At 66.0% G+C, this 56,117-nt stretch carries 49 protein-coding genes and 1 pseudogene (1 of these 50 running past the window's edge); 24 read left to right on the top strand and 26 right to left on the bottom strand.

Annotated elements, in window-relative coordinates; translation table 11 throughout:
- The 4 genes from dnaE to ACK4HJ_RS18605 form a co-directional block, all read left to right on the top strand.
- Positions 1 to 2,754, top strand: partial view of a DNA polymerase III subunit alpha gene (dnaE, locus tag ACK4HJ_RS18620; RefSeq protein ID WP_409834333.1) — the 3' portion only. The gene continues 783 nt to the left of window position 1, outside the view; only the last 2,754 of its 3,537 coding nucleotides appear in the window; its start codon lies beyond the left edge, outside the window; it ends in the stop codon at positions 2,752 to 2,754.
- A 95-nt stretch (positions 2,755 to 2,849) separates the two neighbouring features.
- Positions 2,850 to 3,218, top strand: coding sequence for an ATP-dependent Clp protease adapter ClpS (gene clpS, locus ACK4HJ_RS18615; RefSeq protein WP_409834332.1), 369 nt, complete (start codon positions 2,850 to 2,852; stop codon positions 3,216 to 3,218).
- 57 nt (positions 3,219 to 3,275) lie between these two features.
- On the top strand, positions 3,276 to 5,624 hold the full coding sequence (gene clpA, locus ACK4HJ_RS18610; RefSeq protein WP_409834330.1) for an ATP-dependent Clp protease ATP-binding subunit ClpA: 2,349 nt from the start codon (positions 3,276 to 3,278) through the stop codon (positions 5,622 to 5,624).
- 325 nt (positions 5,625 to 5,949) lie between these two features.
- Complete coding sequence (locus tag ACK4HJ_RS18605; RefSeq protein WP_409834328.1) at positions 5,950 to 7,092, top strand: hypothetical protein; 1,143 nt, start codon at positions 5,950 to 5,952, stop codon at positions 7,090 to 7,092.
- Between the two features lie 33 nt (positions 7,093 to 7,125).
- On the opposite strand, the gene ACK4HJ_RS18600 is transcribed toward ACK4HJ_RS18605, so the two are convergent.
- Positions 7,126 to 8,415 (bottom strand): lytic murein transglycosylase, encoded by a 1,290-nt coding sequence (locus ACK4HJ_RS18600; protein WP_409834326.1) that lies wholly within the window; start codon positions 8,413 to 8,415, stop codon positions 7,126 to 7,128.
- A gap of 148 nt (positions 8,416 to 8,563) precedes the next feature.
- On the opposite strand from ACK4HJ_RS18600, the gene sbcB reads away from it, so the two are divergent.
- From sbcB to ACK4HJ_RS18585, 3 genes are all read left to right on the top strand, one after another.
- Positions 8,564 to 10,009 carry an exodeoxyribonuclease I gene (gene sbcB, locus ACK4HJ_RS18595; protein ID WP_409834324.1) on the top strand — a complete coding sequence of 482 codons (1,446 nt, stop codon included), beginning with the start codon at positions 8,564 to 8,566 and terminating at the stop codon, positions 10,007 to 10,009.
- Between the two features lie 147 nt (positions 10,010 to 10,156).
- Positions 10,157 to 11,404, top strand: a complete 1,248-nt coding sequence (locus ACK4HJ_RS18590) for a cystathionine gamma-synthase family protein (protein WP_409834323.1) — start codon at positions 10,157 to 10,159, stop codon at positions 11,402 to 11,404.
- Positions 11,405 to 11,441: 37 nt separating this feature from the next.
- Complete coding sequence (locus ACK4HJ_RS18585; protein ID WP_409834321.1) at positions 11,442 to 12,770, top strand: protein kinase domain-containing protein; 1,329 nt, start codon at positions 11,442 to 11,444, stop codon at positions 12,768 to 12,770.
- Positions 12,771 to 12,782: 12 nt separating this feature from the next.
- On the opposite strand, the gene ACK4HJ_RS18580 is transcribed toward ACK4HJ_RS18585, so the two are convergent.
- Together ACK4HJ_RS18580 and ACK4HJ_RS18575 are read right to left on the bottom strand one after the other, a co-directional pair.
- Positions 12,783 to 14,153, bottom strand: a complete 1,371-nt coding sequence (locus tag ACK4HJ_RS18580) for an MATE family efflux transporter (RefSeq protein WP_409834319.1) — start codon at positions 14,151 to 14,153, stop codon at positions 12,783 to 12,785.
- Positions 14,146 to 14,616 (bottom strand): VOC family protein, encoded by a 471-nt coding sequence (locus tag ACK4HJ_RS18575; RefSeq protein WP_409834317.1) that lies wholly within the window; start codon positions 14,614 to 14,616, stop codon positions 14,146 to 14,148. The genes ACK4HJ_RS18580 and ACK4HJ_RS18575 overlap by 8 nt, the downstream gene beginning before the upstream one ends.
- Before the next feature lie 80 nt (positions 14,617 to 14,696).
- On the opposite strand from ACK4HJ_RS18575, the gene ACK4HJ_RS18570 reads away from it, so the two are divergent.
- A complete protein-coding gene (locus ACK4HJ_RS18570) occupies positions 14,697 to 15,332 on the top strand; it encodes a TetR/AcrR family transcriptional regulator (RefSeq protein ID WP_409834315.1) in 636 nt (211 codons plus the stop codon).
- A 54-nt stretch (positions 15,333 to 15,386) separates the two neighbouring features.
- Here the strand turns inward: ACK4HJ_RS18570 and ACK4HJ_RS18565 are convergent, their stop codons facing one another.
- Positions 15,387 to 16,616 (bottom strand): nucleoside recognition domain-containing protein, encoded by a 1,230-nt coding sequence (locus ACK4HJ_RS18565; protein ID WP_409834313.1) that lies wholly within the window; start codon positions 16,614 to 16,616, stop codon positions 15,387 to 15,389.
- 217 nt (positions 16,617 to 16,833) lie between these two features.
- On the opposite strand from ACK4HJ_RS18565, the gene ACK4HJ_RS18560 reads away from it, so the two are divergent.
- The 5 genes from ACK4HJ_RS18560 (at position 16,834) to ACK4HJ_RS18540 (ending at position 20,691) form a co-directional block, all read left to right on the top strand.
- Positions 16,834 to 17,547, top strand: a complete 714-nt coding sequence (locus tag ACK4HJ_RS18560) for a YebC/PmpR family DNA-binding transcriptional regulator (protein WP_409834312.1) — start codon at positions 16,834 to 16,836, stop codon at positions 17,545 to 17,547.
- A gap of 86 nt (positions 17,548 to 17,633) precedes the next feature.
- Positions 17,634 to 17,924, top strand: coding sequence for a DnaJ domain-containing protein (locus ACK4HJ_RS18555; RefSeq protein ID WP_409834310.1), 291 nt, complete (start codon positions 17,634 to 17,636; stop codon positions 17,922 to 17,924).
- An 8-nt stretch (positions 17,925 to 17,932) separates the two neighbouring features.
- Positions 17,933 to 18,508, top strand: a complete 576-nt coding sequence (locus ACK4HJ_RS18550) for a hypothetical protein (protein WP_409834309.1) — start codon at positions 17,933 to 17,935, stop codon at positions 18,506 to 18,508.
- A gap of 165 nt (positions 18,509 to 18,673) precedes the next feature.
- Entirely contained in the window at positions 18,674 to 19,435 is a 762-nt protein-coding gene (locus ACK4HJ_RS18545) for a hypothetical protein (RefSeq protein WP_409834307.1), read from the top strand.
- Positions 19,435 to 20,691 carry a hypothetical protein gene (locus ACK4HJ_RS18540; RefSeq protein ID WP_409834305.1) on the top strand — a complete coding sequence of 419 codons (1,257 nt, stop codon included), beginning with the start codon at positions 19,435 to 19,437 and terminating at the stop codon, positions 20,689 to 20,691. Before ACK4HJ_RS18545 ends, ACK4HJ_RS18540 begins: the two co-directional genes overlap by 1 nt.
- A gap of 19 nt (positions 20,692 to 20,710) precedes the next feature.
- On the opposite strand, the gene ACK4HJ_RS18535 is transcribed toward ACK4HJ_RS18540, so the two are convergent.
- The gene (locus ACK4HJ_RS18535; RefSeq protein ID WP_409834303.1) at positions 20,711 to 21,586 is read right to left on the bottom strand and encodes a hypothetical protein; all 876 of its coding nucleotides are present in this window, start codon (positions 21,584 to 21,586) and stop codon (positions 20,711 to 20,713) included.
- 212 nt (positions 21,587 to 21,798) lie between these two features.
- On the opposite strand from ACK4HJ_RS18535, the gene ACK4HJ_RS18530 reads away from it, so the two are divergent.
- Together ACK4HJ_RS18530 and ACK4HJ_RS18525 are read left to right on the top strand one after the other, a co-directional pair.
- A complete protein-coding gene (locus tag ACK4HJ_RS18530; protein ID WP_409834301.1) occupies positions 21,799 to 23,055 on the top strand; it encodes a GGDEF domain-containing protein in 1,257 nt (418 codons plus the stop codon).
- 160 nt (positions 23,056 to 23,215) lie between these two features.
- Entirely contained in the window at positions 23,216 to 23,806 is a 591-nt protein-coding gene (locus ACK4HJ_RS18525; RefSeq protein ID WP_409834300.1) for a DUF1569 domain-containing protein, read from the top strand.
- A 184-nt stretch (positions 23,807 to 23,990) separates the two neighbouring features.
- On the opposite strand, the gene ACK4HJ_RS18520 is transcribed toward ACK4HJ_RS18525, so the two are convergent.
- Positions 23,991 to 25,259 (bottom strand): amidohydrolase family protein, encoded by a 1,269-nt coding sequence (locus ACK4HJ_RS18520; protein ID WP_409834298.1) that lies wholly within the window; start codon positions 25,257 to 25,259, stop codon positions 23,991 to 23,993.
- A gap of 129 nt (positions 25,260 to 25,388) precedes the next feature.
- On the opposite strand from ACK4HJ_RS18520, the gene ACK4HJ_RS18515 reads away from it, so the two are divergent.
- Positions 25,389 to 25,781, top strand: a complete 393-nt coding sequence (locus tag ACK4HJ_RS18515; RefSeq protein WP_409834296.1) for a VOC family protein — start codon at positions 25,389 to 25,391, stop codon at positions 25,779 to 25,781.
- Between the two features lie 64 nt (positions 25,782 to 25,845).
- Here ACK4HJ_RS18515 and ACK4HJ_RS18510 read toward each other — a convergent pair whose 3' ends face one another.
- From ACK4HJ_RS18510 to ACK4HJ_RS18455, 12 genes are all read right to left on the bottom strand, one after another.
- Positions 25,846 to 26,583, bottom strand: coding sequence for a helix-turn-helix domain-containing protein (locus ACK4HJ_RS18510; RefSeq protein ID WP_409834294.1), 738 nt, complete (start codon positions 26,581 to 26,583; stop codon positions 25,846 to 25,848).
- Positions 26,584 to 26,597: 14 nt separating this feature from the next.
- Positions 26,598 to 27,071 carry a hypothetical protein gene (locus ACK4HJ_RS18505; RefSeq protein ID WP_409834292.1) on the bottom strand — a complete coding sequence of 158 codons (474 nt, stop codon included), beginning with the start codon at positions 27,069 to 27,071 and terminating at the stop codon, positions 26,598 to 26,600.
- Positions 27,068 to 27,991: an ABC transporter permease gene (locus tag ACK4HJ_RS18500; RefSeq protein WP_409834291.1), complete on the bottom strand. Its 924-nt coding sequence runs from the start codon at positions 27,989 to 27,991 to the stop codon at positions 27,068 to 27,070. Before ACK4HJ_RS18500 ends, ACK4HJ_RS18505 begins: the two co-directional genes overlap by 4 nt.
- A 114-nt stretch (positions 27,992 to 28,105) precedes the next feature.
- The gene (locus ACK4HJ_RS18495) at positions 28,106 to 29,167 is read right to left on the bottom strand and encodes an ABC transporter permease (protein WP_409834289.1); all 1,062 of its coding nucleotides are present in this window, start codon (positions 29,165 to 29,167) and stop codon (positions 28,106 to 28,108) included.
- 118 nt (positions 29,168 to 29,285) lie between these two features.
- Positions 29,286 to 30,845, bottom strand: coding sequence for an ABC transporter ATP-binding protein (locus tag ACK4HJ_RS18490; protein WP_409834287.1), 1,560 nt, complete (start codon positions 30,843 to 30,845; stop codon positions 29,286 to 29,288).
- Positions 30,846 to 31,811: a 5'-methylthioadenosine/S-adenosylhomocysteine nucleosidase gene (locus ACK4HJ_RS18485; RefSeq protein WP_409834285.1), complete on the bottom strand. Its 966-nt coding sequence runs from the start codon at positions 31,809 to 31,811 to the stop codon at positions 30,846 to 30,848.
- 133 nt (positions 31,812 to 31,944) lie between these two features.
- The gene (locus ACK4HJ_RS18480) at positions 31,945 to 32,955 is read right to left on the bottom strand and encodes a BMP family protein (RefSeq protein WP_409834283.1); all 1,011 of its coding nucleotides are present in this window, start codon (positions 32,953 to 32,955) and stop codon (positions 31,945 to 31,947) included.
- Between the two features lie 222 nt (positions 32,956 to 33,177).
- Positions 33,178 to 33,807, bottom strand: a complete 630-nt coding sequence (upp, locus tag ACK4HJ_RS18475; RefSeq protein WP_056062295.1) for a uracil phosphoribosyltransferase — start codon at positions 33,805 to 33,807, stop codon at positions 33,178 to 33,180.
- A 34-nt stretch (positions 33,808 to 33,841) separates the two neighbouring features.
- Complete coding sequence (locus ACK4HJ_RS18470) at positions 33,842 to 34,834, bottom strand: threo-3-hydroxy-L-aspartate ammonia-lyase (RefSeq protein ID WP_409834281.1); 993 nt, start codon at positions 34,832 to 34,834, stop codon at positions 33,842 to 33,844.
- Positions 34,835 to 35,003: 169 nt separating this feature from the next.
- Positions 35,004 to 35,852 (bottom strand): enoyl-CoA hydratase-related protein, encoded by an 849-nt coding sequence (locus ACK4HJ_RS18465; protein ID WP_409834279.1) that lies wholly within the window; start codon positions 35,850 to 35,852, stop codon positions 35,004 to 35,006.
- Positions 35,853 to 35,985: 133 nt separating this feature from the next.
- The gene (locus tag ACK4HJ_RS18460) at positions 35,986 to 36,786 is read right to left on the bottom strand and encodes a glycine-rich domain-containing protein (protein WP_409834277.1); all 801 of its coding nucleotides are present in this window, start codon (positions 36,784 to 36,786) and stop codon (positions 35,986 to 35,988) included.
- 136 nt (positions 36,787 to 36,922) lie between these two features.
- Positions 36,923 to 38,443: a helicase HerA-like domain-containing protein gene (locus ACK4HJ_RS18455; RefSeq protein ID WP_409834275.1), complete on the bottom strand. Its 1,521-nt coding sequence runs from the start codon at positions 38,441 to 38,443 to the stop codon at positions 36,923 to 36,925.
- Positions 38,444 to 38,600: 157 nt separating this feature from the next.
- Between ACK4HJ_RS18455 and ACK4HJ_RS18450 the strand changes: the two genes are divergently transcribed.
- The 7 genes from ACK4HJ_RS18450 (at position 38,601) to rng (ending at position 45,601) form a co-directional block, all read left to right on the top strand.
- On the top strand, positions 38,601 to 39,320 hold the full coding sequence (locus tag ACK4HJ_RS18450) for a YebC/PmpR family DNA-binding transcriptional regulator (protein WP_409834273.1): 720 nt from the start codon (positions 38,601 to 38,603) through the stop codon (positions 39,318 to 39,320).
- 227 nt (positions 39,321 to 39,547) lie between these two features.
- On the top strand, positions 39,548 to 40,828 hold the full coding sequence (purD, locus tag ACK4HJ_RS18445) for a phosphoribosylamine--glycine ligase (RefSeq protein WP_409834271.1): 1,281 nt from the start codon (positions 39,548 to 39,550) through the stop codon (positions 40,826 to 40,828).
- On the top strand, positions 40,828 to 41,808 hold the full coding sequence (gene hemF / locus ACK4HJ_RS18440) for an oxygen-dependent coproporphyrinogen oxidase (RefSeq protein WP_409834269.1): 981 nt from the start codon (positions 40,828 to 40,830) through the stop codon (positions 41,806 to 41,808). The genes purD and hemF overlap by 1 nt, the downstream gene beginning before the upstream one ends.
- A 194-nt stretch (positions 41,809 to 42,002) precedes the next feature.
- Complete coding sequence (rsfS, locus tag ACK4HJ_RS18435) at positions 42,003 to 42,815, top strand: ribosome silencing factor (protein ID WP_409834267.1); 813 nt, start codon at positions 42,003 to 42,005, stop codon at positions 42,813 to 42,815.
- Positions 42,816 to 42,901: 86 nt separating this feature from the next.
- The gene (gene rlmH / locus ACK4HJ_RS18430) at positions 42,902 to 43,369 is read left to right on the top strand and encodes a 23S rRNA (pseudouridine(1915)-N(3))-methyltransferase RlmH (protein ID WP_007858784.1); all 468 of its coding nucleotides are present in this window, start codon (positions 42,902 to 42,904) and stop codon (positions 43,367 to 43,369) included.
- Between the two features lie 96 nt (positions 43,370 to 43,465).
- A complete protein-coding gene (locus tag ACK4HJ_RS18425) occupies positions 43,466 to 44,080 on the top strand; it encodes a Maf family protein (protein ID WP_409834265.1) in 615 nt (204 codons plus the stop codon).
- Between the two features lie 30 nt (positions 44,081 to 44,110).
- On the top strand, positions 44,111 to 45,601 hold the full coding sequence (gene rng / locus ACK4HJ_RS18420) for a ribonuclease G (protein WP_409834263.1): 1,491 nt from the start codon (positions 44,111 to 44,113) through the stop codon (positions 45,599 to 45,601).
- A gap of 24 nt (positions 45,602 to 45,625) precedes the next feature.
- Here rng and ACK4HJ_RS18415 read toward each other — a convergent pair whose 3' ends face one another.
- Positions 45,626 to 46,234 carry a glutathione S-transferase family protein gene (locus tag ACK4HJ_RS18415; RefSeq protein WP_409834262.1) on the bottom strand — a complete coding sequence of 203 codons (609 nt, stop codon included), beginning with the start codon at positions 46,232 to 46,234 and terminating at the stop codon, positions 45,626 to 45,628.
- A gap of 96 nt (positions 46,235 to 46,330) precedes the next feature.
- Between ACK4HJ_RS18415 and ACK4HJ_RS18410 the strand changes: the two genes are divergently transcribed.
- Positions 46,331 to 47,296, top strand: a complete 966-nt coding sequence (locus tag ACK4HJ_RS18410) for a helix-turn-helix transcriptional regulator (protein WP_409834260.1) — start codon at positions 46,331 to 46,333, stop codon at positions 47,294 to 47,296.
- A 6-nt stretch (positions 47,297 to 47,302) separates the two neighbouring features.
- On the opposite strand, the gene ACK4HJ_RS18405 is transcribed toward ACK4HJ_RS18410, so the two are convergent.
- The 7 genes and pseudogenes from ACK4HJ_RS18405 to kdpF form a co-directional block, all read right to left on the bottom strand.
- Positions 47,303 to 48,013 (bottom strand): response regulator, encoded by a 711-nt coding sequence (locus ACK4HJ_RS18405; RefSeq protein ID WP_409834259.1) that lies wholly within the window; start codon positions 48,011 to 48,013, stop codon positions 47,303 to 47,305.
- Between the two features lie 18 nt (positions 48,014 to 48,031).
- On the bottom strand, positions 48,032 to 50,776 hold the full coding sequence (locus tag ACK4HJ_RS18400; protein WP_409834258.1) for a DUF4118 domain-containing protein: 2,745 nt from the start codon (positions 50,774 to 50,776) through the stop codon (positions 48,032 to 48,034).
- A gap of 6 nt (positions 50,777 to 50,782) precedes the next feature.
- Positions 50,783 to 50,926, bottom strand: a complete 144-nt coding sequence (locus tag ACK4HJ_RS18395; protein ID WP_409834256.1) for a hypothetical protein — start codon at positions 50,924 to 50,926, stop codon at positions 50,783 to 50,785.
- A complete protein-coding gene (gene kdpC, locus ACK4HJ_RS18390; protein ID WP_409834254.1) occupies positions 50,923 to 51,573 on the bottom strand; it encodes a potassium-transporting ATPase subunit KdpC in 651 nt (216 codons plus the stop codon). Before kdpC ends, ACK4HJ_RS18395 begins: the two co-directional genes overlap by 4 nt.
- A gap of 173 nt (positions 51,574 to 51,746) precedes the next feature.
- Positions 51,747 to 53,812: pseudogene (kdpB, locus tag ACK4HJ_RS18385) on the bottom strand (potassium-transporting ATPase subunit KdpB).
- A 21-nt stretch (positions 53,813 to 53,833) separates the two neighbouring features.
- Positions 53,834 to 55,627, bottom strand: coding sequence for a potassium-transporting ATPase subunit KdpA (gene kdpA / locus ACK4HJ_RS18380; RefSeq protein ID WP_409834252.1), 1,794 nt, complete (start codon positions 55,625 to 55,627; stop codon positions 53,834 to 53,836).
- Complete coding sequence (gene kdpF / locus ACK4HJ_RS18375) at positions 55,624 to 55,719, bottom strand: K(+)-transporting ATPase subunit F (RefSeq protein ID WP_010458774.1); 96 nt, start codon at positions 55,717 to 55,719, stop codon at positions 55,624 to 55,626. Before kdpF ends, kdpA begins: the two co-directional genes overlap by 4 nt.
- Between the last annotated feature and the right edge of the window lie 398 nt (positions 55,720 to 56,117).

The raw sequence follows: 56,117 nt of genomic DNA, 5'->3' as shown, positions 1-56,117 counted from the left end.
TGCAACCTCACGCTGGTGCTGGGCAAGCCGCAATTGCCCGACTTTCCCACGCCCAACGGCATGCCCATCGACGAGTACTTCCGGCACGCGTCGTTTGAAGGGCTGGAAGAGCGCTTGAAGCTGCTGTTCCCCAACGAGGCCGAGCGCGAAAAGCAGCGCCCGCGCTACGTGGAGCGGCTGGAGTTCGAGATCGGCACCATCCTCAAGATGGGGTTCCCGGGCTACTTCCTCATCGTGGGTGACTTCATCCAGTGGGCCAAGAATAACGGCTGCCCGGTGGGGCCGGGGCGTGGCTCGGGTGCGGGCTCGTTGGTCGCCTACGCACTCAAGATCACCGACCTGGACCCGCTGGAATACAACCTGCTCTTCGAGCGCTTCCTGAACCCCGAGCGGGTGTCCATGCCCGACTTCGACATCGACTTCTGCCAGGGCAACCGCGACCGCGTGATCGACTACGTGAAGGACAAATACGGCAAGAACGCCGTGAGCCAGATCGCCACCTTCGGAACCATGGCCGCCAAGGCCGCCATCCGCGACGTGGGCCGCGTGATGGACATGAGCTACACGTTCTGCGATGGCATCTCCAAGCTGGTGCCGGGCAAGCCGGGCATGTCGTACACGCTGCAGTATCCGCCCGAGGTGAAAAAAGAGGGCGACAAGAACAACTATGCGCTGGAGCTTGAGCCCATGCTCTACGAGCGTGTGCGCAAGGAAGAAGACGTCAAGACTGTCATCGAGATGGCGCAAAAGCTCGAAGGCATGACGCGCAACATCGGCATGCATGCCGGGGGCGTGCTGATTGCGCCGGGCAAGCTCACCGATTTTTGCCCGTTGTACCAGCAGCCCGGCAGCGAATCGGCCGTGAGCCAGTACGACAAGGACGATGTGGAGGCCATTGGCCTTGTGAAGTTCGACTTCTTGGGGCTGGCCACGCTCACCATCCTGGAGATTGCGCGCGAATTCATCATGAAGCGCCACAAGGGTCAGGAGAACTTCACGTACGAGACCGTGCCGCTCGATGATGGCAAGACCTACAAGCTTTTTCAGGACGGACTCACCGAGGCCGTGTTCCAGTTTGAAAGCCGGGGCATGCAGGGCATGCTCAAAGAGGCCAAGCCCAGCCGCCTGGAGGACCTGATTGCCCTGAACGCGCTGTACCGGCCAGGCCCCATGGACCTGATCCCGACTTTCGTTAACCGCAAGCACGGCAAGGAGCCAGTGGAGTACCCGCATCCCCTGGTCGAGCCCGTGCTGGCGGAAACCTACGGGATCATGGTGTACCAGGAGCAGGTGATGCAGACCGCCCAGGTGCTGGGGGGCTACAGCCTAGGCGGCGCCGACATGCTGCGCCGGGCCATGGGCAAGAAGAAGGCCGAGGAGATGGCCGAACACCGCGAGATCTTCCGCAAGGGGGCGGCAGAGAAAGGCATCAGCCAAGAAAAGGCCGACGAGGTGTTCGACCTGATGGAGAAGTTCGCGGGCTACGGCTTCAACAAGTCGCACGCTGCTGCGTACTCGTTGCTGGCCTACCACACGGGCTGGCTCAAGGTGCATTTCACGGCCGAGTTCTTCTGCGCCAACATGACCGTGGAAATGGATGACACCGACAAGCTCAAGGTGTTGTACGAAGACGCGGTGAAGAACTTCGGCATGACGTTTGAGCCGCCGGATGTGAATCGCGGCATGTACCGCTTCGAGCCCGTCACCGACAAGATCATCCGCTACGGCCTGGGTGCCGTGAAGGGCACGGGCCAGCAGGCCATTGAAGCCGTTGTGGCCGCGCGCGAGGGGCGCGGCGAAGGGCCGAACGGCTCCACGAAGGGCCCGTTCAAGAGCCTGTTCGACTTCTGCCTGCGCGTTGACAAGGCACGCATGAACAAGCGCACTGTGGAGGCGCTGATCAAGGCGGGCGCGTTTGACTCCATCAACATGAACCGCGCGGCGCTGGTGGCATCCATCGACCGGGCCTTTGACTTTGCAGCGGCCAGCCTGGCCAATGTGAATCAGGGAGGCTTGTTCGACATGATGGGTGACGACACCCATGGCTCCAGCACGCAGGAGCCCGAGTTGGTTGAAGCGCTCCCCTGGGGCATCAAGGAGCGGCTCACGCTGGAGAAAACGGCCGTGGGCTTCTACCTGTCGGGCCATTTGTTCGACGAGGTGGCCACGGAAGTGCGCCGCTTTGTACGTACTCAGATCGACGAGCTGCTCGACAGCCGCGAGCCGCAGGTGTTGGCCGGCATCATCAGCGACTTCCGAGTCATCAACGGGCAGCGGGGCAAACTGGCCCTGTTCAAGCTGGACGACAAGTCCGCTGTCATCGAGGCATCCGCCGACGAGGCGCTCATCAACACCTACCGCAACCAGCTCAAGGAAGATGAGTTTGTGGTGATGATGGGTCGCCTGCAGCTGGACCACTTCAGCGGCGGCCTGCGCGTGAAGGTGCAGCAGGTGTGGGACATGGCGGGCGCGCGCTGCCGCTTTGGCAAGTATCTGCACGTGATGGTGGGCGACACCGCGCCGGATGTGCCTCGGCTGGTGAGGGAGTTTCCCCCGCGCCGCGAAGAACTGGAAGAGGGCGAGCTGGTGCACGGGCTGCGTGTGCGCATGGGCGTGCGCTGCAAGGCCGACGACGTTGCGGCTGTGGCCGAGCTGCAACTGGGCGAAAACGCCCGTTTTTTCCCTTCGGACGCAGCTCTGGCGGCATGGGCGGCGCAAGCCGGCAGCGGTGCCACCACGGTGGTTTACGAGTAGAAGGGGCGTGCAATTGGGTTCGCTGCCGCGTGGGTTGAAAATACCGGGCCAACGCCCAACTTCTTCTGCGGCAGGCCCCGGTCGGGGTCGCTAGAATGATTTTCATGGCAACAAAACCACCTTCACCCCCCACCGCGCCGCCGGTTACCCGGCCAGCGCGGGATGATGGCGGTTCGGTCGTGCTGGAGAGGCGCACCCAGAAGACCCAGCCGCCCCAGATGTACCAGGTGGTCATGCTCAACGATGACTACACGCCCATGGAGTTTGTCATCGTGGTTTTGCAGGAGTTTTTCAGCAAGGACCGAGAACAAGCCACACAGATCATGTTGAAGATCCACCTCGATGGCAAAGGCGTCTGCGGCGTGTATACCCGCGACGTGGCAGCCACCAAAGTGGAGCAAGTGCTTGACGCCGCCATGAAGGCGGGCCACCCACTGCAATGTGTCAGTGAACCTGTTGAATAACAGGTTTTTGATCCGACTTTAAAGTTATCCCTTCCACGCAAGCACAAAGGAGTTCACATGATTGCCCAGGAACTGGAAGTCAGCTTGCACATGGCCTTTGTTGAGGCCCGTCAGCAGCGCCACGAGTTCATCACCGTGGAGCATCTGTTGCTTGCATTGCTCGATAACCCCAGCGCAGCGGAGGTGCTGCGCGCTTGTTCGGCCAACATCGATGATCTGCGTTCATCGCTGTCGAACTTCATCAAAGACAACACACCCCAGGTCGCTGGCACCGACGAGGTGGACACACAACCCACGCTGGGCTTCCAGCGGGTGATCCAGCGCGCCATCATGCACGTGCAGTCCACGGGCAACGGCAAGAAAGAGGTGACGGGTGCCAACGTGCTCGTGGCCATCTTTGGCGAGAAAGATTCGCACGCCGTGTACTACCTGCACCAGCAGGGAGTCACGCGCTTGGACGTGGTCAATTTCATTGCCCACGGCATCAAGAAAGGCGAGCCACCAGAACCCGCCAAGGCCGACAACCAGGCTGAAGGCGAAGAGGGCGCAGGCGGCGAGCGCAACGAAAAAGCCTCGCCGCTGGAGCAGTTCACCCAGAACCTGAACCAGGCGGCTAAGGACGGCAAGATCGACCCGTTGATCGGCCGCAACTACGAGGTCGAGCGCACGATCCAGATCCTGTGCCGCCGCCGCAAGAACAACCCGCTGCTGGTGGGTGAAGCCGGTGTGGGCAAGACTGCGATTGCCGAGGGCCTGGCCTGGCGCATCACCCAGAACGACGTGCCCGAGATCCTGGCCGAGGCCACCGTGTATTCGCTTGATATGGGCGCGCTGCTGGCGGGCACCAAATACCGGGGTGATTTCGAGCAGCGCCTCAAGGGCGTGCTCAAGTCGCTGAAGGACAAACCCAACGCCATCCTGTTCATCGACGAGATCCACACCCTCATCGGTGCGGGCGCGGCGTCGGGCGGTACGCTGGATGCGTCCAACCTGCTCAAGCCAGCGCTGTCCAGTGGCCAGCTCAAGTGCATCGGTGCGACCACGTTCACCGAGTACCGTGGCATTTTCGAAAAGGATGCCGCGCTGTCACGCCGTTTCCAGAAGGTTGACGTGGTCGAGCCCAGCGTGGCTGAGACGATCGACATCCTGAAGGGCCTCAAGAGCCGCTTCGAAGAGCACCACAGCGTGAAGTACGCGGCTGCGGCATTGCAGGCGGCAGCGGAACTCAGCGCCAAGTACATCAACGACCGCCATCTGCCCGACAAGGCCATCGACGTGATCGACGAGGCCGGTGCCGCGCAGCGCATCCTGGTGCCCAGCAAGCGCAAGAAGACCATTGGCAAGGCCGAGATCGAGGAGATCGTGGCCAAGATCGCGCGCATCCCGCCCGCCAATGTCAGCAACGACGACCGCAGCAAGCTGCAGACGCTGGAGCGTGACCTCAAGAGCGTGGTGTTTGGCCAGGACAAGGCGCTTGAAGTGCTCGCTTCCTCCGTCAAGATGGCGCGCTCGGGTCTGGGCAAGGGTGACAAGCCGATCGGCTCGTTCCTGTTCAGCGGCCCCACCGGCGTTGGCAAGACCGAAGCGGCCAAACAGCTGGCCTACATCATGGGCATCGAGCTGATCCGCTTTGACATGTCCGAGTACATGGAACGCCACGCCGTGAGCCGCCTCATCGGCGCGCCTCCAGGCTATGTCGGTTTCGACCAAGGTGGTCTGCTGACGGAAGCCATCACCAAGAAGCCGCACGCGGTGCTGCTGCTCGACGAGATCGAGAAGGCGCACCCGGACATCTTCAACGTGCTGCTGCAGGTCATGGACCATGGCACGCTGACGGACAACAACGGCCGAAAGGCGGACTTCCGCAACGTGCTCATCATCATGACCACGAACGCGGGCGCCGAGACCATGAACAAGGCGACCATTGGCTTCACCAACCCGCGTCAGGCGGGCGACGAAATGGGCGATATCAAGCGCCTGTTCACGCCCGAATTCCGGAACCGGCTGGATGCCATCGTCAACTTCAAGGCCCTGGATGAGCAGATCATCCTGCGCGTGGTGGACAAGTTCCTGCTGCAGCTGGAGACGCAACTGGCCGAGAAGAAGGTCGAAGTCACCTTCACCGACGCTCTGCGCAAGCACTTGGCCAAGAAGGGTTTCGATCCGCTCATGGGCGCACGCCCGATGCAGCGCCTGATCCAGGACACGATCCGTCGTGCCTTGGCCGACGAGCTGCTGTTTGGTCGCCTTACCGAAGGTGGGCGCCTGACGGTGGACATCGAGATGAAGACCGACGACAAGGGCGTGGAAACCCCCGAGGTGCTCCTGGACATCCAGCCGCTACCCAAGAAGGACCGCGCCGCCAAGTCCGAACCCGCGGAGCCGGAAGAAGCCACCGCCGACTGAAAAATCCAGGATGGGTGCGGGGCGGGCTGAAAGGCCAGCCGCTGCCCTTCCGGGCTTCTTAACCCAAGCCGACCGTCCGTGTGACGGTCGGCTTATTTTTTGCTCTGCTCTCACTTTTATAGCTGCTCGCGCTTGCTGGAGAATCATCTGGATATCAGATGAGCCGGAAGGGAAAGCATGCAGGCGCGAGGTGCTGCGAATTTTTTAGCGGGTAACGACAAGGTCCACCACGCGGATACGTTTGTGAACAGTTCTGCACGGCGCCACCTGCCCGTGGCGCGGCGCTGCGATTCATACTGCGCGCTTTCTCCACGAAAGGCGCGCCATGACGCTGTCCCTTCCCCGAATTCACCCCGTGCAGCGCGTGCGAGCGGCGCGTCTTGCGAGCATCCAGCGCAGCATTGCCATCATCAGCCTGTGCGCCACGGTGGCGGCCTGTGGCGGCGGCGGGGGTGGCGAGTCAGAACCCGCACCCAGCCCGGCACCCGGGGCGCCCGCCCCCGCACCGGCTGCACCGGCCCCAGCGCCAGCGCCGGCACCGGTCACCGCCAGTTTCGGCGATCTGCGGGGCGCGTCACTCGGGGTGGGCGCGTCGTTGAACGGCGCAGTACCTTTTCCGGCTGACAACGCGTGGAACACCGATATCAGCACCCGCCCAGTCGATCCCAACTCCGACAACCTGATCGCCAGCATTGGCTTGGACCGCGGCCTGTTCCCTGACTTTGGCTCGGGCCTGTGGGAGGGCGCGCCCATTGGCATTCCTTACGTGGTGGTGCAGGGCAGCCAGCCGCGCGTGCCGGTGGTGTTTACCGACTATGGGGCCGAAAGCGACCCGGGGCCGTACCCCATCCCGCCCAACGCCCCCATCGAAGGCGGCCCGACCAGCACCGGCGACCGCCATGTGATAGTGATTGACCGCGACAACAACCGCCTGTACGAGACGGGCAACAGCTACCCGCAGCCGGACGGCAGCTGGCGCACCTCCGGCGGCGCCGTGTTCCACCTCGACAGCAATAACGTGCGGCCCACGGCGCAGCCGCGCTGGACCAGCGCCGACGCGGCCGGCCTGCCGATATTTCCGGGTCTGGTGCGGTATGACGAGGCGTCGCGCGGCCCGGGCGGCATCCGGCATGCGCTGCGCTTCACCGTCAGCCAGACCCGCCGTGCCTATGTGCCGCCTGCCACACACTGGGCCTCCAGCAGCACCCATGCCAACCTGCCGCCCATGGGCATGCGCGTGCGGCTCAAGGCCAGCTATGTGATCCCGGAGGGCTTCTCCGCCGAGAGCCGTGCCATCCTCACCGCGCTCAAGACGCACGGGATGATGGTGGCCGACAACGGATCCAACTGGTTCTTGAGCGGCGCGCCGGATGAGCGCTGGAACAACGACCGCCTCAAGTCCGAACTGCGGCAGGTGCTGGGCCGGCATTTTGAGGTGGTGCGCATGGACGGGCTGGTCACGCCCTGAGGGTTCATGCGCACAAGGTAAGCGCAGCGAAGTTCAGGGCTGCGCAGTCAGCCGCTCCAGCAGCTCGAGGGTCGGGTAGCCGTCCGCCACCACGCCCACGCTCTGCTGGTAGCGTCGCAGCCCCGCGCGCGTGGCGGGGCCGGCCACGCCGTCGGGCTTGCCGGTGTCAAAGCCGCGCTCGTTCAGCGCCGTCTGCAGGGTGCGTACCTGCTCACGCGACAGGGGCTGCAGGTCGCGCGGCCAGGCGGCTACCACGCCCGGCCCGCCGTCGATCTGTTGCGCCAGCAGCGCCACGCCCAGCGCGTAGTTCACCGCGTTGTTGTAGCGCAGCAGGGTGCGAAAGTTGGGTCCCACCAGAAAGGCGGGTCCGCGCGCGCCGGCCGGGGCCAGGATGGACGCTTCGGCCAGCGTGGGCAAGGTCTTCTGGCCCTCCACCGCCTGCACACCCTCTGCTGCCCACTGCGCCGCGCCCTGGCGCACGCTGAGCTCGGCCCGCGTGTAGTCAAAGTCCGCAGGCAGTCGCACCTCTGCGCCCCAGGGCTCGCCGCTGCGCCAGCCCGATCGGGCGAGGAAGTGCGCGGTGGATGCCGCCACGTCCGGGATGCTGCCCCAGATGTCACGCTGGCCGTCGCCGTCGGCATCCACCGCGTAGGCCAGAAACACCGTGGGCATGAACTGCGTGTGGCCCATGGCGCCGGCCCAGGAGCCCATCATGCGGTCGGCGCCGATGTGGTCCTGGTCCACGATGCGCAGGGCGGCCACCAGCTCGCCCTCTGCCCATGCGCGGCGGCGCCCCTCGTGGGCCAGCGTGGCCAGCGCGTCCACGGTGCGGAAGCTGCCAAAGTTCTGCCCATAGTTGCTCTCCAGGCCCCAGATGGCCGTCAGTACCGGCGCGGGCACGCCATAGCGCGCGGCGGCGGCGTCCAGCGCGGCCTGGTGCTCGACCCGCTTGGCCTGGCCGTTGGCAATGCGCTGGGGCGAGGCTGCGCTGTCCAGGTAGGCCCATGGCGGGCGTGTGAACTCGGGCTGGGCGCGGTCCAACTCCACCACGCGGGGCAGCCATTGGGCTTGGCCCAGCACGTCGCGCAGGGTGTCCGGGCGGATGCCTGCGGCCAGCGCCTGCTGGGCGAAACCGGCGCGCCAGGCTGCAAAGTCTGCCCGCTGCTGGGCATCGGCAGAAGCGGGAGGGGGCGTGGAACTGCTGGGGGCTGGTGTCGAAGTGGCTGGGCCGGGTGCGCTGGCCGATGCGCAGCCCGACAGGGCCAGCGCTGCTGCCAGCGGCCACAGTGCGGGGCGGCGAAGGCGGGGGGTGAATGCAGACATGGGTGCATTGTCCCGTGCCCGCCCATGTCCCCTGTGTCTGTGTGTTGCACTATGTTTTTGATAGCTGCTAGCGCTTGATGGATATGCGCTAGAGGCCAAAAAGACTTCAAAACAGGTTACATTTGATGGCTGTTCTCGCCCGTTCGCCATGCACGCACATACCTTCCTCTGGCACGACTACGAAACCTTTGGCGCCAACACGCGGCGCGACCGGCCCGCGCAGTTTGCCGCCATCCGCACCGATGCCCAGCTGAACGAGATCGGCGATCCGCTGATGCTCTACTGCCAGCCGGCCAACGACTACCTGCCGGACCCGCAGTCCTGCCTCATTACCGGCATCACACCCCAGCTGTGCCTGGAAAAGGGCCTGCCCGAGCACCAGTTTGCCGCCCGCATCGAGGCCGAGTTTGCCCAGCCCGGCACCATCGGCGTGGGGTACAACACCATTCGGTTTGACGACGAGATCACGCGCTTCATGTTCTGGCGCAACCTCATCGACCCGTATGCGCGCGAGTGGCAAAACCAGTGCGGCCGGTGGGATTTGCTGGATGTGGTTCGCATGACCTACGCGCTGCGGCCCGACGGTATCCAGTGGCCCAAGAAGGAAGACGGCACGCCCAGCTTCAAGCTCGAACACCTCTCCAAAGCCAACGGTCTGGTGCACGAGGCCGCGCACGATGCGCTGTCGGACGTGCGCGCCACCATTGCGCTGGCACGCCTCATCCGCCAGCACAACACCAAGCTGTTTGACTTTGCGCTCAGCCTGCACAAGAAGGACCGCGTGGCCGCGGAACTGCGGCTGCCCGCCACCTCGGCCACCGCACGGCCCTTTTTGCATGTCTCCGGCATGTTCCCAGTGGAGCGTGGCTGCCTGGCCGTGATGTGGCCTCTGGCCAGCCACCCCACCAACAAGAACGAGCTGATCGCCTGGGACCTGGCCCAAGACCCGCGCGAGCTGGCCACGCTGAACGTGGACGACCTGCGCCTGCGCATGTTCACCCGCGCGGCCGATTTGCCCGAGGGCGTCACGCGCCTGCCCATCAAGACCATCCACCTCAACAAGTCGCCCATGGTGGTGGGCAATGTGAACACGCTCACACCCGCGCTGGCGCAGCGCTGGGGCATCGACCTGGCCCAGGCGGCGCAGCACGCCGAGGTAGCGCGCAGCCTGCCCGACATGAGCGGCATCTGGCCGGCGGTGTTTGCGCGCCCTGCAGAGCCCGCGCTGGACGTGGACCAGGACCTGTACGGCGGATTTGTGGGCAACAACGACCGCCGCCGACTGAACGACCTGCGCACACAGAGCGGCGACAAGCTGGCCCAGGCGCGCGCCAACTTTGACGACCCGCGCCTGGCCGAGCTGCTGTGGCGCTACCGGGCGCGCAACTTTCCGCAGACGCTGTCACCCGATGAGCAGGAACGCTGGGAGGCCCACCGCGCTGCCTGCCTGTTTGACGGGCATGGCGGGGCGCGCACGGTGGAGCAACTCTTCACCGAAATCGACGAACTCTCGGAGACGGCCGACGACGAGCGCACGCAGGATATTTTGGGCGCCTTGTACGATTACGCAGAACACATCGCACCGGAGCGGTAGCCCCCTAAGGCGCTGCGCGCCTTCCCCCGGAGGGGGACGCACCCGGTGGCTTGGCAAAGCCCGTTCCATGGGTGCACTGGCATTCGGGCGCGCCAGTAGTGATCGCCCCGTCTTGTAAGTAGCCACGCAGAAACAGCGCAGATTTTTATGACGACACCGCAGATCCACAGTTTCACCACCCAGATCGTGCACGCAGACCGCCTGGGCGGCGCCGAGCAAGGGGCCATCCACAAGCCCATCCACACCTCGGTTCAGTACGGCTACGAGAAGGTCGAGGACCTGATCGCCGTCTTCCAGGGCACGGCCAAGGGCGGCTTCAACTACGCGCGCCAGGGTACGCCCACCACGGCGGCGCTGGAGGCCAAGATCACGCAGATGGAGCGCGGGCACGGCTCCATCGTGTTTTCCACCGGCATGGCGGGCATCTGCGCGGTGTTCCTCACGCTGCTCAAGGCGGGCGACCATCTGGTGGCCAGCCAGTTCGTGTTTGGCAACACCAACAGCGTGTTCGGCACACTGGCCGACCTGGGCATTGAAGTGACCACGGTGGATGTGACCGATGCGGCCAAAGTGGCCGCCGTATTGCGCCCCAACACCCGCATGGTGTTTGTCGAAACCATTGCCAACCCCGGCACGCAGATCCCCGACCTGGAAGGCATCGGCGCGCTGTGCCAACAGCGTGGCGTGCTGTATGTGGTGGACAACACCGTGGCTTCGCCATATCTCTTCCGTGCGGCCACCGTGGGCGCGGGGCTGGTGGTCAACTCGCTCACCAAAAGCATTGGCGGGCAGGGAGCGGCGCTGGGTGGCGCCGTAACCGACACAGGCCTGTTCGACTGGTCCAGCTACCCCAACATCTTTGCGGCGTACCGCAAGGGCGACGCCAAGGGCTGGGGCCTGCAGCAGCTGCGCAAGAAAGGCCTGCGCGACATGGGCGGCACCTTGTCGTCCCATGCGGCCCAGCAGCTGGCCCTGGGCGCCGAAACCCTCAGCCTGCGCATGGACCGCACCAGCGCCACGGCCCTGGCGCTGGCCCGCTTTCTGGAGGGGCATCCTGCCGTCTCGCGCGTGTTGTACCCCTTGCTCGAATCCCACCCGCAGCACGCGTTTGCGCGCAAGCACCTCAAGGCAGGCTCCTGGCTGCTGTCGTTCGAGTTGCGTGATGCGGGCCAGTGCCTGCCCGTGTGCAACCGGCTTCAGCTGCCCATCAAGGCCACGGGCCTGGCGGACAGCCGCACGCTCATCATCCCCGTGGCCCACACCATCTTCTGGGAGGCTGGCCCCACCGTGCGTGCCGCCATGGGCATTGCTGACGGCATGATCCGGCTCTCGGTGGGCCTGGAAGAAGTGGACGATCTGCGCGCCGATTTCGAGCAGGCGCTTGCCGGAGCCTGACCCTCGCCCGCCCCACATCTGACCCGGGAGCCCCGCCATGGCCACAGCCACCTCCGCACCGCCCGCCAATATCGGCAAATACCGCATCGAGCGCGAACTGGGCCGCGGGGCCAGCGGCATTGTGTATTTGGGCCTCGACGGCTTTCGGGGCCGCAAGGTTGCCATCAAGCAGACGCACGCCCACCTGCTCAAGCAGCCTGAGCAGGCCGATCGCTACCGCAAGCTACTGCGCAACGAGGCCGCCTTGTCCGGCCGCCTGCGTCACCCCAACATCGTGCGCCTGCTCGACGCCGATGAAGAGGCTCTGCCCCCGTACCTGGTCCTCGAATACGTGGACGGCCAGCCCCTGTCGGCCTTTGCCACGCCCGATGCTTTGCTGCCCGTGCCCCAGGTGCTGGACATCGCCTTCAAATGCTGCAACGCCTTGGACTACGCCTGCCGCGAAGGTCTGGTGCACCGCGACATCAAGCCCGCCAACCTGATGCTGGCGCGCGATGGCGACGTGAAACTGACCGACTTTGGCGCCGCCCTGTCACTGCGCAGCGACGCCACACGGCTGTCGGGCCTGGTGGGCTCGCCCTCGTACATGTCGCCCGAACAGGTGCGCGAGCACGACCTCACCCACCACAGCGACATGTTCTCTCTGGCCGTGGTGGTGTATGAGCTGCTTACCGGCCGCCGCCCGTTTGATGGCGACACCGACTTCGCCACGCTGTACAAGATCAGCAACGAAAATCCCACACCCCCCAGCCTGCTGCGCGCATCGCTGCCCCAGCATGTCGACGAGGTGCTGCTGCGCGCGCTGGCCAAGCAGCCCGCCGACCGGTTTGTCACCTGGGACGCATTTGCCCAAGCCCTGCTGGCCGCCCACCAAAGCCTGCCGCGCCAGCGCTCGCAAGACACCGAAGCCGAGCGTTTCGCCGCCCTGCGCGCACTGCCGTTTTTTGCCGACTTTCACGACGTCGCGCTGTGGGAGCTGATGCGCCTTGGCAGCTGGCGCCGGCTGGAGCAGGGCACGGTGCTGATGCGCGAGAACACGCCGGGCGACTCTTTTTGCATCCTCATCGAAGGCCAGGTGGCCGTCAGCCGCCAGGGCTGGAACCTCAGCACCCTGGGCCCCGGCGTGACACTGGGCGAGATGACCTACCTGCGCCCCGACAACCGCATCCGCACCGCCACCGCCGTGGCCGAAACCGAGGTGCTGGTGCTCAAGGTGCGCAACCCCGCGCTGCGCGAGGCGTCGGAGGATCTGCAGTCGCGCTTTGACAAGGCGTTCATCAAGCTGCTGGTGGGGCGGTTGATTGCGACCAATGAGCAGCTGGCCGAGTGGGAACTGGTGGCTGCGCCCGCTGCGGCGCCGGATTGACAGGGGCGCGCTTCACGGCATGGCCCGCCGCTCCGGCAGTTGCCTGCGCAGCACCCACCGCAACCGTGCATGGAACGCCACCGCCAGCACCACACTGAGCAGTGCCGCAGCCGCCCAGCCGCCCCGGGCGCCCCATCCCAGGGCCGGGATACCCGGCGCCAGCGAATCCAAGGACAGCCATGCCGCCAGCGGCAGGAACAGCGCAAACGAGCACAGCGTGTTGATGGCACTGGCCCAGCGCACGTCGCCCAAGCCCCGCAGGGTGAAGGCGCTGCCCAGGTTGATCGCGTCAAACACCTGGTACGCGGCCACGATCCAGAGCAGCGAGGTGGCCAGGGCCAGCACGGGCTGGGCCTCCGGCCCCGCATCGCCCAGCAGGGCTGCCAGCAACTGCGGCCCGGCCAGGGCCATGGCGGCACCGACGAGCAGCATCCAGCCCGCCATCAGCCACAAGGTGGCATGAACCAGGGGCTGCACGCGCCGCCAATCACCTGCCCCTGCTGCATGGCCGATGAGGCTGGTGCAACCCGTCGCCAGCCCCAGCGCGGGCCAGAAAGCCAGGCCCGTCAGCGACAGCAACAACAGCGTGGCGGCGCCCTCGACAGGGCCGATGTGTGACATCAGGAGCTGGAACACCGCAAACGCGAGGACATCGGCCGAGGCCGCCACCCCGATGGGCACGCCCAGGCGGCACAGCGCCAGCACCTGCGCCCACAGGGCCGACAGGCGGGGCAGCGGCCCGGCACCGCCGTGCGCAGCGGCGGCGAGCCCCACGGCCAGTCCCACCAGGCTTGCCAGTGTGGAGGCATGGGCGGCACCCGCCAGCCCCAGGCCCTGGTCAAAGATCAGCCACTGGTTGAGCGGCACGTTGGCCACCGCCGCTGCCAGGTTGGCCCACAGGCTGCCCAGGGTGCGCCCCATGCCGCTGAGGTAGCTGGTCACCGCGAAAAGCGCCACCACCGCAGCGCCGCCCGCCATGCGCGGCTGCCAATAGAGCACGGCCTGTTCGGCCGATGCGGCTGGCAACTGCCACAGTGTGAAAAGCTCCGGCCCTGCCCACGCCAGTGCGGCAAAGCAGGGCAGGGTGAGCCCGGCAGCCGCCAGAGCGGCGCTCAGCCAGGACCAGGCCGCGCGTGGCTGGCCAGCGCCCACGGCGTTGGCCACCGGCATCTGCACGGCGAACGCAACGCCACCCAGCAACACAAACACCGCCAGGTTCAGAAAGGTCTGCGCGCCCAGTCCCGCCAGCGCATGAGCCGAGATGCGGCCCGCAAACCAAGTGTCGGTGAAACCGATAACGGCCTGCAGCGAATACGCGACGATCAGCGGCCACGCGGTGGCCCACAGCGCGCGCACCGGGCCGGGTGCGCTGGGATCAGCCATGGCCTGCACCGGCATCGCCCGCCAGATAGGCGTCCCAGAAACCCTCGGCAGGCGCGGCCTGCTCCACGATGTCCAGCACCAGGCCCGAAGGGTCGCGCACTTGAAAACGCACCTGGCCCCAAGGCTCGTGCTGCACGGGGTAGGCGATGTCCACGCCGGCTGCGCGCAGGCGGGCTTCTTCCCGGCGGGCGTCGTCCACCTGCAAGGTGAGCAGCAGGCCTAGGCCGCTGAAAGCCTCCGGCCCCGGCGGGCGCGAGGGGTGGTCAGGCGCCATGAAGGCGATGGACACCGTGCCGCCTTCGGTGCTGCCGCGCGACAGCAGCACGAACCACGAAGCCTCGAAGACCACTTCAAACCCCAGGTGCTGCTGGAAGAAGTCGCGCGAGGCCTGCACCGTGGCGGTGGTAACCAGGGGATAGGCGGAGGTCAGTTGCGATAAGGATGCGGGTTTCAACGTTGGCATGGCGGCTCCTGTTGCGGTGGGTTGTGAATCGGGTACATACTGTCTGTATGTTCAATTAAATATAGATACGTACAGTCTGTATGTCAACAGGAAAATCCATTTCTGATGCGCCGCCGGGCAACCGGCGGCTGGAGCAGGGCGCCCAATCGCGCACCCGGCTTGTCGAGGCGGCCCGCGCGCTGTTCGAACAGCACGGCTATGCCAGCACCTCCACCGAAGCCCTACTGGCGGCCACCGGCCTCACGCGGGGCGCGCTGTACCACCACTTTCGGGACAAGAAGGACTTGTTTCTGGCGGTGTGCGAGGCAGTGCATGCGGATCTGAGCGGGGCCATCGACGCTGCGGCCGACCCCCACGCGCCACCCCTGGATCAGCTCCTGGCCGGTGCCATGGCCTGGATCGACGCCATAGCGCAACCCGGCCCGCGCCAGGTGCTTTTGATCGACGGCCCCTCGGTGCTGGGCGACCTGGCCTGGGCCGAGTTGGATGGCCGCCATGGCTACCAGCAACTGCGCGCGGTGGTGGCGGAACTCCTTGGCTCCCAAGGCAGATTCAGCGCCCTGCAGGTGGACGCCTGCGCCACGGCCCTGAACGGCTCCATCAACGAACTGGCCCGGTGGCTTGCGCGCCAGCCCGCGCCAATGCAGTCCGATGCCCGCAATGCCGCCGCCGCAGCGCTCGCGGCGTACGGCGCCGGGTTGGTCAATTACTATTGATTTGATAGCTGCCAGCGCTTGTCCACCAAGTGCTAGAGGCCGATTTGGCTTGAATTATCCAAAGAACCGGTAGCACACCACGATGGCAGCCACCACGCCCGCCAGCTCGGCCAGCATCGCGCAGCCCACGGCGTGCCGCGCGCGTTGGATGCCCACGGCCCCAAAGTACACGGCCAGCACGTAGAACGTGGTTTCGGTGCTGCCCTGGATGGTGGCGGCGGCCAGGGCGGCAAAGCTGTCCACGCCCTGGGTCTGCATGGTCTCGATCAGCATGGCGCGCGCCGCGCTGCCTGAGAACGGCTTGACCAGGGCGGTGGGCAGGGCGTCCACAAACCGGGCGTCGGCGCCCAGCGTGGTTACGCACCAGCGGATGCCGTCCAGCACATAGCCCAGCGCGCCCGAGGCGCGGAACACGCCCACGGCACACAGCATGGCCACCAGGTAGGGCAGCAGGCCCTTGGCCACGTCAAAGCCTTCACGGGCACCTTCGATGAACGCCTCGTACACCGGCACCTTGCGCCACGCGCCCAAGGCCACAAACAGCACGATCAGCGCAAACAGCGTGAGGTTGCCCAGCAGTGACGACAGGGATGCGAGCGCGGCGGCGCTGAGCGTGGTCAGCAGCGCCATAAACCCGGCCAGTACCAGGGCCACCGGCAGCAGGTAGGCCAGCACCACGGGGCTCCACAGCGGCAGGCGCTGCACCACGGCCACACTCAGCAGCCCCACCAGGGTGGACGCGGACGTGGCGAGCAGAATGGGCAGGAAGACCAGCGTCGGGTCGGGCGCGCCCTGCTGCATGCGGTACATGAAGATCGTGACCGGCAGCAGCGTGAGCGAGGACGCGTTGAGCACCAGAAACAGGATCTGCGCGTTGGTGGCGGTGTCAGGCTCGGGGTTCAGCTCCTGCAGCGCCTTCATGGCCTTGAGGCCGATGGGCGTGGCCGCGTTGTCCAGCCCCAGCGCGTTGGCCGCAAAGTTCATGGTGATGAGCCCGAGCGACGGGTGGCCGCGCGGCACCCCGGGCATGAGTCTGGCAAACAGCGGCGCCAGCCAGCGCGCCAGGGCGTCCACCAGGCCCGCCTTCTCTGCGATGCGCAAGAACCCCAGCCACAGCGTGAGCGTGCCAAACAGCAGCACCATCACCTCGACCGAGAGCTTGGCCATCTGGAACAGGGCCTGCACCATGGCCGAGAAGATCTCGGCGTTGCCACCCACCAGCCACTGGGCCAGCGCGGCCACGGCTGCTGTGATGAAGAAACCGAGCCACAGGGTGTTGAGCATGGGAGAGATTCAGAGGCGAGGGCGCCCGGCGGGCAGGCTGCCGAGATTACACGCTGGCCCCATCGGGTACCGCGCACGGGTACCGCGTTGGGCGCCGCCACGGCAGCATCAGGGTTGTCTGCACGGGGTGACTGCCCCTTGGCGGGTAAACTATAGGGTTTTGCCGCGCGGAGCGACCCACGGCAAACATCCTCCCAACACACACAAAGGTAACCCCATGGGCGCGCAGTGGAAAGCAAAAGGCAAGGCCCAGGTGGCCGATGCCAAGGGCAAGCTGTTTGGCAAGCTGGTCAAGGAAATCACCGTGGCCGCGCGCGGCGGCGCCGACCCTGCCAGCAACGCCCGCCTGCGCCTGGTGGTCGAGCAGGCCCGCAAGGCATCAATGCCCAAGGAGACGCTGGAGCGTGCCATCAAGAAGGGCTCCGGCACGGGCGCCGACGCCGTCAATTACGAGCGCGTGATCTACGAAGGCTTTGCCCCCCACCAGGTGGCGGTGATGGTCGAATGCCTGACCGACAACGTGAACCGCACTGCCCCTGAAATGCGCGTGCTGTTCCGCAAGGGCCAGTTGGGCACCTCGGGCTCGGTGGCGTGGGACTTCAACCATGTGGGCATCATCGAGGCCGAGCGCGCCAACGCCGATGCCGACCCCGAGCTGGCGGCCATCGAAGCCGGTGCGCAGGACTTTGAAGCGGGCGACGAAGAAGGCACCACCGTCTTCTGGACCGAACCCACCGACCTGGACCTGGTGAGCCGTGCACTGCCTGCCCACGGCTTTACGGTGCTGACCGCCAAGCTGGGCTACAAGCCCAAGAACCCCGTCAACCCCGCCAACCTCACGGCCGAGCAACTCGAAGAAGTCGAAAGCTTCCTGGCAGCCATCGATGGCAACGACGACGTGCAAAACGTGTTTGTGAGCCTGGGCAGCTGATGCACGGTTGACACGCGGTTGATGCACGGCCGCAGGCCCCTGCGGCCTGCGCCACCGCCACCGGCTTTCACACCACCCACCATTCAATGACTGCAGACCACTACGCCGCCCTCGGGCTGGCGGCCAATGCGTCGCTGGCCGACATCAAGAAGGCCTATCGCCAGAAGGCCGCCTTCTACCACCCCGACCGCAACGACGCGCCCGACGCTGCCCAGCGTTTTGCCCAGGTGCAAAAGGCGTACGAGGTGCTGTCCGACGACGAGGCGCGCCAGGCCTACGACGACAACCGCCGCCGCAACCTGCTGGACGACCCGCTGCAGACCGCGCAAGAGATCTGGCAGGCCTATTCGGCGCGCATTCTTTCTCCTTCTTCCTGATCGCTTCTGTGAAACTTTCTCCCTACTTTCATGACCTGCGCTCCGCCTACCAGGCCGAGCTGGACGACCTGGTCTCCGACTCCGAAGGCAAGGATGTGCTGCGCAAGCGCCTGGCAGAGAAGCGCAACGAGATCGCCTTTTTGGTGCAGATGATGGAGCTGGCCCCCGAGATGGTGGCCGTGGTGTTTCACCGGGGCTTTCGCTTCACCAAACCGGCCGCTGTCGAGCAACTGCTGGGACTGCCCGTGGATGCCTTGCCCGACTGGCACAGCCTGACCCACGCCGTGGCGCTGGAGCCCTGGGCGCAGAGCCTGGCGCAGACCGTGCTGCGCGAGCCCCAGGGAGCGCGCTTCATGGCCGTTGCGGCGGGGCTGGAGTACCTGCAGCACCACGCACACATGGCGCCCGCATCGGCCGCGCATGGCGACAGCGATGCCGAGGACGACGGTGAAGACGCCGCCGAGCACGACGACGACTACAGCGCGTTGAGCGCAGACGACGCTGTGGACCCGCAAAACAGCCGTACGCGCGAAGAGTCCAGCGCCAACTGGTTGGCCGATGTGGGCTTTGACCGGAAAGAATGAACCACCCCCTGAGTCGCTTTCAGCGCCTTCCCCCTCTCCTCCGGGAGGGGGACGCACCCGGTGGCCTGGCAAAGCCAGCTCCACGGGTGCACTGGCTTGGGCCACGCCAGTTCCATCGGACTGCGCGTTTTGCCTGGCAATGTGGAAAATCAAGAAGGAATATGCATGAGTGACCGCAACCACCTCGCCCTGATCACCAAGACCACCAGCCTCATTGCGGCCGGTGACATCGTGGGCGCCGAATCGGCCCTGGCCGAGCTGGCGGATGCCGAAGGCGACAACGCACTGATGGTGGTGCTGGACCAGCTCGCGCCCAAGGACATCCTGGCCGTGATGCGCGAGTACGACGACTCCAAGGCGTCCGTTGTCAACATGCTGGTCACGCCCGAGCAGTTTGCGCGCGCCATGGTGCTGGAAAAGCAGTACAAGGACCTCACCCACACCCACCTGCGCAATATGGTCAACGCCGTGGTCTTCCGTGACGATGCCGACCCGGTGGAGTTCCTCACCGCGATTGGCGACCTGGAAGGCGGCGCCGAGGCCCTGGCCAACTACTTTGCCGAGAAGTGGAGCCGTGTGGAGGCCTTTGCCCGCACCGGCACCTTTGACGCGACCGAAGACTACGGCGTGACGCTGAGCGACGACGAGCTGCTGGCATCCGGCTACGTGCAGCCGCGCGTGGACCAGGACGAGGTGGCCGACCGCGACTGGATGCAGATGGCCTGGCTGCTGCGTTACGAGTGCCGCGACCTGTTCATCGAAATGCTGCTGGTGCTGCGCGCCAAGGCCCGCGCCTTTGACCTGGGCCTGGAAGAGGGCGACGAAGTGCCCGCCGAGGAAGACGATGGCAAGTTCGAGACCAGCGAAACCGACCGGGGCAAAGCCACGCCTGCCGCACGTGGTTCCGACGAAGAATCCGCGATTTGATGATGTCCCAAAGCTCGGCCCTGCAACTCCACGACGCCCGTCCTTTCTTTGAAAAGGCGCTGGTGTACGGCGTGCAGCACGGCATCCTCGATGCGGACCGGCTGGCGACCATCAATACCGATGCGCCCAAGGGCATGGTGCAGATTGCGCGCTACTTTGGCAGCGAATTCTTGCGGCCCGAGCTGGAAAAAGCGCGCGACCGCATGGTCAACCTCATCAGCCTGTACCTGCTGGAGACCACGGGCGGCGACCTGGCCAAGGCGGCGGTCTCGCTGCGCGACAACTCCTTTCTGTCGCGCTCCAAGGGCGGCTCCGACATGCTCAAGCGGCTGATCGCCATGCCCGAGAGCAGCAACTTCGGCATGGCCGGCTATGCGGATGCCGAAACGCCGCTGCTGGCCGCGTGGTCGCTGCGCAGCCATGCCGACTACCGCGCCGAGCTGGCCCGCCGCAGCCAGATTGCGCAGGCCATTGCCGCCGCCGAGTGGCTGGCCGAGCAGTACGACCTGGACACCGACGAGTTGGAGTCCGCCGGCGCGGACGCCGAGGCCGTGGTCCGCACGGGCCTGCTGATGCAGGCCCTGGCCCCGCAGGCCATGGCGGCTGGCGAGTGGCCCAGTGCACCGGCGTTTGAAAAGCTGGTGACGGGCCTACGCAAGAAAAAGCTGCCCGTGGCCACGGCGCTGCGCCTGCCGCCCGGGCTGCCCCAGACGCTGCACGATGCCGTGGCGGCGCACTGCAGTGCCGTGCTGGCCGATCTGCCCAAGCTGCTGCAGTCCACCACGCCGCTGCGCAACCTGCTGCGGCCCATGGCGGCGTTTCGCGCACGCTACTTCTTGCTGGACGACCCGCTGGCCGAGGTGGAGGCCCTGCACCACAACCTGGACGCGCTGGAGGAAGACGCCGAGCCGCCCCAGCCCGCCAGCAAGACCTGGCTCAAGACCACCGATGGCAACGACGACGAACATTCGCTGCTCACGCTGTTCCTGTGCCTGGCGGCGGGTGTGCCCAAGAAGACCTTGCTGACGGAGAAAACCGCCGCCAGTCTGGTGCGCAAGGCGCGCAAGTCCGGCCTGCAGCCTGCGCTGGCAGCCGAGTTCATCCGCGCGCATGCGCCCGGCGTGCACCAGCAGGACTACCTGGCGCTGTGGGCCAGCTTTGTGCAGGACGCGGAAAAGACCTTGCTCAGCGACATGGACTACCAGATGCACGATGCGCTGGCGCTGCTGCGCCGGGAATGCAACGTGCAGGGCTGAGCATCGCTGCGGGGGCAGGCTACTGCTGGGCTGCCGGTGGGGCCACAGGCTTGCCGGATTCGTCCACCACCATCTCCCGCAGACCGTCCCAGTCCGCCCTTCTCACGCGAAACGGCGCCGTCGTACCACTGCGAAGGGCCCCGGTGACTTCTGCAAAAGCGAGGTGGTAGCGGCCCTCGCCCACCCGCTCCATCAGGAAATGGTGGTGGGGGGCGATGTAGACCTCACGCCGGGCGATGCAGTCGGGCGCCAGGTCGGCCGTGCACAGGCGCACCCAGAGCCCCTCACTGCCGGGGTTGCGCAGCATCAGGTAGGCATTGCCGCCATGGGCCTCCGTTCTCAGGCCTGGCAAGGGGCCGCTGGTGGCGGGCCATTCGCCGCGTGGGTTGGCTTCGCTCTTGCCGTGGGGGTAGCGCAGCGTCGGCGTTTCGGCCGGCGGGGGCTGTGCAGGCGCGGCAGCCTTCACGGCGGACGCGCTTTGCCTGGCCGCGTCGGTGGCACCCACAAAAAAGGAGCCCACCAGCACATACAACGAGCAGATCACCGCCCAGAACGTGAAAGCGCCATAGCTGGTGAACGAGGAGGCCCTTGACCCCCTGCCTGCCCAGCGGTCCGTGAAGACCCCCATCACGTCCCGGCCGGTCAGCGCATAAAGCAGCCAGCAAAGCCCTGCCGCCGCCCAGAGCCCGCCCCATACCCAGGGCGTGGCTAGCTCCTGGTACAGGCCCGCCAGCAGGATTTGTGGCAACAGGAAGATCAGGTCTGCCAGCGCGGCCTCGGCCCGGGCGGCGGGGCTGCCCAGCAGCAGGGCCATCAAGAGCAGTGCGGTGCGCGATAAAGCCATGGCGGGGGCGGTGTAGAAAGTGGAGGGGGCAGAGGCCGTCGCAGTGGTCAAGCGGACTCCGAGCGTATCGCACCCGCGCGCGTGCGACTCGCCCAGCAGACGGGGGGTTGCGCCGGGCCATCGCGCGCCAGTTGTGCGCGTTTTTGCTGTCTGCCAGCAGCAAGCGCTCGGTTAACATGCCGTGTCCCGCCGCTCGTCCCCCACCGCGCACCGTTTGTCCACCGCGGTCCGCCCCTAGAACCCCGCCTACCGGCATTCGCTTTGTGCACAGTCCCACCCTGATCATTCTTGCGGCCCTTTTGTCGGCGCTGGTCACCGTCGTTCTGTTCGCGGTGTGGTTCTTCAACCGCCACATCCCCGGCTTGCGGATGTGGGTCCTGGCATTTCTCAGCAGCTCGGTGTTCAGTGCCAGCCTGCTGGCGCGCGATTGGGTGCCCGAGCCGATCTCGGTCGTGGTCGCGCAAATCAGCCTGACATTGACCGGCTACCTGTGCTGGATGGGCAGCCGCGCCTACATGGGCCGCTCGCCGCCGCCGCACGGCGTGGCGGCATTGGCGCTGGCAGTGTTGTCGGCAGTGGCCGTGTACTTTACGGTGGAGCAGCCCAACCCCGGCGCGCGGTTCGTTCTGCTGGGGCTGATGGCGGGCGTCTGCTTCATCCTCACGGCGCGCACGCTGGCCCACGGAGGCTTCCGGCGCGTGCCGGCGCGCTACCTGTTTGCGGCCACCGTGGGCGCGCACGGCGTGTTCGTGCTGGTGCGGCCCTTGGCCTTTGCGCTGGTCATGCCTCAGCAGCCAGCGGAAGGGGCTCTGCTGGCCGCGCTGTCGTACATCGTGGTGCTGGAATCAACGGCGGCGCTGGTACTTATCGGCTTTGGCGCGGTGATGCTGACCAACGAGTTCATCACCAACGAGTTGCGGCACCTGGCAGAGGTGGACCCGCTGACCAACGTGTTCAACCGCCGCGCGTTCCTCACGCTGCTGCACAAGGCCATCAGCAGCGCCCAGCGCACGCAGAAGCCGCTGCCCGTGCTGGTGCTGGACCTGGACCACTTCAAACAGATCAACGACACGCGCGGCCACCAGGGCGGCGACGACGTGCTGCGGCACTTTGTGCGACTGGCCCTGCGCTGCCTGCGCAAGGAAGATGTGATGGGCCGCCTGGGCGGCGAAGAGTTCGGCATCTTTTTGCCCAATGCCGACGGCGCTGGCGCCCTGGCCGTGGCGGAGCGCCTTCGCGCATTGGTGGAGAGCACCCCGGCCCGCGCGGGTGCGGGGCAGCCAGTGTGCGTGACAGTGAGCATCGGCGTGACGCTGTCGGGCCCGGCGGACGCGCCCGACACCGCCCTGCAGCGGGCCGATGAAGCCATGTACCTGGCCAAGCAATACGGGCGCAACCGCGTGCAGATGCGCGTGGCGGACTCATCCAACGTACACCTTGTCGGCGATGCGAAGGACACCGCCCCACCGCCGGGCGCGCGCGCGGCAGATGCGGCCGAGGGCGTTGTGTCGGGTGGTTGACGGTGGGGCGGCCCGGCCGTCCCGCACAATCTGCGCGCCCCGGTGCTTGCGCGCCTTCCCTCTCTCTAGCCCGACCTGGAGCTTGCTGAAAACAAGCCTTATCCGCATGGCGATCCCTCCACCCGGCGCTTCCCCGTCCCCAGCTTCTACTTCGGTGCGGGTGTCCGCAATCCCATCGCCCGCCACGTCGCGCCGATCGTTCCTGCGTTCGGGCGCCGGCATAGCGACGGCGGGGGCTGCCGTGGCAGCGGGCGGCGGCTACTACCTGCTGCACCGGCCTGCGCGCGACCGGCAACTGGTGTTGGGTCGCATCAGCGACGCCATGGCCGAGGTGGAGCGCCTGTCTGCGGGCGTGGTGCAGCCGCTGGACGCCGCCACGGCCTGGAGCTGGGCGCAGACGCTTGAGCATTGCGCGCAAAGCATCGAGTTTTCGCTGCAGGGCTTTCCTGCGCACAAGTCGGCCCTGTTTCAGAACACGTTGGGCTCGGCCGCATTGGCGGTGTTTGCTTGGCGCGGCCGAATGAGCCACAACCTGGCCGAACCCATCCCCGGTGCCCCTGCGCTGGACGCCAACGCTTCGGCGGAGGGCGCACTGGCCCGCCTGCGCCAGGCGGTGCAGGACTTTGGGGCCCATACCGGGCCGCTACAGCCGCACTTTGCCTACGGCGCACTCAGTCGTGCGCAGTACGAGCAGGCGCATGCGATGCACTTGGCAAACCACCTGTCGGCCTTTGATCTTGCAGCGGCTTGAGCTATAGATTTAATAGCTGCTAGCGCTTTCTGGTAAAGCGCTAGAGCCGTTTTTGACTATTTTTTTGACAGAATCGCAGGACGGGTTGGCGCAGCGTAGGCCGACGGGCGACAGAGCGGAAGATGTCGGGTTAGGCCCTGCGGGCTAACCCGACCTACGGATGTGGGGTGGTGGCAGCGGCCTACTACAAGAAACTCACGCTTCCCGGCCGCCCCGGCAGGTGCAGCTGCGCAGTGGGCGCGGGCTGGCTAGCCACCCGCTGGCCGCGCCGCCACACGCCCAAGCGCGCCGCGCGCAGGCGAATGGCGTCCACCGGGTTGCGGGCGTGCAGCAGCACAAAGTCGGCATGGCAACCTGGGGCGATGCCGTAGCACTCCAGCCCCAGCAGGCGCGCGGGGTTCACCGTCACAGCATCAAAGCACTGGCGCATGGCGGCCTGGCTGGTCATCTGGCCCACATGCAGGCCCATGTGTGCTGCCTCCAGCATGTCGGCGCTGCCGCCGCTGTACCAGGGGTCGAGCACGCAGTCGTGGCCAAAGGCCACCGTGAGGCCCGCGGCCATCAGCTCGGGCACGCGGGTCATGCCCCGGCGCTTGGGGTAGGTGTCGTGGCGGCCCTGCAGGGTGATGTTGATGAGCGGGTTGGCTACCACGCCCAGGTCGGCCTCGGCCATCAGGGGGATGAGCTTGCTCACGTAGTAGTTGTCCATGCTGTGCATGGAGGTGAGGTGCGAGCCCGTCACACGGCCGTGCAGGCCCAGGCGCTGGGTTTCAAAAGCCAGGGTTTCGACATGGCGCGAGTGCGGGTCGTCGGATTCGTCGCAGTGCATGTCCACGCGCTTGCCGCGTTCGGCGGCCAGCTCGCAGAGGATCTTCACGCTCTCGGCCCCCTGGGCCATCGTGCGTTCGAAGTGAGGAATGCCGCCCACCACGTCCACGCCCATATCCAGAGCCCGTTTCAGGTTGTCGAGCCCGCCCGGCGCGCGCAGCACGCCGTCTTGCGGGAAGGCCACGAGCTGCAAATCCAGGTAGGGCGCCACGCGCTGTTTCACATCCAGCAGGGCCTGCACGGGCAGCAGGCTGGGGTGGCTCGTGTCCACGTGGCTGCGAATGGCCAGCAGTCCGCGCGCCACGGCCACGTCGCAATAGCGCAGGGCGCGCTCTACGATGGCCTCGTGCGTCAGCGTCGGCTTGAGCTCGCCCCACAGTGCAATGCCTTCGAGCAGCGTGCCACTCTCGTTCACGCGCGGCTGGCCGTAGCTCAGGGTCGAATCCATATGGAAATGCGCATCCACAAACGGTGGGCTCACCAGCAGGCCACCTGCGTCCACCGTTTCGCGCGCCGACGCTTGCAGGCCTTCGGTCACTTCGGTGATGCGGCCGCCCTGCACCGCGATGGACATGTTCTGGCGGCCGTCGGACAGGGTGGCGTGGGTGATGAGCAGGTCGAGCATGGCGTGGGTCTTGTGGGTCAGGCTAGGTGTCGGGTTTTTTCAAGACGTGAGCGGGCTCTGCGCCTAAGCTCTGGGTCTCGTTTTGTGCATCAACGATTCAGTGCATCCATTCTTACAAAGGCAGCTCCCATGCAATTTGGCTACACCATTCTCTATGTCGAAGACGTTCCCAGAACCATCGCTTTTTATGAAGCTGCCTTCGGCTTTGCTCGCCGCTTTGTGCACGAGGCGGGCGACTATGGCGAGCTGGACACCGGAGCCACCGCACTGGCCTTCTCGTCGCTGCGGCTGATGTCCGAGCTGGGCAAGAACCCGCAGCGCGCGTCGGCCAATGCGCCCAGTTTCGAGATCGCGTTCACCACGCCCGACGTGGCAGCCGCTGTGCAGCGCGCGGTGGATGCCGGTGCGCGCCTGGTGCAGGCGCCCGAGCAGATGCCCTGGGGTCAGACCGTGGCCTATGTGGCGGATATCAACGGGGCGCTGGTGGAGCTGTGCACACCTGTGGCGCCCCCAGCCGCTTGACCTGTGGGGATCACTTTGGCGCTGGCAGCGTCGCCCCGTCACCAGCGCCAAATTCATACAAGAATCAGCCATAGCCCGCCTGCGCCACCGTGGCCAGCAATTGCGGTGTGCCGCGCAACGACGCAGGTGTTTGCCCCAGCCAGCGCAGGCAATCGCGGCTGAAGTGCGCCTGGTCGGCATAGCCGTGATCCGCCGCAATTTCGGCCAGCGATTGCGCAGTGCCCAAGGCCTGTGCTGCTCTGCGCACGCGGGCCAGGGCGCGCCAGAAGCGTGGCGTTTGACCGGTGGTACGTTGGGTCAGGCGCTCCAGGCTGCGCTCTGAGACTCCCAGGCTGTGCGCCGCCGCGCCTACGGTGCGGCAATGCGCCAGCGAGCGGAGCGCTTCTTGCGCACGCGGGTCCGCGCGGGTGTGCTGGTCGATGGCTTCAAGCAACAAGGCTTCCGGCGCCGTTGTGCCATCACCGGCCAAGCTGAAGGAGGGCCGCCCTGCGCGGTGCTGGGCTTGCTGCCAGATAGCTTGTGCAGACCTCAACAACGCTGGCGCGTCAATGCGGGTGCCCGGTACAAGGCGAAAGCCCAGCCATTGTTCGCCCGCACGCCCCGGCACGACCATTGCGACATCGGCCAGTGCAGAGATATGCCAGGCAGACTGGCCGCGCGCATTGGTATGCAGGATGAGGTCGCTGCAGCCATCGGGCAACACCGTGGTGGGGTTGGCGTCGGTGGTGTCGAACTGCCAACGCGCCAGCACCGTGGCTGGCAACACGGGTGGTGCGATGGGATGAAGCTGCGTGGCGGGCATGGTCGTCAGGGGGCTCAACGCCTTTGGTTGGTGCGAAAACGCACATCGCCTGGCTTGTGCCCTGCATCGATGGTGATGCGGAACGCACGGTCTCCATGGCCGGACTCTGCCCGCGCGGTAAAACGAATGCCTCGGCGCGTGGCCTGGCAGTTCATTTGGCTCAGCGTGAGGGAGGCGTGGTCGTTGTTGATCTGCGCAAAGCTCTCGGAATGGACCTCGGTGGCACTGTCGGTGCCGTCGCGCACGATCCACTGCAGGTACAAGAACGACTGCGCGTAGCGTGTGGCGTGCACGATGCGATACATGCCGCGGCTTTCTCCGGGCTGGTCGGGCGCGGGCCACTGGCCACAGACCTTGATCCAGTCCACATCGGGTGCAGTGGCAAAGGACTCATACGGCATGTCCATGCCCAGCGCGTGGGCCTGGCCCGCGCACGCCAGCAGGGCCGGGGGCAGCCAACGGGTCAAAGTTTGCGGAACCAGTTTCATCGCTCTCCCTTGCGATACGGCTTCATCAGCGCCTGCGGATACGCCGCCTTGCGCGCCACCAGCACCAGCGCCAGGATCGACAGCAGGTAGGGCAGCATCAAATACACCTGGTACGGCAGCCATGCATCGCCCGCCTGCTGGAGGCGCAGCTGCAGTGCATCAAAAAACGCAAACAGCAGCGCACCCAGCAACGCCTTGCCGGGGCGCCACGACGCAAACACCACCAGCGCCACGCAGATCCAGCCCCGGCCGTTGATCATGTTGAAGAAGAACGCGTTGAACGCCGACAGCGTGAGGAACGACCCCGCCACGCCCATCAACGCAGAGCCCGCAACGATGGCGCCCGTGCGTGTGGCCGCCACCGAGATGCCCTGGCCTTCGGCCGCCTGCGGGTTCTCGCCCACCATGCGCACAGCCAATCCCAGCGGTGTGCGCAGCAGCACCCAGGCCAGCAGCGGCACCAGCAGAAGGGCCAGCAGCGTGAGTGGCGTCTGTGCCGACAGGATCGGAATGCCCAGCCACTCCATGGGTGCAAACGGTTCGATCGTGGGCGGCGTGTTCACCTTGGGGAAGCTCACGCGGTAGCCGTAGTAGCTCAGCGCCGTGGCCAGCAGCGTGATGCCCAGCCCCGACACATGCTGCGACAGCGCTAGCCCCACCGTGAGCCATGCGTGCAATAGCCCGAAGACAGCGCCCGTAAGCGCTGCCACCAGCACCCCGGTCCACAGTCCATGGCCTGCGTACACCGTGAGCCAGCCGGCGAAAGCCCCGGCCACCATGATCCCTTCAATCCCCAGGTTGAGCACCCCGGCGCGTTCGCACAGCAAAACCCCAAGCGTGCCCAGGATGAGCGGGGTGGCCACGCGCAGTGTGGCGATCCAGAACGCGGGGTTGGCGAGGATGTCGAGCAGTTCTGTCATGTGCTCGCCTCAGTGCTGGTTACTTTGATTTTGATAGCTGCTAGCGCTTGATGGATAAGCGCTAGAGGCCAATTTGGCATGAAATTCTGGTGCGCGTGCTTGTTCATGGTGCCCTCATTTCCACCGCACACGGTATTGCGTGAGAAGCCCGGCGACCAGCACCGCAATGAGCGACGTCGCCACGATCACATCGGCAATGTAGGTGGGCACGCCCACCGCGCGGCTCATGCTGTCCGCCCCCACCAGCACACCCGCCACAAAGGTGCCCGCTGCGATCACGCCCAGCGGGTGCAGCCCCGCCAGCATGGCGATCACGATGCCGCTGTAGCCGTAGCCCGGCGACATGTCCAGCGTCACATAACTGGTGCGGCCCGCCACCTCGATGGCACCGGCCAGCCCCGCCAGCCCGCCCGAGAGCAGGGCGACCAGCACGACGGTGCGCGTGATGGGCACACCGGCAAACGCGGCAGCCCGCGCATTGGCCCCAGCGGCGCGGATGTCAAACCCCGGCACCGTGCGCGCCAGCAGCGCCCACAGAATGACCGCCAGCGACACGGCCCACAGCAGCCCCGTGTGCAGCCGCGTCTGTGGCACCAGCTTGGACAGCTCCAAGTCGCCTTGCAGAGCCACGCTTTGCGGCCAGCCCATCGAGAGCGGGTCTTTCATCGGGCCATCGAGCAGGGCCGACACCAGCAGCAACATGATGAAGTTGAGCAGCAGGGTGGTGACGACCTCGTCCACCCCCAGCCGCGCCTTCATCAGCGCCGGTCCCAGCAGCAGCGCGGCCCCGGCGAGGGCTGCCGCCAGCATCATCAGTGGGAAGAGCACATAGGGCGACCACTCCAGTCCCGTTCCGCCGTGCATGCCACCCACGGCCACGGCGGCCAGCGCCCCGGCGTAGAGCTGCCCCTCGGCCCCGATGTTGAACAGCCGCGCGCGGAAGGCCATGGCGGCCGCCAGCCCGGTCAGGATCAGCGGCGTGGCGCGGGTGAGGGTTTCGGTCAATGCGAACACCGAGCCAAAGGCGCCTTGGAGCAGCAGCGCATAGGTCTGCCCCACGGGCGCGCCGGCCCACAGCACCAGCACGGCGCTGATGAGCAAGGTGAAGACCACCGCGCCCACCGGCGCCAGCACATAAGCGGCGGGGGAGGTGTGGTTGCGTTTTTCGAGTCGCATGAAGGATCGTTCTTGTTGTGTGGCTTCTCTAAATCCGTTCACGCTGAGCTTGTCGAAGCGCCGCGCAAGGCTTCGACAAGCTCAGCCCGAACGGTTGGGGGAGACGGCGGTCCATGGCTCACTCGTGAACAGCTCCAGCCATCGCCAGGCCGATGGCTTCGCGCGTCCAGTCTTCAGCGCGTCGTGCCTCGCTCAGTTGCCCGTCGTGCATCACGGCCACGCGGTCGCCCAGCGCCAGCACTTCGTCCAGGTCGTCGGAGATCAGCAGTACGGCGGCTCCTGCATCGCGTGCATTGATGAGCTGCTGCTGCACGAACATCACCGCCCCAATGTCCAGCCCCCAGGTGGGCTGGTGCGCGACGATGAGTTGAGGTGCGGGGGCCGAGTTGTCGGCCGCGTCCTGTGGCGGCATCAGCGCCCGGCCCAGGATGAGCTTTTGCATGTTGCCGCCCGACAGCGATCGGGCGGGGGTATCCGGCCCGCCGCCGCGTACGTCAAAAGTCTCGGCCACGCGTTGCGCATGCTGGCGCGCGGCGCGGCGCTTGACCCAGAAGGCGCGAAACCACGGGTGGGCAAACCAGGGGCCGCGCAGGCGTTCGGACACCGCGTTTTCCCACACGGGCAGGTCGCCCACCACGCCCACCGCATGCCGGTCTTCGGGGATGCGGGCCACCCCTTGGCGGACCAGCCAGGCCGGCTGTGCCCACAGTGGCTCGCCGCGCAAAGTGACCTGGCCAGCGGTGGCCGCGCGCACCCCGCACAGCACATCGGCCAACGCGACCTGCCCGTTGCCGCTGACGCCCGCAATGGCCACGATCTCGCCTGCGCGCAGGGTCAGGGACGCCTCCCGCAGCCGGTCGCGCCCCGTGGGCGCGGTGCTCACCTGGCTCAGCGTGCAGACGGGTCCGCCCACGTGCTGCGCCGGGCGGCGCTCTGCCGCTTCGATCGCGTGGCCCACCATCCATTGCGCCAGCTGCGCTTGCGTGGTGCCCTGCGCAGGCGCCTCGGCTACCAGCTTGCCCTGGCGCAACACAGCCACGCGGTGCGATACGCGCAGCACCTCGCCCAGCTTGTGGCTGATGAAGATGATGGACAGACCCTGCGCCACCATCTGCGCCAGGGTGTCAAACAGCGCCTCGCTCTCCTGCGGCGTGAGCACGGCGGTGGGTTCGTCCAGGATGAGGATGCGCGCGCCGCGGTAGAGCGCCTTCAAGATTTCAACGCGCTGGCGCTCGCCCACCGAGAGGCTGCCTACGCGGGCATCCGGGGCGACCGGCAGGCCAAATTGCTGCGACACGGCCAGCAGCCTGGCGCGCGCCTCGCGGCGGCGCGAGAAAGGCTGCCACAGCGGCTCGGTGCCCAGCAGCACGTTGTCCAGCACCGTGAGGTTGTCGGCCAGCGTGAAGTGTTGGTGCACCATGCCAATGCCCGCCGCCAGCGCAGCACGCGGCTGGCCCGGGGGCAGGGGCTGGCCGAAGACTTCGATGTGGCCTTCATCCGCCACGTAGTGCCCGAACAGGATGGACATCAGCGTGGACTTGCCCGCACCGTTTTCGCCCAACAGGGCCAGCACTTCGCCGCGCGCCAGGGTCAGGCTGATGCTGTCATTGGCGATCAGCTTGCCGAAGCGTTTGGTGATGCCCGAAAGGCGCAGGACGGAAGCCGTGGACTCTGTCATTTACTTCCAGCTGGCCAAAAACGCCCGCAGCACCTTGGCCGAATTGGCCGCTGCCAGGCCCATGAAGGTGCCCATCTCGTTCTCTCCCTCGCCCCCGCCCGCCAGATCGCTCAGAGAACGGAAAGCGATGTAGGGCACACCATTGCTGTGCGCCACCATGGCGGTGGCGGCGGTTTCCATGTCGAGCACGTTGGCCTCGAAGGTCTTGAACGCGTATTCGCGGAAGGCCTTGTTATCCACAAAGGCCTGCCCCGATACGCCGTTGCCGCCCACCACCAGTTGTGGGCGCTGCTTCAGGCAGTTGGCGGCCACGCAATGCTCCAGACCTACGTTCTGCAGGCTGCGGGCGGTGGCCAGCATCTTGGGGTCGGCCTCAAACCAGAACTTCTTGGTGAGCTTGGGGTTGGCGGCGGATCGAACCTCCACCGGACGCGGGTGCATCATGCCGAAGGCGGGCATGGTCAGCTCGCTTTTCATCCAGGCTGGGGCGGAGTATTGGCCGGGCTTGTCCTCGCGCGCCATCAGCCATTCCATGTACTGGCCCCACTGTGCGGGCACAGTCACGTCGCCGATGTGCAGGCCGGGGTTGACACCGCCTGCAATGCCGCTGAAGACCACATGGCTCACGTTGAAGCGGTCCAGCACCAGCTGCGTGTTCATGGCCGCGTTGGTCATGCTGATGCCGGAGAGGAACACCACCACAGGCTTGCCCTCCAGCGTGCCGGTGGTGAATTCCACGCCGTTGATGCTGTGTTTGGTGGGCTGCTGCACCTGGGGCAGCAGCACGGTCAGCTCCGGCGCAAAGGCGGAGATGACGGCGATGCGGGGCGTGTCGTCCAGCCGCACCGCCGTATTGCCGGGCGCGGTGGCGGCACAGCCTGCGACCACGGCGGCAAGGGTGAGGGCGCCCAGCAGGCGTGTGCACCGGGAGATCAGGGAGGGCTTGGCGGCGGAGAGGGATTGCATGGGTGTGGTTGCCTCGTCAAAGAAAAACAGCGGTGCGCAGTCAACGCGAAAAAACAAACAGGCCACCGCTTTGCTGGGGTGGCCTGTGCACAGAAGTTGAGGACGCGGGCACGGCTCCCGCTGCATCCAGTGCTTACTTGGCCGTGGACTTGGGCTGGCTGTCGTCCACCTTCACGGTGAATTTGCCCGCCAGAATGTCGGCCTCCTTCGCCTTGACCTTGGCGATGATGTCGGCCGGCACCTTCTTCTCGAATGTGCCCAACTGCGAGAGTTCAGAGCCCTTGTGCTTCATCATCGAATACGGGCCATAGTCCTCGGCGGTGAACTTGCCCTCTTTGACCAGCTTGAGTGCGCGGTCGATGCTGGGCTCCATGTGCCAGATGGCCGAGGCCACCACGGTGTCGGGGTACTGCGGCTGGGTATCGATCACGTTGCCGATGGCGAGCTTGCCTTTTTCCTTGGCCGCGTCGCTCACGCCAAAGCGCTCGGCGTAGAGCACATCCGCACCCTTGTCGATCATGGCGAAGGTGGCTTCCTTGGCCTTGGGTGGGTCGAACCAGCTGTTGATGAAGGTGATGGTGAACTCGACCTTGGGATTGGTCTCTTTGGCGCCCGCCATGAAGGCGTGCATCAGGCGGTTGACTTCGGGGATGGGGAAGCCGCCCACCATGCCGATCTTGTTCGTCTTGGTCATGCCGCCCGCGATCATGCCGGTCAGGTACGCGGGTTCCTGGATGTAGTTGTCGAACACGCTGAAGTTGGGCGCCTGGGGCTTGCCCGATGAGCCCAGCAGGAACGAGGTCTTGGGGAAGTCCTTGGCTACCTTGCGGGCTGCGGCCTCTACGGCAAAGGCTTCGCCCACGATGAGCTGGTTGCCTCCCGTGGCGTACTCGCGCATCACGCGTTCGTAATCGGCGTTGCTCACGTTTTCGCTGGCTTTGTATTCGATCTCGCCACGTGCTTCGGCGGCTTTCAGGGCCTTGTGGATGCGGCTGACCCATTGCTGTTCAAAGGGCACCGTGTAGATCGCCGCGACCTTGAGCTTGGACTGCGCTGTGGCCAGTGAGGGCGCCATGGCCATGGCGGCCGAGAGGGCCATGGAGGTGCACAGCAGGCGTCCGGTGAAGATGCGGCGAGTGGTCATGGTGGGATTTCCTTCAGACAAAAACGAGGGATGGGATTGCCCAGGTGTAGCAAGGAGCGCGCCAGTGGAGCCCCAGGGCTGCGACAAACCGGTGGCAAGTCTGCCAGAGGAAAGCCACCAAGTGGTAAAAAAATCCTGGCAGCGGCGTGCGGCCCGAGAAAAAGCCACCCGGTGCGCAGGGCACGGGGTGGCTGGCTGGTGCACGCCGGGCGGGCCGTGCGCTTATTTGGTGCCAAAGATGCGGTCGCCCGCATCGCCCAGGCCTGGCAGGATGTAGCCGTGGTCGTTCAACTCGCGGTCGATGGCGGCGGTGAAGATCGGCACGTCGGGGTGCGCCTTCTGCAGCGTGGCCACGCCTTCGGGGGCGGCCAGCAGGCAGACGAACTTGATGGAGCGGGGGTTGAGCTTTTTCAGGCGGTCCACGCAGGCTGCGGCCGAGTTGCCGGTGGCAAGCATCGGGTCCACCACGATGATGTCGCGCTCGTCCATTTCAGACGGCATTTTGAAGTAGTACTCCACGGGCTGCAGCGTGGCCGGGTCGCGGTACAGGCCGATGTGGCCCACGCGGGCGCCAGGCACCACGTTGAGCATGCCGTCCAGAAAGCCGTTGCCCGCACGCAGGATGGAGACCAGCACCAGCTTCTTGCCGTCGATCATCTTGCCCGTCATGGTTTCCAGCGGGGTTTCGATCTGCACGTCCTGCAGCGGCATGTCGCGCGTGACCTCATAGGCCATCAGCGTGGAGAGCTCGCCCAGCAGGCGGCGGAAGCTGTTGGTGCTGGCGTCCTTCTTGCGCATCAGTGTGAGCTTGTGCTGGACGAGGGGGTGGGTGATGACGGTGACGTTGCTCATGGCAGAAGGATGTACTTATTGAAAAAAACGGGCGTCAGTCTGCCAGAAACCGCGCATAGCGCGACAGGTCGACATTGCCGCCGCTCACGATGATGCCCACGCGCTCCCCGTGCAGCTGTTTGGCGCCGTCGTCTTCGCCTGAAAACGCCTGCGCGCCTGCAAACGCCAGGGCGCCTGTGGGCTCCACCACCATCTTCATGCGCTGGGCAAAGAAGCGCAGTGCTTCGATGAGCTGCTGGTCGCTGACAGTGATGATGTCCTCTGCGTGGTCACGGATGATGGGAAAGGTGTACTCGCCCAGTGACTGCGTCTGCGCGCCGTCGGCAATCGTTTGCGGGTGGGGGATGCGCACGATATGCCCGGCCCGCAAGGATTGCTGCGCGTCGTTGGCGGTCTCGGGCTCCACGCCGATCACCTTGCAATGGGGTGCCATGGCCTGCACGGCCAGGAGGCTGCCCGACATCAGGCCGCCGCCGCCCAGGCAGACGAAAAGGTAGTCCAGGTCGGGCACCTCTTGCAGCAACTCCAGCGCTGCGGTGCCTTGGCCGGCGATGACGTGGGGGTGGTCGAACGGAGGGATCAGCGTCATGCCGCGCTCGCGCGCGATCTGGCGGCTGATGGCCTCGCGATCTTCGGTATGGCGGTTGTAGGTGACCACCTGTGCGCCGTATTCGCGCGTGGCGGTCATCTTGGAGACGGCGGCGTCCTCGGGCATCACCACCAGGGCCGGCATGTCCAGCAGGCGCGCCGACAGCGCAATGGCCTGGGCGTGGTTGCCGGCCGAAAAGGTGAGCACGCCGTGCTCGCGCTGCTCGGCTGTGAACTGGGCGAGCGCGTTGTATGCGCCGCGAAACTTGAACGCCCCCGTGCGCTGCAGGTTCTCGCATTTGAAGAACAGCTTGGCGCCCAGCCGGGCGTCGATGGCGTTGCAGCGCAGCACGGGCGTGGGGTGGGCGATGCCGGAAAGCCGTTCGGCTGCGGCAGCCACGTCGCTGAACGTAGGCGGGGTAAGGCTGGGCAAGGTCATGGGCGTCATCCCTGTGTGCCGGGGCGCAGGCGGCCCCGGGGGCCCATGATAGCTCCATGCGACCAGACTACAAGCCAAAATGGCATCCAGCGCTTATGGGGAAAGCGCTGGCAGCTATGATTTTTGATGTGGTGCCGCTGGGTGCGCGCGGCAGGTGGGCGTCGGCGACTCAGTCCAGTTCGCTGAAGCGCCGCAGCGCCGGCAGATCCGGAAAGTCGCCCGCCCGCTTTTGCTTCATGGCGGTGACGGATTCCATCACGTGCCGGTTGCTCCAGATGGCGCCCTGCAGCCAGCCCATCTGGCGCAGGCTGTCTTCCACGCTGTGGTCGCGTGCGTAGTTGACGGCCTGCTTGGTGCCCCAGATGGCGACGGGCGGTTTGGCGGCGATCTCTTTCGCGCATTGCAGTGCGGCCGCCACCATGGCTTCCTGGGTGTCGAAAACTTCATTCACCAAGCCATATCCGAGTGCCTTTTGCGCAGGCAGGCGGCGGCCGGTGTAGGCCAGCTCCTTGACCACGCCCAGCGGAATCAGCTTGGGCAGGCGCTGCAGCGTGCCCACGTCGGCCACCATGCCAATGTTGATCTCCTGGATGCAGAAGAATGCGTCGGCCGTGGCGTAGCGCACGCAAGCCGTGGTCACCAGGTCCACGGCTCCGCCAATGCAGCCGCCGTGGATGGCCATGATGACGGGGATGCGCAGGCTTTCGACACGCGTGAAAGTGGCCTGCATGTCGGTCAGCAGGTCGAAGATGGCGGCGCGGCCTTCGGGGCTGCGGTCGTCCAGCGTGATGGCGCCGCCAAAGGTCTCCAGCGCCATGCCGGCGCTGAAGTGCTTGCCCGTGCTGCTAACGACCAGCGCCCGCGCTGCGCCCGAGGTGTTCAGGTAGTTCAGCACGGCATCCAGCTCGCGCCAGAAGGTGGGGTGCATGGTGTTCATGGCCTCGGGCTTGTTCAGAACCAAATGGGCCACGTGGTCAGTGATGCCGAGGGTGAAGCAGGTGAGGGCGGGGGTGTTCATGGGCGCCACTGTAGCTGTGCTGCAGCGCGCGGTGTCGTCGCGTGCGCGACTTTGGGTGATTTTGGCTGCTAGCGCTTGATGGGTAAGCGCTGGAAGCTATGAAAAGTGTAGTGTGGACGGGCATGGTCTGGAGTCAGTCCCCGCCACCACCACATCCTCCGCCGTCGCCGCCTCCATCTCCGCCGCCGTCCGCACTTTCGGCGCCGCCAAAGTGGCCCGCGTCACCACCGTAGCTGCCGTCTGCAAAGCTGGTGCCGCAGTACGTATCGCCGCCGCTGCCGCCCGCGTCGCTCTTGCGGGCGATGTCTGTGCAGTCAGGCACATAGGTGAAGCCGCCGGCAATGGCGAACTTGCCGTCCAGTGCAAACAGCAGCGGCAGGCGGCTGGGTTTGCGCGGGTCAATGGATTCTTCCTTGCACGTCCAGTACCAGCAGCGGCGCAGGCCGTCGTTGTGGCGGGTCCTCACGCCCAGCGCCTCTGCAGGGGTGTGGTGCAAGAAGAAACCCAGCGCTTGTTCGCACCAGGTCTTGTATGCCTGGGTGTGCAGGATGAATTCATGCCACAGCGCGTCCACCGCGCGCGAGGGCATGGCCACAAACTGTTTGTTGCTGCGCAGGCAGGCCATGAAGAACTGGCGCAGGCCGCGCTCCACCAAGTCGCAGTCGCGCGGGCTCAGGTGCGGGTAGGTCTCTCGCAGCTTGCGTTGCAGAAAGCGGGGCAGGGGGGCTTCGCGGATGAAGCGCTGGCGCACGGCGTTGGTCCACTGGATGATGAGGGCCACCACGATCACCGTGGCTAGGAAGTAGAGCACCCACACGCCCCGAAAGCGCCAGGCCCCGGCCAGCATGCCGCCCAACGTCACGGTCCACGCGGCAATGGCTAGCAACATGGCCTTGCCGCCCACGCGCAGCACCGCGCGTTCGACTCTTGTCATCGCCCGTCCCTCCTTTTTTGTTTTGTGTCGCGTTTGCAGGGCTTGCGCTGCAATTTCAAGGCGGAAGTGTGACGCTTATGTGCCGTTTGAGGGACAGTGTTGTGGGGCCCTCACCACCGCCTGGCCGCAACCCGTTTTATCGCCGCTTGCTGCCGCCGCCAAAGATGCCCCCCAGCACTCCGCGCAGGATCTCCTTGCCTACATTGGTGCCCACAGTGCGCACGGCCGACTTGGCCATGGTCTGCACAAGGCCATCGCGGCGGCCGCCGCGCGGGCCGGTGCTGCCAAACAGCAGGTCGTTAAGGAAGCCACCGCCTTGCTGGCCGTTTTCGGCTGAGCCCGCGGCACCCGGCGTGGCGGCGGTGGGGGCCGCCGGCGCGGACTCGGCCCGGCCCTTGAGTTTTTCGTAGGCGGATTCGCGGTCCACCATTTTTTCGTAAACGCCCGCTACCAGCGAGTTGGCGAGCAGCGCCTGGCGCTGCTGCGGCGTGATGGGGCCCAGCTGGCTGCCCGGGGGCAGCACAAACACGCGCTCGGTCACGCTGGGGCGGCCCTTGGCGTCGAGGAAGCTCACCAGCGCCTCGCCCACGGCCAGCTCGGTGATGGCGGTTTCAATGTCGAGGCCCGGCTTTTGACGCATGGTGGTGGCGGTGGCTTTGACGGCCTTCTGGTCACGCGGGGTGAAGGCACGCAGCGCGTGCTGCACGCGGTTGCCCAGTTGGGCCAGCACACTGTCGGGGATGTCCAGTGGGTTCTGCGTGACGAAATACACGCCCACGCCCTTGGAACGCACGAGGCGCACCACCAGCTCGATGCGCTCGACCAGCACCTTGGGCGCCTCGTTGAACAGCAGGTGGGCCTCGTCGAAGAAGAAGACCAGCTTGGGCTTTTCGGGGTCGCCGATCTCGGGCAGGGTTTCGAACAGCTCCGACAGCATCCACAGCAGGAATGTCGCGTACAGGCGCGGCGAGTTCATGAGCTTGTCGGCCGCCAGGATGTTGACCACGCCGTGGCCGTCCACCGTTTGCATGAAGTCCTGGATATCCAGCATGGGCTCGCCAAAGAACTTGTCGCCACCTTGCTGTTCGATCTGCAGCAGCCCGCGCTGGATTGCGCCCACGCTGGCGGCGCTCACGTTGCCGTATTCGGTGGTGAACTCCTTGGCGTTGTCGCCCACGTAGGTGAGCATGGCGCGCAGGTCCTTCAGGTCCAGCAGCAGCAGGCCACGGTCGTCGGCAATCTTGAAGACGATGTTGAGCACGCCCAGCTGCGTTTCGTTCAAGCCCAGCATGCGACCCAGCAGCAGCGGGCCCATGTCCGACACTGTGGCGCGCACCGGGTGGCCCTGCTCGCCAAACACGTCCCACAGCGCGGTGGGGCAGGCCTGCGGCGTGGGCAGCTCCAGACCACGCTCCTTCAGCACGGCCGCCAGCTTGTCACCGATCTTGCCGGGCTGGCTGGCGCCGGTGAGGTCGCCCTTCACGTCGGCCATGAACACCGGCACGCCGATGCGCGAGAAGTTCTCGGCAAGGGTTTGCAGCGTCACAGTCTTGCCCGTGCCGGTGGCGCCGGTGATGAGCCCGTGGCGGTTGGCCAGGCCGGGCAGCAGGTGGCATTCAATGGTGTCGTGCTTGGCAATCAGGAGGGGTTCGGCCATGGTGGAGGTTCCGGGTGGGGGCAAAAAGTGTGACCTGCGCAAACAGAAGGCTCAAACCGCGTATCCAGCGGGCATGTGCGGTGCCCCATCCTGATTGGCGCAAGTCGAAAAAGTAAAATCGCGGCCAGTAGATTAAATCAATACAAAAGGACTTCTCGTGGCAGGACACAGCAAATGGGCGAACATCCAGCACCGCAAAGGGCGGCAGGATGAAAAACGCGGCAAGATCTGGACCCGCATCATTCGTGAAATTACCGTGGCGGCCCGTGCCGGTGGCGGCGATTTGTCTGCAAACCCCCGCCTGCGCCTGGCGGTGGACAAGGCCAAGGCGGCCAACATGCCCGCCGACCGCATCAAGTACAACATCGACAAGGCCACGGGCAACGCCGAAGGCCTGACGTACGAAGAAATCCGCTACGAAGGCTATGGCATCGGTGGCGCTGCCATCATGATCGACACCATGACCGACAACCGTGTGCGCACCGTGGCCGAAGTGCGCCACGCCTTTAGCAAGCACGGTGGCAACATGGGCACTGAAGGCTCGGTCGTGTTCCAGTTCAAGCACTGTGGCCAGCTGATTTTTGCCCCCGGCACCAGCGAAGATAAAGTGATGGAAGTGGCGCTGGAGGCGGGTGCCGAAGACGTGGTGACCGATGACGACGGCGCCGTCGAAGTGCTGACCAGCCCGGCGGACTTTGAGGCCGTGAAGAACGCCTTGGAAGCCGCCGGCCTGACGCCCGAAGTAGCCAGCGTGACCATGCGGCCTGAGAACACGATCGAGCTGACCGGCGAAGACGCCGCCAAGATGCAGAAGCTGCTGGACGTGCTGGAAGACCTGGATGACACCCAGGAGGTCTATCACAACGCGGCGCTTTGAAGCTCCCCCTGAGGTGCTTTGCGCCTTTCCCCTCTCTCGCTGCGCTGCGCTTGCGGGAGGGGGACGCGCCCGGTGGCCTGGCGAAGCCAGTTCCACGGGTGCACTGGTCTGGGCCTCGCCGGTATCGGAGGCCGCGGCCGGTGTGCAGCGCAACCGTGGACTGTTGATTTTTCCCCTCGAACCTTTTGGCCGCTGACTTTGCGGGCAAGGGTTCACCAAAGGTTCCTATGAAAGTACTCGTGATTGGTGGCGGCGGCCGTGAACACGCGATGGCGTGGAAACTGAGCCAGTCCCCCAAGGTGACCAAGGTGTATGTGGCGCCAGGCAATGGCGGTACAGCCTTGAACTCCAAGCTGGAAAATGTGGCCATCTCTGATGTGCAGGCCCTGCGCGTGTGGGCGCAGACCGAGAAGGTCGCGCTCACGGTGGTCGGCCCCGAGGCGCCGCTCGCGGCAGGTGTGGTGGACGAGTTCCGTGCCAATGGCCTCAAGATCTTTGGCCCCACCAAGGCGGCAGCCCAGCTGGAAAGCTCCAAGGCGTTCAGCAAGGCCTTCATGCGCCGGCACGGCATCCCCACAGCCGACTACGACACCTTTACCGACCCCGCTGCGGCCCACGCGTTTGTGGACCGGCTGGGCGCGCCCATCGTCATCAAGGCCGATGGCCTGGCGGCGGGCAAGGGCGTGGTCGTGGCCATGACGCTGGAGGAGGCCCATGATGCCGTGGACTTCATGTTGGTGGACAACAAATACGGCGTGACCCACAACGAAGGTGGCGCGCGCGTGGTGATCGAGGAATTCCTCGAAGGCGAGGAAGCCAGTTTCATCGTGCTGTGCGACGGCAAGAACGTGCTGGCCCTGGCCACGAGCCAAGACCACAAGCGCCTGAAAGACGGCGACGAAGGCCCCAACACCGGTGGCATGGGTGCGTATTCGCCCGCGCCGGTGGTCACGGCCGATGTCCATGCCCGTGCCATGCGCGAGATCATCCTGCCCACCATCCGGGGCATGGAAAAGGACGGCATTCCCTACACCGGTTTCCTGTACGCCGGCCTGATGATCGACGCCAAGGGCCAGCCCAAGACGCTCGAATTCAACTGCCGCATGGGCGACCCCGAGACGCAGCCCATCCTGATGCGCCTGAAAAGTGACATGGTGGATGTGCTGACGGCTGCAGTGGACGGCAAGTTGGACCAGGTGGAACTGCAGTGGGACCGCCGCCCCGCGCTGGGCGTGGTCATGGCCGCCCACGGCTACCCCGAGAGCCCGCGCAAGGGCGACGCGATCACCGGCCTGCCGCAGGACGCGGACGACGCCGTGGTGTTCCACGCCGGCACGCAACTCAAGGATGGCGTGGTGAGCGTGACCGGCGGCCGCGTGCTGTGCGTGACCGTGCTGGCCGACAGCGTCAAGCAGGCGCAGCAGCGTGCGTACGATGTGGCACGCGGCATCCACTTTGATGGCATGCAGTACCGCCGCGACATCGGCTTTCGCGCCCTCAAGAGCTGATGGCAGACGCACAAAGCCTGAACACCGCTGACACCGTGTCCCGTGTGCGCGGCTATCTGGTGGGCCTGCAGGCCCGCATTACCGACGCGTTGGAAGCCGTGGAAGCGGCCGAAGGCGAGGTTGGTGCCCGCTTTCTGGCCGACGCGTGGAGCAAGCCACCCGGGGAGCCACTGCAAGGCGACGGCATCACCAAGATCATGGAAGGCGGCCGCGTGTTCGAGCGCGCCGGCTGCGGCTTCAGCCATGTGCGCGGCCCCCAGCTGCCACCCTCTGCCACGCAGCACCGGCCCGAGCTGGCGGGCGCACCGTTTGAGGCCATGGGCGTGTCGCTGGTGTTCCATCCGCGCAACCCTTATGTGCCCACGGTGCACATGAACGTGCGCATGATCGCGGCCGGCCACCCCGGCCAGGCGCCGACCTGCTGGTTTGGCGGTGGCATGGACCTCACGCCTTACTATGGGTTTGAAGAAGACGCAGTGCACTTTCACCGCACCTGCCGAGATGCGCTGGAGCCCTTCGGCGAAGACAAGTACCCGCGCTTTAAGCAGTGGTGCGACGAATATTTCTTCCTCAGGCACCGCAGTGAGCAGCGCGGCGTGGGCGGCGTGTTCTATGACGATTTCTCGGAGCTGGGCTTCGAGCAAAGCCTCGCGATGACCCAGTCGGTGGGTGATGCTTTCCTGGGCGCCTACCTGCCCATAGTCGGAAAACGCCAAGCGATCCCGTATGGCGAGCGCGAGCGCAGTTTCCAGCTCTACCGCCGGGGCCGCTATGTTGAGTTCAACCTGGTCTGGGACCGGGGCACACACTTTGGCCTGCAGTCGGGCGGGCGCACCGAGTCCATCCTGCTGTCCATGCCGCCGCTGGTGTCGTGGTCGTACCAGCGTGCGGATGCTGCGGATTCAGCCGAGGCTGAGTTGTTGCAGCGCTTTCTTGTGCGCCGCGACTGGCTGGGTACCAGGCCTGATTCAACGGCCTGACACTTCCCAAAAGTCACAAAGCTATAATTTCAATAGCTACCCGCGCTTTTCACATGGGCGCCAGAGGCTAAAAACACCTCAAAAATCGGCGACGACAACGCACAACACCGGCACAACACCCAAGGCACAGCCCTATTGGTCGCCCGCAACGTTGCACGCTATATTGAATCCATCCCCTCTTTGATCACCACCTGATGACCACCTCCACCAAATCGGAAACCGCCGCCAAAAAAGATGTCACCAAACTGCAGCGCGCCATCGTCGATGGCTTGGAAGACGTCAAGGCGCAAGACATCCAGGTCTTCAACACCGAGCAGCTGTCGCCGCTGTTTGAACGGGTGATCGTGGCATCGGGCACCTCCAACCGCCAGACCAAGGCCCTGGCCGCCAGCGTGCGTGACGCGGTCAAGGAAGCCGGATTCAGCAAGCCCCGCATCGAAGGCGAAGACAACGGCGAGTGGATCATTGTGGACTGCGGCCCCGCTGTGGCGCACATCATGCAGCCCGCCATCCGCCAGTACTACCGCCTCGAAGAGCTGTGGGGCGAAACCCCGGTGCGCTTGAAGCTGGGTGCCGCCAAGCCCGAGGCTGCCGCGAAGAAAGCGCCCGCCAAAAAGAAGGCCGCCGCTGCACCCGAAGTGCCCGCCCGCAAGCCCGGTAAACCCAAGGCTGTCAATGTCGCCGCTGTGACCGAAACCAAGCCCAAGGCCGCTGCCAAGAAGGCCCCTGCCCGCAAGACCTCTGCCTCGGCAGGCGCAGGCGCTGCTGCAAAAGCCCCCGCAGCCAAGAAGCCCGCTGCCGCCAAGAAGGCCCCGGTGAAGACGGTGGTCGTCAAGCCCGGCGCCAAGAAGCCTGCGGCCAAGAAAGCTGCGCCCAAGTCTTCGGCGCCTGCACGCGCCTCTGCCAAGCCCGCATCGGCAAAGCCTGCGGCCAAACCAGTTGCAAAAACCGCTGCCAAACCCGCCGCCAAAAAAGCCCCGGCGCGAAGCGCTGGCAAAAAGGGCTGATCTGGGCGGCTGTGCTGCTGCGCGGGCCCGAGGCAGCCTTTGCGCGCAGCACCTTCACTTCCTCGAACCCCTAGCGCGTATTCCCCATGAAGCTGCTTATCGTGGCGGTCGGGCAGCGGGTGCCTGACTGGGCACAAACGGCTTACGACGACTACGCCAAACGCTTCCCGCCCGAACTCAAGGTCGAGCTCAAGGCCGTCAAGACCGAGCCGCGCGGCTCCAAGACGCTGGAGACGCTCTATGCCGCCGAGCGTGAGCGCATCGAGGCCGCCATTCCCCGGGGCACTCGCGTGGTGGCGCTGGACGAGCGCGGTACCAACCTCACCACCAAGGCACTGGCCGAGCGGCTCAAGGGCTGGCAGCTGGGCGGCGACGATGTCGCGCTGGTCATCGGTGGCCCCGACGGGTTGGACCCGGCCTTTCGCCAGGCCGCGCACGAACGTATTCGCTTGTCCGATCTGACGCTGCCCCACGCCATGGTGCGGGTTCTGCTCATCGAGCAGCTGTACCGCGCCTGGTCGGTGAATGCCGGGCACCCCTACCACCGAGAATGAGGCCTGGATCGGGGTGTGGGTGGAATACTATATTTTTTATAGCTGCTAGCGCTTGATGGGTAAGCGCTAGAGCCGATTTTTAATCAAAATCTGTTCATGCCTGACTTCATCTACCTCGCCTCCCAAAGCCCCCGCCGGCGCCAGCTGCTGGAGCAACTGGGCGTGCGCCACGAACTGCTGCTGCCCAATGTGGACGGCGACGAGCCCGAAGACGCGGAAGCCATCGAGGTGGTGCTGCCTGGTGAAGCGCCCACGGCGTATGTGGAGCGCGTGACCGCCCTCAAGCTCGACGCGGCTGTGGCCCGGCGTGCCCGCCGTGGTTTGCCCGATGCGCCCATCCTGTGCTCTGACACCACCGTGGCGCTGGGCCGCACCATCTACGGCAAGCCCGACGACGCGCCCCATGCCGCGCGCATGCTGGGCGAGCTGGCGGGCCACGAGCACCGCGTGCTCACCGCGGTGGCGCTGCAGGTGGGCCCCAAGCGCCTGAGCGCGCTGTCCATATCCCGAGTGACCTTTGCAGCCATGACCACCGCGCAGATTGAGGCCTACGTGGCCACGGGTGAGCCACTGGGCAAGGCCGGGGCTTACGGTATCCAGGGCCGGGCTGCTGCATATGTGGAGCACCTGGCTGGCAGCTATTCGGGCATCATGGGGCTGCCGATGTACGAGACGGCACAGCTGCTGCGCGCGGCAGGTTTCGCCATCTAGGCGACAGCAACAACACACAACAACAACGCCATGCAACAAGACATCCTGATCAACTGGTCGCCCCAGGAAACCCGCGTGGCCATTGTCGAGCACGGCGCCGTGCAGGAGCTGCATGTGGAGCGCACGCTGGAGCGTGGCCTGGTGGGCAACGTCTACCTCGGCAAGGTCTCGCGCGTGCTGCCAGGCATGCAGTCTGCCTTCATCGACATAGGCCTGGAGCGCGCGGCCTTCCTGCACGTAGCTGACGTGTGGCAGCGCCAGCCCGATGGCGAGCCGCCCGCATTCGCCCGCAAGAACGAGCCACAGGTGCCCATCGAAAAGCAGGTATTCGAAGGCCAGGCGCTCATGGTGCAGGTGATCAAGGACCCGATTGGCACCAAGGGCGCGCGGCTGTCTACGCAGATCAGCATCGCCGGCCGGCTGCTGGTGTTTTTGCCGCAGGACGACCATGTGGGCGTGTCGCAGAAGATTCCGCCGGCCGAGCGCGATGCGCTGCGCGCGCGGCTGCAGGCGCTGGTGGGCGATAAATCCACGGGTGGTGGGGGCGGCTTCATCCTGCGCACCAACGGCGAGGATTCGACCGATGCGGAGCTGGCCGAAGACATTGCCTACCTGCGCAAGACCTGGGCGCGCATCAAGGAGGCATCGCTCAAGCTGCCTGCCATGTCGCTGCTCCATCAGGATTTGGACCTGCTGCAGCGCGTGCTGCGCGATCTGGTGGGTGACCACACGCAGACCATCCGCCTGGATTCGATGGAGCAGTTCCAGCGCCTGCGTGCGTTTGGGCAGGAATTCATGCCCGCCGCCGCCGGCAAGCTGCAGCACTACAAGGGTGAACGCCCGATTTTTGACCTGTACTCCATCGACGAAGAGGTGGCCAAAGCCCTGGGGCGCCGCGTCGATTTGAAGTCTGGCGGCTATCTCATCGTGGACCAGACCGAGGCGCTCACCACCATCGATGTGAACACCGGTGGCTACGTGGGGGCACGCAACTTCGACGACACCATCTTCAAGACCAACCTGGAGGCCGCCCAGGCCATTGCCCGCCAGCTGCGCTTGCGCAACCTGGGCGGCATCATCATCGTGGACTTCATCGACATGGTGCGCGAGGACCACCAGCAGGCCGTGCTGTCAGAGTTCAAGAAGCAGCTTGCGCGCGACCGGGTCAAGACCATGTCGTCCGGCACCTTCTCGCAACTGGGCCTGGTGGAGATGACACGCAAGCGCACCCGCGAGTCCCTGGCTCACATGCTGTGCGAACCCTGCGAGGTCTGCCAGGGCAAGGGCAGCGTGAAAACCGCGCGCAGCGTGTGCTACGACATCCTGCGCGAGATCCTGCGCGAGGCGCGCCAGTTCAATCCGCGCGAGTTCCGTGTGGTGGCGTCACCACGGGTGGTGGAGCTGTTCCTGGACGAGGAAAGCCAGCATCTGGCCGGCCTCTCGGACTTCATCAAGAAGCCCATCTCGCTGCAGGCCGAGAGCGCGATGGGGCAGGAGCAGTACGACATCGTGCTGCTGTAGCACCCATCGTTCTGCGCGCCGTCTTCAAGCATCGATCTGCATCGCCGGGCGTGCTTGCACCTGCGCCAGCCAGGCCTGCACATGCGGGTGCGCGTTGACGGGCGCACCCAGGTAGACGCTGTAGCCCAGCACCGAGCCCACCACCAAGTCCACAAGCGAATAGTCGGCGCCCAGCATCCAGGGCTGCGCAGCCAGCCGTGCGTCCAGCACCGCCAGCAAATCATTCAGGCCGGCCGTGGCAGCCCGTGCATGCATGGGGCTGCGTAGTGCCTCGTCGCCCTGTGTAGCCACCTGCAGGCGCACCAGTACCGCGCCGTAAGTCACATACGCCCATGTGCACCACGACAGGGCCTGCAGCGCCTCGGGCGTGCCCGCAGCGGGCCACAGCCCGCGCTCAATGCCAAAGCGATGGCCCAGCCAGAGGTGGATGGCCAGGGCCTCGAACATGGGGGCGCCGTCCACGGTCAAGGTAGGCACCTTGCCGTTGGGGTTCAGGGCCAGGTATTCCGGGCGGCGCTGCTCGCCGGTGCGGATGTCGATCTTCACGCGTTCGTGGGGCACGGCCAGCTCGGTGAGGGCGCAGGCGATGGGGGTGGCGCTGGACATGGGGTGCCAGTAGAGAACGATGGACATAGAGGACTCCTTGGGTTGGGTTGAAAGAAAAAGGTGAAGTCACTGTAGAAGCCATTGCGGACAGTTTTAGTCCTCAATGAACGCTAAAGTGCACCCATGCTCACATCGTCCTCCCGCTTGCTGCGTCTGCTCTCACTGCTGCAAACCCGAAGCCACTGGATGGGCCAGGACCTAGCCGAACGCCTGGAAGTACACCCCCGCACGCTGCGGCGCGACATTGACCGGCTGCGCCAGCTGGGCTACCCGGTCGAGGCCAGCAGCGGGGTGGCCGGGGGGTACGCCTTCCGCGCGGGGCAGGCATTGCCACCGCTGCTGCTGGACGACGGGGAGGCGCTGGCCGTGTCGATTGCGCTGCGCACTGCCACGGCCGGCGCCGTCGGTGGCATTGAGGAGCCGGCGTTGCGCGCGCTGGTCAAGCTGGAGCAGGCCATGCCCGCGCGGCTGCGTCAGCAGGTGGATGCGCTGCGCTCCACCATCCAGCCGCTGGACCGCGTGGGCCCCGTGGTGGAGGTCTCGGTGCTGGCCGCGCTGGCGTCGGCCTGCCGTGACCAACTGCGCACCGAGTTCCACTACGAAGACGGCAAAGGCCGCAGCGCACAGCGCTCAGTGGAGCCCCAGGGCGTGGTGCACACTGGGCAGCGCTGGTACCTAGTGGCGTGGGACCGGACGCGCGGCGACTGGCGCACGTTCCGCATCGACCGCATCGTGGGGACTCCCCAGTTGGGGGCGCATTTCGCTCCGCGGGCGTCACCCGACGGGGGCGATCTCAAAGCCTATGTCGCGCGCTCCATCTCAGTGGCGCCCCACGCCGAAATCGCCCGCGTGGTGCTTCACGCGCCCCATGCCGAGATGTCCCGCCGCATTCCCCCGTCGGCGGCCGTCGTGCAACCCTTGGAAGAGGGCCGACGCTGCGTGATGGAATGCGGCGTCAGCGATTCGCTGGTGTACTGGCTGATGGCGCTGGATGTGGAGTTTGAGGTGCTCGCGCCCGCATCGCTGGCGGATCGTCTGCGCGTGGCGGGGGAGCGGGCGTTGCGCTGTGCTGGCGCGGCTGGTTCGTGATGCGCTTCAGGGCACGAACCGATACCCGATGCCTGCTTCCGTTCGCAGGTGCCGGGGCATGGAGGCGTTGTCTTCCACCTTCTTGCGCAGGTTGGCCATGTGCACGCGCACATAGTGCGTGTCGTCGGCGTGGCCTGGCCCCCACACGGCTTTGAGCAGTTGCTGGTGGGTGATGACACGGTCGGGCTGCGAGGCCAGGTGGGTGAGCAGCTTGTATTCGATGGGCGTGAGGTGCAGGGCCTCGCTGCCTTGCTCGCCCGCGCGGCGCTCCACGGTGCGGCGGGCCAGGTCCACGGTGATGTTGCCGAACTGGATCAGGGGCATGGCCTCTGCGTTGGAGGGGCGCTGGCTGCGGCGCAGTTGTGCACGCACGCGGGCCGTCAGCTCCCCCGGTCTAAAGGGTTTGACGAGGTAGTCGTCGGCCCCCGCGTCCAGTGCGGCGATCTTGCTCGATTCGGCGCTGCGGGCTGACAGGACGATGATGGGCATGGCGGACCAGGTGCGCAGGTCGCGGATCAAGTCGACGCCGTCGCCGTCGGGCAGGCCCAGGTCCAGCACCACCAGATCGGGGCGGCGCGTGCCGGCCTCGATCAGGCCGCGCTGCAAGGTGGCAGCCTCGTGCACTGTGTGGCCTTCAGTCTCCAGCGTCAGGCGCACTAAGCGGCGGATGTCGGCTTCGTCTTCGACGATGAGGATGTGGGTGGGCAGGTCGGTCATGGGTTGGGTGCGGGGCGGTCAGACGTCGACAGGATGTGGCCGCACATCGTCGCCCAGGTCGGTGGGCGGGGTGCCGCGCGGCAGCAGCAGCGTGAAGCGGGCTCCGGCGGCCTGGCCCAGCGGATTCAGGATGGTATCGCCGCGGATGCTGCCGCCGTGCGCCTGCGCGATGGCGCGGCAGATGGCCAGGCCCAGGCCCACGCCCGGCGTGGCGCTTTCGCGGGCGCCGCGTTCAAATTTTTCAAACAGCAGCTCTTCGCGCCCCTTGGGGAGGCCGGGCCCTTCGTCGCTGACGGTGATGGCCACAGCATCGCTCTGCGCCTGCGCGGCCAAGTTGATGGGCGTGCCCGGCGGCGTGTACTTGGCGGCGTTCTCTAGCAGATTGACCAGCACGCGCTCCGTCAGTACGGTGTCGATCTGCACCAGGGGCAGGTCGTCCGGCAGCTGCACGTCCACGCGGTGCGCGGCCAGGGCGGGCGTGCAAGCGGCCAGGGCGCTGCCCACTACTTCTTCCAGCGGCTGCCAGGCCTTGTGGAGCTGCACGGCCCCGGCTTCCAGCCGGGCCATGTCCAGTAGGTTGTTGACCAGCGCGCTCATGCGCTGGGCTGACTGGCGGATGGAGCCTGCCAGCGCCTGCTGCTCGGAGGGTAGTGGCGGCTGCACCATGGCCAGGGATTCGGCCAGGCCCACCAGCGAGGCCAGCGGCGTGCGCAGATCGTGCGAGATGGCCGAGAGCAGCGAGTTGCGCAGCCGCTCGGACTCGATCTGGACGGTGCTTTTCTGCGCCACGTCGATGTAGTGGATGCGTTCGAGCGAGATGGCGAGCAGCGAGGCGCAGGTCTGCAGCAGGCGGCGCGGCTCCACCCCCGGCACCTGGCCGTGGGGCATGGCCACCACCAGCACGCCGCGGATGCGCATGGGCGCCTTCAGCGGCAGCACCAGCGTGGGGCTGGAATGCAAGGTGTCCGTGCCCCGGCCTGCGGGCTCGCCGCGCTCGAACGCCCATTGCGCCACGGCCATGTCCACCGGGGCGGTGCCGCCGGGCAATACCTGCAGGCGGTTGTCGTCGTCGGCCACCACCAGGGTGCTGCCGGCATTGAATTCGCCGGTCATGAAACGCGCGCCAATCTCGGCCACCTGTTCGGGCAGCAGTGCGGCAGACAGGTCGCGCGCCATGTCGTAGAGGCTGCGCACGCGGTGTTCGCGCTCCGTGGCAGCCTCGGCCTGCACCTTGAGCCCGGCGGTGAGCTGGCCCACTACCAGGGCCACCACCAGCATCACGGCGAAGGTGACGAGGTACTGCGCGTCACTGACCGCAAACGTGAAGCGCGGCGGTACAAAGAAAAGGTCGAAAAACGCCACACCCAGAATGGCGGCCATCACGGCAGGGCCGCGTCCAAACCGCAATGCCACGCCCACCACCACCAGCAAAAACAGCATGACGATGTTGGTCAGCTCCAGCACATCGGCCAGTGGCGTGGCCACCACGGCAGCAAGGCAGCAGGCCAGGCCCGCCGCCAGATAGCCAGGCCAGAAGGCAGCGCCCTTGTTCGTGGTTTCAGGCGACGCATTGGAGGTGGAGGGGCGCGCCAGGCCTGCGCGGGCGGGCAGCGTGCCCACCTGCAGCAGGTCGAGGTCGCTAGCCAGATGCCCCACCTGGTCGGCCAGCGTGGTCTGCCAGGGCCAACGGTGTGCGCTGCGGCCCATGACCACGCGCACCAGGTTGTGCTCGCGCGCATAGCGCACCAGGGCCTGCGCGGGCTGGGCGGCAGGCAGCACGGTGCAGGCCACGGCCCCCAGCTGTTGCACAAGCTTCAAGGTGCGCTCCACCTGCGGATGCAGCGTGGTCGACCGGCCTTGCTGCTCGGGCGTCTCGACATGCACGGCGTGCCAGGGCAGGTCGAGCTGGGCGGCCAGACGGGCGCAGCTGCGCACCACCTTTTCGGCGTTGTCGCCCGTGCCCACGCAGGCCAGCAGGGCCTCGCGGTTGGGCCACACGGCTTCGGCCGTGGTGGTGCTGGCGCGGCGGTAGGCGCGCATTTCATCGTCCACCCGGTCGGCGGTGCGGCGCAGGGCCAGCTCGCGCAGGGCCAGCAGGTTGCCTTTGCGAAAGAAGTTGGCGGCGGCGCGTTCGGCCTGCTGGGGCAGGTAGACCTTGCCGGCCTTCAGGCGCTCCAGCAGCTCATCGGGCGGCAGGTCGACCACCACCACTTCGTCGGCCGCGTCAAAGAACTGGTCGGGCACCGTCTCCCACACGCTGATGCCGGTGATGCCGCTCACGATGTCGTTCAGGCTCTCCAGGTGCTGCACGTTCATGGTGGACCACACGTCGATGCCTGCGGCCAGCAGTTCTTCGGCGTCTTGCCATCGTTTGGGGTGGCGCGATCCGGCCACATTGCTGTGGGCCAGCTCGTCCAGCAGCACCAGGCCCTCGGGGTTCGCAGCACCCCAGGCCAGGGCGGCGTCCAGGTCAAACTCGGGCAGGGTGCGGTCTTTGTAGGGCAGCGCGCGCAGCGGCAGGCGGGGCAGGTGGGCGGTCAGCGCCTCGGTGTCTGAGCGGCCATGTGTTTCGACCACGCCAATGGTGACGGGCGTGTCCTGCACCTGCGCTGCCCGCGCGGCAGACAGCATGGCAAAGGTCTTGCCCACGCCTGCGCAGGCGCCAAAGAACACCTTGAGCCGCCCGCGTCGAGCCTGGGCCTCCTCGGCATGCAGGCGCTGCAGCAGGGCATCGGGGTCGGGGCGCTGGGTGGGGTCTTGCATACGGTTTTACGGTTTGCCGCTGTGGGTGGGCTTAGCGCGTGGCGCATTGTCGTTGACGCCTTTGTCCACCGGGCCTTTGCGGGCCACTATCCACCACGCCATCAGCAGTGGCAGGACTACCGCCAGTGCTGCCAGCAGGACTTCGGTCATGGTTTGGCAGCGTTGGCAGCAGGTGCTGGGCTCGCAGGCTTGGCCACATCCAGCGCCAGGTTCAACGCCAGCACGTTCACGCGCGACTCGCCCAGCAAGCCCAGGAAAGAGCCTTCGATGTTCTGCTGCACCAGAGCTTGAACCTGCGACAGCGGCAGGCCACGGGCCTGCGCGACGCGACCAGCTTGAAACTCTGCAGCTGCAGGGCTGATGTGGGGGTCCAGCCCGCTGGCCGATGCGGTGACCAGGTCCACGGGTACGGGGCGGGTGTTGCCGGGGTCGGCGGCGCGCAGTTCTTCGATGCGAGCTTTCACGGCATCGACCAGTGCGGGATTGGTAGGGCCCAGGTTGGAGCCGCCCGACGCAGCGGCGTTGTAGGCCATAGGCCCCGTGGCGGAGGGGCGGCTCCAGAAGTAGCCGGGCATGCTGAACGACTGCCCAATCAGCTCGGACCCGACTACTTTGCCGCCCTGGGTGATGAGGCTGCCATTGGCCTGGTGCGGAAACGCGGTTTGCGCCACGCGGGTGACGACCAGCGGGTAGATCAGGCCGGTGACGACCGACAGCACGATGAACAGTGTGACTGCAGGGCGCAGCAGGCCGCTGGGTTGTGCGGGCAAGTCGTCGCGAGGGATACGGATAGACATACGATTTTTCCTTTCAATGAGATTCCGGGAACTGCGGGTCAGCCTGGCGCAGCGCAGGCCCGTGGACACGAGCAAGGGCCGCCCCGCAGCGAGGGTGTCGTCGCCCTCCCCGCGGAGCGCAGCGCAGCGAGAGGAGGGGGAAGGCGCGAAGCGACACAGGGGGCGGACCCTATTCAATTCAAGCCAGCCGCAGCCAACACCATGTCAATCAGCTTGATGCCAATAAACGGCACCACCATGCCCCCCAGCCCATAAATCGCCAGGTTGCGGCGCAGCAGCGCAGCGGCGCCCACGGCGCGGTAGGGCACGCCCTTCAAGGCCAGCGGGATCAGGAAGATGATGATCAGCGCGTTGAACACCACGGCCGACAGGATGGCCGACGAGGGGCTGGCCAGGTGCATGAAGTTCAGGGCAGACAACTGCGGGTAGGTGGTGACAAACGCCGCCGGGATGATGGCGAAGTACTTGGCGATGTCGTTGGCAATGCTGAAGGTGGTGAGCGAGCCGCGCGTCATCAGCATCTGCTTGCCGGTCTCCACGATCTCGATGAGCTTGGTGGGGTTGCTGTCCAGGTCCACCATGTTGCCGGCCTCCTTGGCGGCTTGCGTGCCCGTATTCATGGCCACGGCCACGTCGGCCTGGGCGAGGGCGGGGGCGTCGTTGGTGCCGTCGCCGGTCATTGCCACCAGTTGCCCGGCGGCCTGGTAGCTGCGGATGAGCTGCAGCTTGGCCTCGGGTGTGGCCTCGGCCAGGAAGTCGTCCACACCCGCCTCGGCGGCAATGGCGGCGGCCGTCAGGCGGTTGTCGCCCGTCACCATCACGGTCTTGATGCCCATGCGGCGCAGCTCGGAAAAACGCTCATTGATGCCGCCCTTGACCACGTCTTTCAGCTCCACCACGCCCAGCACGTGGGCACCATCGGCCACCACCAGGGGCGTGCTGCCGCGGCGCGATACGTCGTCCACCGCGGTCTGTACGGCGGTAGGAAAGCGCCCGCCCAGTGCCTCCACATGCTTGCGAATGGCATCGGCCGCGCCCTTGCGCAGCAGGCGCGGGCCGGGCAGATCGACCCCGCTCATGCGGGTTTGCGCGGTGAAGTGCACGAACTGCGCGCCCATGGCTTCGATGTCGCGTTCGCGCAGGTTGAACTTCTGCTTGGCAAGCACGACGATGCTGCGGCCCTCGGGCGTTTCGTCCGCCAGCGAGGCGAGCTGGGCGGCGTCGGCCAGGGCAGCGTCGGTGACACCCGGGGCTGAGATGAACTGGCTGGCCTGCCGGTTTCCCAGGGTGATGGTGCCGGTCTTGTCCAGCAGCAGCACGTCCACATCGCCTGCGGCCTCCACCGCGCGGCCCGAGGTGGCGATCACGTTGGCCTGCATCATGCGGCTCATGCCCGCCACGCCAATGGCGCTGAGCAGGCCAGCAATCGTGGTGGGATCAGGCACACCAGCAGGGCCACCAGCACCACCAGGCTCACAGGCTCGCCCGCTCCACTCGCCTGCACGCTGAACATCGAGAACGGCAGCAGCGTGACGACGACGCCCAGGAACACGATGGTCAGCGCCACCAGCAGGATGGTCAGCGCGATCTCGTTGGGTGTCTTGTGGCGCTTGGCGTTCTCCACCATGGCGATCATGCGGTCCACGAAGGTCTCGCCGGGGTTCACGGCCACGCGCACCACCATCCAGTCCGACAGCACGCGCGTGCCGCCGGTCACGGCCGAGAAGTCGCCGCCCGATTCACGGATCACCGGGGCCGACTCGCCGGTGATGGCGCTTTCGTCCACCGAGGCCACGCCGTCGATCACCTCGCCGTCGGCCGGTATGACGTCGCCTGCTTCAATCAGCACCACATCACTCTTGCGCAGGTTGCTGGCCTCCAGCGGCAGCCAGGTCATGGCGGTGCGTGGGGTGTTGCGGTCAAAATGGCCGTCGAGCTTTTTCGCCCAGGTCTGCTTTTTAAGGCCGCGCAGCGAGGCCGCCTGGGCCTTGCTGCGGCCTTCGGCCATGGCCTCGGCAAAGTTGGCAAACAGCACCGTGAACCACAGCCAAAGGGCCACCGCAGCGGTAAAGCCCTCGGGCTTGCTGGCGGCCAGCGCGGTGGTGAAGGCGCTGCCCACGTACACCACAAACATCACCGGGTTGCGCCACTGCACGCGCGGGTCCAGCTTCTTGAAAGCCTCCAGCAGCGCAGGGCGTACCAGGGCGGGGTCGAACAGGGTCAATGTCTTGCGACTCATCACAATCTCCCAGCTATCTTCTTAACGTGGCCAGAGCATCAAATGCTCGACCACCGGCCCCAGCGCGAGCGCGGGCACATAGTTCAGTAAACCCACCAGCAGCACCACACCAGCCAGCAGCACCACAAACAGCGGGCCGTGCGTGGGCAGGGTGCCATCGGTGGCGGTGGCGCGTTTCTTGGCGGCCAGGGACCCGGCCATGGCAAGCACTGGCACGATCACGCCAAAGCGCCCCAGCCACATGGCCACGGCCAGCAGCGTGTTGTAGAACGGGGCGTTGGCCGACAGGCCTGCAAACGCGCTGCCGTTGTTGTTGGCGGCGGATGAAAAGCCGTACAGCACCTCGCTGAACCCATGCGCTCCGGGGTTGGACATGCCAGCGCGGCCCGCGTCGCTCATCACCGCCACGGCGGTGCCCAGCAGCACCAGCAGCGGGTTTACGAGGATGGCGATGGAGACGAGCTTCATCTCATGCACCTCGATCTTCTTGCCCAGGTATTCGGGCGTGCGGCCAATCATCAGCCCCGCAATGAACACGGCCAAGATGGCGAACACCAGCATGCCGTACAGGCCCGAGCCCACGCCGCCTAACACCACTTCGCCCAACTGCATGAGCACGATCGGCACCATGCCGCCCAGCGGGGTAAAGCAGTCGTGCATGGCAATCACCGCGCCGCAACTGGCGGCCGTGGTGATTACGGCAAACAGCGCCGAGGTGACGATGCCAAAGCGTGTCTCCTTGCCCTCCATGTTGCCGCCGGCCTGCAATGTGCTGGCGGCTTGGTCCACGCCCAGCGATGCCAGCAACGGGTTGCCCTGCTGCTCAAAGGTGGTGGCCGCGACCACCGCCACCACGAACAGCAAACTCATGGTGGCCAGAATCGTCCAGCCCTGGCGCTCGTCGCCCACCATGCGGCCAAACACCAGGCAAAGCGCGGCGGGGATGAGGAAGATCGCCAGCATCTGCAGCAGATTGCTCGCGGGCGATGGGTTCTCGAACGGGTGGGCCGAGTTGGCGTTGAAGAAGCCACCGCCGTTGGTGCCCAGCATCTTGATGGCCAGTTGCGACGCTACCGGCCCCATGGCTAGCGCCTGGGTGGTTTGGGTGGTGACCTCGGTCACCGCAGCACCCTGGGCATCCAGCACCGGCTCGCCTGCAGCGTCCAGCTTGGGTGCCTGGTAGCTCACGGGTTCCAGGGTCTGAACCTCGGTGTAGGACGACAGGTTCTGAATGACCCCCTGGCCTGCGAACACGGTGGCAAGCACCAGCGCCACTGGCAGCAGCACCCACAGGGTGGTGCGGGTCAGGTCTACCCACACATTGCCAATGCTTTGCACGGAATGCCGCGCAAAACCGCGCACCAGCGCCACCACCACCACAATGCCCGTGGCGGCAGACAGGAAGTTCTGCACCGTCAGCCCCAGCATCTGCGTGAGGTAGCTCATGCTGCTTTCGCCGCCATAGCCCTGCCAGTTGGTGTTGGTGACAAAGCTGATGGCGGTGTTGAGCGCTGAATCCGGGGTGATTGCGGCCATGGCCTGCGGGTTGAGTGGCAACACCGCCTGCCAGCGCTGCAGCGCATACACGGCCAGCACGCCCAGGCCGTTGAACACCAGCAGCCCCAGCGCGTAGCGCAGCCAGCCCGTCTCTTCATGGGGCCGCACACCGGCCAGTTTGAACAGCGGCCCTTCCACCCGCCGCCCCAGGGCAAAACGCCCCGCCATCACGGCGTCGATACCACGCGCCAACGGCCAGGCCAGCGCCAGCAGCAGTGCCATGAACACTGCCAGTTGCAGCCATGCCCCGGTACTCACGAGAAGTCCTCCGGACGCAGCAACACGGCCACCAGATAAACCAGCAGCGCAGCGGCCAGCACGGCCGCCAGAATCATCCAGCCGCTGGTCATGGCCGTCCCCCTTGCGCCTGCCGTTGCAGCAGCGCGCAGCCTTTTGCCAGTCCAAAAATGGTCAGCCAGAGCAGGCCTCCCACGGCCATAAAAACCAAGTCCATATCGTCCTCCTTGAGACATGGACCGATGCTAGGAACGGCCGTATCAAGATGGGCGCAAGAGTGCGGGGCGGGGTATCAAGAATGCATCAAGAGGGGGATGCACCAGGGCCGGCTCGACAGAAAAGTGGGTTGTGATTTGCTATTGAAGTGATAGCTTCTAGCGCTTGATAGTCAAGCGCTAGGGACCCTCTTCACGAATCCCCTGCGTCATGTGCCGACGAATGCTTGAAGCCGAGACAATAGGCACATGAAGCAAAGCAGCCTGGGCCTGAGCAACACCACCAAGCGCACGCG

This window comes from Acidovorax sp. (genome assembly GCF_046294525.1).
GTDB lineage: Bacteria > Pseudomonadota > Gammaproteobacteria > Burkholderiales > Burkholderiaceae_C > Acidovorax.
This window is presented reverse-complemented; position numbering and strand designations above follow the sequence as displayed.

What these genes read in the sequence shown, in the direction of transcription:
- clpA (WP_409834330.1), top strand. Translation starts at nt 3,276, where the DNA reads ATGATTGCCCAGGAACTGGAAGTCAGCTTGCACATGGCCTTTGTTGAG.
- ACK4HJ_RS18410 (WP_409834260.1), top strand. Translation starts at nt 46,331, where the DNA reads ATGCTCACATCGTCCTCCCGCTTGCTGCGTCTGCTCTCACTGCTGCAA.
- clpS (WP_409834332.1), top strand. Translation starts at nt 2,850, where the DNA reads ATGATTTTCATGGCAACAAAACCACCTTCACCCCCCACCGCGCCGCCG.
- ACK4HJ_RS18490 (WP_409834287.1), bottom strand. Translation starts at nt 30,845, where the DNA reads ATGACAGAGTCCACGGCTTCCGTCCTGCGCCTTTCGGGCATCACCAAA.
- ACK4HJ_RS18605 (WP_409834328.1), top strand. Translation starts at nt 5,950, where the DNA reads ATGACGCTGTCCCTTCCCCGAATTCACCCCGTGCAGCGCGTGCGAGCG.
- ACK4HJ_RS18395 (WP_409834256.1), bottom strand. Translation starts at nt 50,926, where the DNA reads ATGACCGAAGTCCTGCTGGCAGCACTGGCGGTAGTCCTGCCACTGCTG.
- ACK4HJ_RS18510 (WP_409834294.1), bottom strand. Translation starts at nt 26,583, where the DNA reads ATGCCCGCCACGCAGCTTCATCCCATCGCACCACCCGTGTTGCCAGCC.
- ACK4HJ_RS18480 (WP_409834283.1), bottom strand. Translation starts at nt 32,955, where the DNA reads ATGACCACTCGCCGCATCTTCACCGGACGCCTGCTGTGCACCTCCATG.
- ACK4HJ_RS18515 (WP_409834296.1), top strand. Translation starts at nt 25,389, where the DNA reads ATGCAATTTGGCTACACCATTCTCTATGTCGAAGACGTTCCCAGAACC.
- ACK4HJ_RS18485 (WP_409834285.1), bottom strand. Translation starts at nt 31,811, where the DNA reads ATGCAATCCCTCTCCGCCGCCAAGCCCTCCCTGATCTCCCGGTGCACA.
- ACK4HJ_RS18540 (WP_409834305.1), top strand. Translation starts at nt 19,435, where the DNA reads ATGATGTCCCAAAGCTCGGCCCTGCAACTCCACGACGCCCGTCCTTTC.
- ACK4HJ_RS18580 (WP_409834319.1), bottom strand. Translation starts at nt 14,153, where the DNA reads ATGGCTGATCCCAGCGCACCCGGCCCGGTGCGCGCGCTGTGGGCCACC.
- upp (WP_056062295.1), bottom strand. Translation starts at nt 33,807, where the DNA reads ATGAGCAACGTCACCGTCATCACCCACCCCCTCGTCCAGCACAAGCTC.
- rlmH (WP_007858784.1), top strand. Translation starts at nt 42,902, where the DNA reads ATGAAGCTGCTTATCGTGGCGGTCGGGCAGCGGGTGCCTGACTGGGCA.
- ACK4HJ_RS18575 (WP_409834317.1), bottom strand. Translation starts at nt 14,616, where the DNA reads ATGCCAACGTTGAAACCCGCATCCTTATCGCAACTGACCTCCGCCTAT.
- ACK4HJ_RS18425 (WP_409834265.1), top strand. Translation starts at nt 43,466, where the DNA reads ATGCCTGACTTCATCTACCTCGCCTCCCAAAGCCCCCGCCGGCGCCAG.
- ACK4HJ_RS18415 (WP_409834262.1), bottom strand. Translation starts at nt 46,234, where the DNA reads ATGTCCATCGTTCTCTACTGGCACCCCATGTCCAGCGCCACCCCCATC.
- ACK4HJ_RS18470 (WP_409834281.1), bottom strand. Translation starts at nt 34,834, where the DNA reads ATGACCTTGCCCAGCCTTACCCCGCCTACGTTCAGCGACGTGGCTGCC.
- ACK4HJ_RS18545 (WP_409834307.1), top strand. Translation starts at nt 18,674, where the DNA reads ATGAGTGACCGCAACCACCTCGCCCTGATCACCAAGACCACCAGCCTC.
- ACK4HJ_RS18495 (WP_409834289.1), bottom strand. Translation starts at nt 29,167, where the DNA reads ATGCGACTCGAAAAACGCAACCACACCTCCCCCGCCGCTTATGTGCTG.
- ACK4HJ_RS18460 (WP_409834277.1), bottom strand. Translation starts at nt 36,786, where the DNA reads ATGACAAGAGTCGAACGCGCGGTGCTGCGCGTGGGCGGCAAGGCCATG.
- ACK4HJ_RS18565 (WP_409834313.1), bottom strand. Translation starts at nt 16,616, where the DNA reads ATGCTCAACACCCTGTGGCTCGGTTTCTTCATCACAGCAGCCGTGGCC.
- hemF (WP_409834269.1), top strand. Translation starts at nt 40,828, where the DNA reads ATGGCAGACGCACAAAGCCTGAACACCGCTGACACCGTGTCCCGTGTG.
- rsfS (WP_409834267.1), top strand. Translation starts at nt 42,003, where the DNA reads ATGACCACCTCCACCAAATCGGAAACCGCCGCCAAAAAAGATGTCACC.
- ACK4HJ_RS18455 (WP_409834275.1), bottom strand. Translation starts at nt 38,443, where the DNA reads ATGGCCGAACCCCTCCTGATTGCCAAGCACGACACCATTGAATGCCAC.
- ACK4HJ_RS18465 (WP_409834279.1), bottom strand. Translation starts at nt 35,852, where the DNA reads ATGAACACCCCCGCCCTCACCTGCTTCACCCTCGGCATCACTGACCAC.
- rng (WP_409834263.1), top strand. Translation starts at nt 44,111, where the DNA reads ATGCAACAAGACATCCTGATCAACTGGTCGCCCCAGGAAACCCGCGTG.
- ACK4HJ_RS18500 (WP_409834291.1), bottom strand. Translation starts at nt 27,991, where the DNA reads ATGACAGAACTGCTCGACATCCTCGCCAACCCCGCGTTCTGGATCGCC.
- ACK4HJ_RS18520 (WP_409834298.1), bottom strand. Translation starts at nt 25,259, where the DNA reads ATGCTCGACCTGCTCATCACCCACGCCACCCTGTCCGACGGCCGCCAG.
- ACK4HJ_RS18560 (WP_409834312.1), top strand. Translation starts at nt 16,834, where the DNA reads ATGGGCGCGCAGTGGAAAGCAAAAGGCAAGGCCCAGGTGGCCGATGCC.
- ACK4HJ_RS18590 (WP_409834323.1), top strand. Translation starts at nt 10,157, where the DNA reads ATGACGACACCGCAGATCCACAGTTTCACCACCCAGATCGTGCACGCA.
- kdpC (WP_409834254.1), bottom strand. Translation starts at nt 51,573, where the DNA reads ATGTCTATCCGTATCCCTCGCGACGACTTGCCCGCACAACCCAGCGGC.
- kdpF (WP_010458774.1), bottom strand. Translation starts at nt 55,719, where the DNA reads ATGACCAGCGGCTGGATGATTCTGGCGGCCGTGCTGGCCGCTGCGCTG.
- ACK4HJ_RS18570 (WP_409834315.1), top strand. Translation starts at nt 14,697, where the DNA reads ATGTCAACAGGAAAATCCATTTCTGATGCGCCGCCGGGCAACCGGCGG.
- ACK4HJ_RS18400 (WP_409834258.1), bottom strand. Translation starts at nt 50,776, where the DNA reads ATGCAAGACCCCACCCAGCGCCCCGACCCCGATGCCCTGCTGCAGCGC.
- ACK4HJ_RS18555 (WP_409834310.1), top strand. Translation starts at nt 17,634, where the DNA reads ATGACTGCAGACCACTACGCCGCCCTCGGGCTGGCGGCCAATGCGTCG.
- ACK4HJ_RS18600 (WP_409834326.1), bottom strand. Translation starts at nt 8,415, where the DNA reads ATGTCTGCATTCACCCCCCGCCTTCGCCGCCCCGCACTGTGGCCGCTG.
- ACK4HJ_RS18585 (WP_409834321.1), top strand. Translation starts at nt 11,442, where the DNA reads ATGGCCACAGCCACCTCCGCACCGCCCGCCAATATCGGCAAATACCGC.
- purD (WP_409834271.1), top strand. Translation starts at nt 39,548, where the DNA reads ATGAAAGTACTCGTGATTGGTGGCGGCGGCCGTGAACACGCGATGGCG.
- ACK4HJ_RS18405 (WP_409834259.1), bottom strand. Translation starts at nt 48,013, where the DNA reads ATGACCGACCTGCCCACCCACATCCTCATCGTCGAAGACGAAGCCGAC.
- sbcB (WP_409834324.1), top strand. Translation starts at nt 8,564, where the DNA reads ATGCACGCACATACCTTCCTCTGGCACGACTACGAAACCTTTGGCGCC.
- ACK4HJ_RS18505 (WP_409834292.1), bottom strand. Translation starts at nt 27,071, where the DNA reads ATGAAACTGGTTCCGCAAACTTTGACCCGTTGGCTGCCCCCGGCCCTG.